We start from the raw sequence: 56,142 nt of genomic DNA on the forward strand, positions 1-56,142 counted from the left end.
TCCGGTGTTTTCGTAGCAAAGTCCCCAAGCGAAACCATTCCGACTACCTGGTTGTTTTCAACGACTGGCAGTCGACGGATTTGATTTTGTGCCATTAATGCTGCTGCTTCATCTGCTGACATGTTAGGATTCGCTGATACACAGTTGTTCGACATACACTGCCCAACCTGTGAAGTTGCTGCCCCGCCACTAGCAGTCGAACGCGTCGTAATATCTCTATCGGTAATGATTCCACACAGTTGCCCATCCTTCATTACAGGAAGGGCACCGATATTATGCTGACTCATCAATGCGGCTGCTTCCTGAACAGATTGTTCTGGTGTAACAGATACGACATTTCTGGACATGACGCCTTGCAGATTATTATGCACAAACATTCCTCCCAGTTGATAAATGGTAAAGACTCAAAAGACGAGGTCTTACACAAACTAGTCTGAGCTTCGTTTGCTCAAATTATTTTTCCTTTTTTTGACCCGTATGAAAAACGATCCTTTCCCCATCGCTTTTTGCGATAATTGTCCCAAGTTGGTCTGTCCTGAAAATGGGGATCTTCATCGTACTAAGCGTCTTTAATACAGATTTATCTGGATAATGATAAGGATTGTTTTTGCCAACTGAGATAACGGCTGCTTGAGGAGCTACAGCTTTTATAAATGGTTTGGTTGAAGCAGAATCAGCTCCATGATGACCGATCTTAATCACATCTGAAGGGAGTTTCTTCTTTGCATCTGCTAATATCTCCTTTTCAGCTTGTTCACCAGCGTCTCCCATCAGCAAAAATGAATTATTGTGATGCCTTAATTGAACGACTGCGCTGTAGTCATTAAAATCCTCATATTCCGCATGTCGGATCGGCGAAAAAAAATGAAGCGTGATTCCCTTCCCAAACCTTGCTTTCTTTCCGCTCTCAGCAACACTAACCGGTATCTCTCTCTTATTGATCACCTTCATTAAAGAGCGGTAATGACGAGTGGGGTAAGATACATCAGGCATGATCACTTTTCCTATTTTGAAGTCGTTAACGATTTGATCCATTCCCCCAATATGATCGTGGTGCGGATGGGTCGCGATCAGGTAATCTAATCGTTTGATACCAAGATTTTTTAAATAACTCGAAACTTTGTCACCATCCTTATTATCTCCAGCATCGATGAGCATTGCTTTTCCTGCTTGCAGTACAAGGATACTGTCAGCTTGTCCGACATCAATGAAATGAAGCTCTGCGCTAGCTTCATCAGCAACCGCAATGAAAGGTTGAAATAGGATAAGGATGAAGGAAATAAATGCTAAGGAAGCACTCTTCATAAGCAATCCCCCATTTTTAGTTGTTGATTTTAGTATGAAGCTTCCTTTTCTTTTCATGCTTCCAAAACAAAAAAATGGTTCCCCTGGTGGGAAACCATTACGAATGAACTTCTTCCTTTTTGAAAAAACTCTTCATTGCGTGGTAAACATCCTTCTTCTCTTTCAAAATATAGTGTCTAAACATTGGATCATGGATATTCTTATAGGCACTCATCAATGTTGAGTGGCGATTGTAGGCATTAACTTCCCCGTACCCAAACATATTCGATACTTTCATGATCTGATTTACAAGCTTCACACAGCGTGAATTGTCGGAAGTAAGGTTATCACCGTCTGAGAAATGAAATGGATAGATATTATAGCGAGCTGGTGAATACTTTTCTTCAATCAGTTCTAAAGCTTTACGATAGGCAGATGAACAAATAGTTCCACCGCTTTCACCTTTTGAAAAAAAATCGTCCTCAGAGACGACTTTTGCTTCGGTATGGTGAGCAATGAACTCGATCTCCACAGTTTCGTATTTCGAACGTAAGAAGCGTGTCATCCAAAAGAAGAAGCTTCTCGCCATATATTTCTCCCATTTACCCATTGATCCACTCGTATCCATCATAGCAAGTACAACAGCTTTTGATTCTCGTTTTATTTCTTCGTTCCACGTTTTAAAGCGAAGATCATCTTGATAAATCGGTGCTATTCCTGGCCTTCCTTCGATTGCATTTCGTTTGTAAGCAGAAAGAATTGTTCGTTTCTTATCGATGTTACCCATCAAGCCAGTTTTACGAATATCGTTAAACTCAACTTTCTTCTTCACAACTTCAGCTGTCTCTTTTTCACGTAAATTAGGTAGTTCTAGTTCTTTAAACAGAATTTCCTGCAGCTCCATCAATGAGACTTCAGCTTCATAAAAATCATCGCCAGGTTTATCCCCAGCTCCTTCGCCTTTACCTCCACCAGGCTTCTTCTCACCTGATCCGTCACGGGCGATAACATCTCCAACCTGACTATCCCCGTCACCCTGGCCAACATGCTTCGATTTGTCATAGTTATACCGAATTTTATATTCATCAAGAGAGCGAATTGGTATTTTAATTACGTCACGACCATTAGATAGTATAATGTTCTCCTCACTAATTAGATCTGGTAAATTATTTTTGATAGCATCTTGAACCTTCTCGGAATGTCGCACTTGATCCTGATAGCCTTTTCGGTGGAGGGACCAATTCTCCTGAGAGACAACAAAGTTTTTGGTGTTCCTGTCTTTCATGCCATATTCCCCTCCTTAAAAAAATAATATTTCTATCGGATATTTATTCAATGATCGATGATCGCTCATGGTGATTGTTCAAAAGCGGAATACTAATTTTGACTCCCTGAATCTAAAAGGTAGTATACTTTATCCTATGCAAATACAAGCGATAATTGACAATTAATTCTGACAAATCAAGCTCGGAACGTACGAATTGTAAAACTATTGATAGATTGTATAAGAAATGCATTAAGAATATTCTCTTTTCGTTAATTGCCCATGCTGCCTAGACACTTTTTTTAACAAAAATAAGGCTGCCGAGAACATCTCGACAGCCTCCAAGCATGGGCTTTACTCTTTCTTATCTTTTTCGTTTTGTACAGGGTCAGGGCGTCGCCCGTTTTTCTTTAATTCCTGGTTGGTTTCAAGCTCTTCCATCTCTTTACCAAGCTCTTTCATCTCTTTCTCATCCATTGCCATTGAACTGTTTGCAGGTTTATCTTTTCGTTCTGACACAATGAACTACCTCCTTAAGAAGAGAATACCCCTGCTTCACCTTTTTGGAACCTGAAAATTCATTTCTTGAAAGTGAAATCAAATTCTTCGATCGGCCAGTAACGCAGGTTCACCTCACCGACGACTTGGTCGATCGGGACAAGACCGATATGTCTGCTATCATAGCTATGGCGTCTATTATCACCCATTAAGAACAAGTACCCCTCGGGCACTACAGCTTTCTCCGTTTTATCTTCGAGTTTAAAGTTCTCAGTCAAATTCCCATTAAAGACCTCACTTTTAAAATGAGTTAGATACGGTTCTTTCATCTTCTTGCCATTTATATAAAGTTGGTCATCTTTATACTCAAGCGTATCACCAGGAAGTCCTATCACTCTTTTGATATAGTCTTCATTCTCGTTCGCATGAAACACGACGAGATCAAAACGATCTGGCTCAGAGACTTCATACCCTATTTTATTGATGATCAGCCGATTTCCATCCTGAATGGTAGGCATCATGGATTCTCCGTGAACAACATAGTTCGTTATGATAAATTCACGAATTACAATCGCCAAGACAACGGCTATTGAAAATGCTTTTAGCCATTCCCAAAGCGGACTGCGTTCCTTTTTCATGTCAAACCTCTCTTCAATACGTCTTTACGTATAATCTATCACTCATACTAAAAAGGCACAAGCACCCGGTTAATCTCACTATAGGATATACAAACTTTTTACAAATTAGACGCTGTTCAAGAAAAAAAGCACACCTGTTAGGCATGCTTTTTCACCAGTTATCGATTCAATAAGCTTCCTACATAACGAAGAAGTTCATTGGCAGAGATTGAATTGTATCCATGCTCATCGATCAATCGAGCGATAACATCATTAATTTTCTTCAACTGATTCTCGTTCGGCGTTTTAGAAGAAGTCGTGATCTTCACAACATCCTTAAGGTCAGCGAACAATTTCTTTTGAATCGCTTCTCTTAAACGCTCATGCGAATTGTAATCGAATTTCTTTCCTTTTCTTGCGTATGCCGAAATTCTGATCAAGATTTCTTCACGGAAAGCTTTCTTTGCGTTCTCTGAAATACCGATCTGTTCTTCAATGGAACGCATCAACTTATCATCTGGACTCATTTCCTCACCAGTAAGAGGGTCGCGAAGCTTATTCTTGTTACAGTACGCCTCTACGTTATCAAGGTAGTTATCCATGAGCGTCTTAGCACTTTCTTCATAAGAATACACGAATGCTTTTTGAACTTCTTTCTTAGCAATCTCATCGTACTCTTTTCGAGCAACCGAGATAAAGTTCATATAGCGCTCTTTATCTTCCTTTGAAATGGAAGCGTGCTGATCCAAGCCGTCTTTCAACGAACGAAGCACATCCAGTGCATTAATTGAAGGTACTTCTTTTCTGATGATCGTAGAAGATATTCGATTGATGACGTAACGTGGATCAATACCACTCATTCCTTCATCAGAATGCTCTTTCTGCATCTCATCAACATCTACCTGATTGAATCCTTCAACAATTTCCCCGTCATACAAACGCATCTTCTTGACAAGGTCTACTCCCTGACGCTTTGAATCCTTCAATCTTGTGAGGATAGAGAAAATTGCAGCTACTCGAAGTGCATGTGGCGCGATGTGGACATCGGCAACATCACTTTCTCGAATCATTTTCTCGTAAATGCGCTCTTCCTGGCTTACTTTTAAGTTATACGGTACAGGCATCACGATGATACGGGAATGGAGAGCTTCGTTCTTTTTGTTCGAGATGAACGAGCGATACTCGGCTTCGTTCGTATGAGCTACTACTAATTCATCTGCTGATATCAATGCAAAGCGACCAGCTTTGAAGTTTCCTTCCTGTGTTAACGATAGCAAATGCCATAAAAACTTTTCATCACACTTCAGCATCTCCTGGAATTCCATCATGCCTCGGTTCGCCTTGTTTAATTCACCGTCGAATCGATATGCTCTTGGATCAGATTCAGACCCAAACTCTGCGATCGTGGAGAAATCGATACTACCAGTGAGGTCTGCTATATCCTGTGACTTCGGATCAGAAGGACTGAATGTTCCAATTCCTGTCCGTTTGTCTTCATTGAAGAAAATTCGTTCAATCATAACTTCTTCGATTCTGCCACCGTATTCTTGTTCGAGACGCATAAGGTTTAATGGCGATAGGCTACCTTCTACTCTAATACCGTATTCTTTGTAGAACTCCTCGCGCATGTGGTGAGGAATTAAGTGAAGCGGATCTTCATGCATCGGGCAGCCCTTGATTGCATAAACCGCTCCTGCATCTTCATGTGAATATTTCTCCAAGCCTCTTTTTAGAATGGTAACGAGCGTGGATTTACCTCCACTTACAGGACCCATAAGCAATAAGATACGCTTTCTGACGTCTAATCGCTTTGCAGCTGGGTGAAAGTATTCTTCGACTAACCTTTCGATTGCTTCCTCAAGACCATAAAGTTCTTCAGCGAAGAAGTTGTAGCTTTTCTTGCCATCTACCTCGTTAATACCAGCATCTTTTATCATATTATAAACGCGTGAATGAGCTGACTGCGCTACTTCAGGTCGTTCTTTGATAATTTCTAAGTACTCGCCAAAGGTTCCTTCCCACTTCAGCCGCCTCTCTTCATCTCGATGCTGCTGGATTTTACGTAAGATATCCATTACGAGCCCCCTCCAAATTTGATTCATCGGATTTAATACATGGTATGCGGGGATGTCCTATAACATTCTGTTTTCTTTCTTACGTAAAAAAAGGCTGTTCTTCTGTATAGCCATAACGTCTACTACAAACAAAAAAACCGGCATAGCCGGTTTTACGTGTGGTAAACAACATTAAATTCACTTAGCTCGTTTCCAGATGCAGGAGACTTTTCTTTTGATTCACGCTTTTCTTTGTGTGCATTTTTGAATGAGTCAGAATGAATCCATTTTTGATAGGCATCTTCATCTTCCCATTTCGTAAACACGATCAGCTTTCCATTTTCAGATGGCTGTTCAAGAAAAAGAAACTCAAGACAACCTTCAACGTTCTTCATGCTTTCTGCACTTTTTCCAAAGCGTTCTTTCATTACAGCTTTGTGTTCATCAGGTACTTTCAATTCGTTCATAACAACATACATAAACAAAAGCCTCCTTTTAATAATCTCCTTCTATCGTATAGGAATGTGGCAAATTTTCCAACTCATTCATCCCGAAGAGTATCGAATTACCTTCAAAACATTCACAACACCTTCAACATCGTTTATAATCATAGATAGACTTGGACATAATTTTACCTGAGGAGGATGAAACCATGAGTTTCCTGGGTATTTTAGTAGTAATACTTGCTTTTCTAGCAGCCATCTTTACGGCTGGGTACAATGATCGACCTCAAAAAACCAAAAAAGGTAGTCGATAAAAAAGAACGACCGTTACGGTCGTTCTTTTTTATTTCATGTTAGGATATCCTTGTTGTCTAAGTGCCTCATACACCATGATTGCCGCTGTATTCGATAAGTTAAGCGCACGCACGTGTTCTGTCATAGGTAAGCGTAGACAGCGCTCCTTATTATTCTCGATCAGCTCATCTGGCAAACCGTTTGTTTCTCTTCCAAAAACAAAGAACGTATCTTTACTAACATCCGAATAGTCGAAGTCAGTATGAGTATTCGTACCATACTTCGTAATATAATAAAATTCTCCGCCTTCATTCTGATTAAAGAATATTTCTAGAGAATCGTAATAATGAACGTCAGCATATTTCCAGTAATCTAGACCTGCACGTTTTAGCATCTTATCATCTGTAGAAAAACCTAATGGACGAATAAGATGAAGACTTGTATTCGTAGCAGCACATGTACGAGCAATATTCCCAGTGTTTGCAGGAATTTCTGGCTGAAATAACACGATATTTAAAGACATAATGATTCACCTCCGCTTCAAAACATATCTATTATAGCATGTTTTCCACGGAGAGAAAGAATATGCTATTCATCTTCAATATGAAAAAATTTATACTGGATATTCGGTGTCCATGCCGTTGAGTCTTCATAATCCCAATAACGCATTCTACAGTTCGTATTATGCCCATTTACAAGCGGCTGCCCTTTTCCATCTTGATCGACCACAATCGTCGTATGTTGCCAGTTCCCATCTCCAGTAAAATCATAGCTGATCACATCGCCCGGTACTAAATCATCAGGCTGATAGACTTCTCTTGCTTTAAGCCCACTCTTTGAACCACTAAGATACCACCGTAATGCATGAGCGACTGACCACGAATAGCTCCAGCTGTTTTTCCGCACCCACCATCCTCTCGTTCGATCAGGATAACCCCTCATAGGTGCTTTACCTGCATGGATACATTGAGAGACATAGTTCGTACAGTCTCCATCAAATATTGGATAAGCAGGATTATAATCATCCCACCAGTTTTCAGCATATTTCACAGCAGATAAGCGATCATAATACGATCCCTTCAACCTTTCATCTCCCCTGCCTGCCCGAACAGGATTATCACAGTGTACACCTTCTTGCTCAACGGAACGATCATGGACTAGCTCTCCATCGATTAACTCTGCAAGCCTTTTTTCAAAACGCTCTTCTTGATACATCTTCTTACCATGCTTGATCACAAATTGCTGGTGAAGATAGTAATCAAAGATTCGAGTTTTGGATAACTTCTTTTTGCCCAGGAGTACACCTTTATTCAGTACTCTCACAACTGTAGCTTCTCGAGCGTTGCATTTCTTAATAAACCTGTTAACAGCTTCTTCTTCCGTAGCTGGACGTTTTCCATTGCTTCTAAAGGATAGCGATCCGTTCATTAAGTATGACGCTTGTTCTTCCCAAAAGGGTTTAAGCTGCTCTTCCCAACCCATTTTGCGTTCCCCCCTCTTCGCACTTTATGTTGGTGAATGGTTACACATACCACTTAGTGCAGGGTGAAACGTTGAATAGAACAAAAAAGCTCGGAAGTTCGTCTATGAACTCCGAGCTCGATAATACTTATGAAGTTACTGCTGTTTGAATTGCGGTCTGCTGTTCGAGTGACAGCAAGTATTCCTTCTTATCCATTCCTCCACCGTATCCAACAAGAGCACCATTGCTTCCAATCACACGATGACAAGGAATAATGATCGGAAGTGGATTCCGGTTGTTGGCAGAACCGATCGCACGTACTGCTCGAGGAGCAGAAATATCAACAGCAACGTCTTTATATGAGCGGGTCTCACCGTATGGAATCGTACTAAGACTATTCCATACTTTCTTTTGAAAAGGTGTTCCAATCAAATTTAGTTTTAAATCAAACATCCTTCTTTTACCGCTAAAAAACTCTTCTAATTGAACAATAATCGGGTCGATGATTTCGTAATTCATAACGAAATCTGGTTTTACATGATTCTTCTTGAACCATGCTTCAGCCGCGGGTAGCATATCCTCAGCAAATCCGAAATCAAGTCTGTAAACTCCTTCAGAACCCGCAAATAATGTCAGCGTTCCAATCGGTGATTGAAACTCCCCATAACTGATCACTTGTTTCTCCATGCTATCCCTTCTTTTATTCAACATTTTTCATTATCTTACAAGACATTATATTATTTGACCAATACCATTAAGACTTATTTTGAAGCATAGACAGCCCTTTTTCAATCTCATCTGCCGCTTCCTGGTCTTTTTCTTTCATTTGCTCATTTATTAGGGCATCATACGCCTTGTTTCCACCGATCTTTCCGAGGGCCCAAGCGGATGTCCCTCTAATGACAGGTCGTGGGTCATTTCTCATCAAATCGATCAGTGTATCCACCGCTGCTTCGTCTTTGTAATGCGCTAGAGCAAGAATGGCGTTTCGTTGAATTGGCTTCTTCCCTCGCCATGAACCAGCCGCTTTTCCAAACTTCTCTTTAAATTCTCTATTACTCATCGTAAGCAGTGGAATCAACTTTGGTTTCACCACTTCTGGATCTGGTTCAAGTTCAGGGTGATGGTGAAAGTCGATCCCCTTGTTTTTGGGACACACCAGCTGACATGTATCACATCCATAAAGTCTGTTGCCTAACTTTGAGCGATACTCATCAGGAAGGAAACCTTTAGTTTGAGTTAAGAAAGCAATGCATTTACTTGCGTTTAGCTGACCACCTTCAACTAGTGCTCCAGTTGGACAAGCATCTACACAAATATTACAATCTCCACAACCTTCTTCCACTGGCTCATCCGGCTCTATAAAGACATCTGTGATCATCTCACCAAGATAGACCCAAGAACCGAACTCTTCCGTAATCAGCATCGTATTCTTACCAGTAAATCCAAGTCCAGCTCGTTCGGCTACTGCTCGATCAGATAATTCTCCTGTATCAACCATTGAGCTTGTTTGAGCAGTTGGAACTTTCGATTTTATAAATGATTCAAGAAGGGAGAGCTTTTCTCTTAACACGTGATGATAATCGACGCCCCACGACGCTCTACAAAATAGACCTCTCCGTTCGCCTCTTTTACTTCTTGGACTATCCTTCATTTTTGATGGGTATGCAATGGCGATCGAAACGATCGTAGTCGCGCCACGTAACAAGAGCTCAGGCTCCGTTCGTTTCTCAATATCAGGTTCTTCAAACCCTGATTGATAACCTAACTGCTGCTGTTGCTTCAACCGCTCTTTGAGCGATTTGAAAGGATCAGCTGCAGCAAAACCTATCTTATCGATTCCGATTGATTTACTGTATGCAACGATCTCTTCCTTTAACTGGGCGTTTGTCACTTTACTCCCTCCCTTCTTCATGAAAATTAACGTTATTAGACGATCTTCAATGTTCTAAGTCGATTCAATACTGCTGCCAACTCTGTTCTTCTAATACGAGCGAGATCACCTGGATGTTGATTGGCAAACATAGAGAAGGATCCGATTCCCTCATCATTCATTTGTTTTTCAACTGCATCCAAAAGCTCCGACACGGATACGTCTCCAAGTTTGTTCTTCCTTTCAAGAAAATGAAGAATTTCCGCAGCTAATCGCGTCTGACTCGGATCGATCAGCTGCTCAACTTGAAGGAGTGAAATATCAGTATTGCCATATAAAATGTGGTGAAGTCCTTTCGCAGAAACCTTCGCCTTTTTCCCTTTTTGACTATTTAAACTAGACTTGTGAGGAAGGCGACGGTCTACCTCTCCGAAAAGCTCGCCACCTTCTTTATTTCGAGCTGTAGTAGACTCGGCTGAAATCCTTTTAGCCTCATTCGTTACATCATATGGAAGGTAATTCTCCATCAAAATAACCGTATCGGCTACATCGAAATAATCGCCTGACCCTCCCATGACGAGTACTGTTGAAACACTATGTTGGTTATATAGTTGTTGTACACGGTCAATAAAAGGTGTGATTGGCTCTTTGTCTTTTGAGACGAGTTGCTGCATCCGAACATCTCGAATCATAAAATTCGTTGCACTTGTATCTTCGTCGATCAACAGTGCATGACAGCCTGCTTCAACTGCTTCTATTATATTAGCTGCCTGAGATGTACTTCCACTAGCATTTTCTGTAGTGAAGGAGCGAGTATCTTTCCCAAAAGGTAAATTCTCAATAAACGGTGAGATATTTACCCCTGTCACCTTTCTTCCATCTTCAGAGCGAATTTTCATAGCTAGTTCATCAGTGATCACATACTCTCTGCCATCACCTGCAATATGATCATAAACGCCGTGCTCGAGTGCATGCAAGAGGGTACTTTTGCCATGATACCCGCCCCCTACTATGAGGGATATCCCTTTCTCGATCGCCATCCCTTTTATCGGTTCTTCTTTATGGGGGATCGAGATCGAGACTTCTTTGCTAGACGGAGACTTGAATGGAACAGCTTTATTCTGTAACGGCCGATCGCTAATACCACTCTCTCGGGGCAAAATGGCACCGTCCGCGATAAACGCCACGTACCCTTTATCTTTCAAGAACATTCTGATCGTTTCTTGTTGATCCGCTAGATGAATGGCTTCAACTACCTCTCCCTCATTTAGAGAGAAGATAGATGCTTTTAGAATCTCTCTTAAATAGGTCGTTAACATTTGCTGGGCTTGTCTACCAAGCACACGTCTACCTTGTGCTGGTAAGCCCACTGATAAACAGATCGTGATGTCGGTTTTTGTTACTGACACAGCTGTACGTTCTAATACTTTTTGTTTAGGAGCATCAATGATAAAGGTGCCACTCTTACCGGAACCCTTGATATTTCCTTTGTGTTTATAAATGGACTTCGCTACCTTCCTTGCGATAAAATCCTCTAACCTGATCCGCCTTTGGTCACCATCAAACCACTCAGTCTTCACCTTAGCTTTGTCACGAGGAATGATAGCTCGTATTCTAGATGGGCTTGCGAATGGATCTCCTTGTACATAATCGATCGAAAGAGTGTAATTCTCGAAATCATAGCTCCCTCTTATATCTTTATAAGCTTTATAACTTTTTCCATCTATATGTTGTAAATGATCGGTCAAATTCTTCATATGAGGTGAGCCTCCTTTTGAGCTTCTAGTAGTCGCTTATGATAAAATGAACGGAAATAAACAATAAGGAGAACGGTAACATGACTAACATTTCTCTCTCAACATCTATTACCGAAATACTTCCTGACTTTAAAATTGGATGGATTACATATCATGATATCGTGGTTGAAAACTCACCGCAAATGGTGCGCGGAAGATATCAGTTCTACCTTGAAACTATGATGATGGATCTAGAAGATGCAGAGATCACTTCTTTTCAACCAGTTAAAGAATGGCGAACAGTATTTAAAAAGCTCGGAACCGATCCTTCACGCTATCGCCCTTCGTCAGAAGCATTATTAAGAAGGCTTAAGAAAGGTTCTGATCTTCCTAGGATTCATTCTGCTGCAGATATAAACAACCTTCTCTCATTGCAGTATAAGATTCCGATCGGTATCTATGATCTAGATAAGGTAGAAGGTTCGATCTCCATCGAACTGGGCGATGAGACTACAACGTATCAAGGATTGAATGGTCGAGAAGTGAACTTCACTAACAAGCTAGTCTCTCTAGACGAAAAAGGTCCATTCGGAAGTCCGATTGTGGACTCAGAGCGTACTGCGGTTACTGAGGAAACGACAAATGCTATACAGCTATATTATATTCAACCTTCCCTCTCAAATGAGGAGGCAAATAAACTTTTACAAGCTTCTGGGGAAATGTTTAATCAGATTCATGGCGGAGACTTTAATTACGGATTAGCAAACTGAACGATTGTACAGCAAACATAAAAAAACGCAACGCTTCGTTAATCATAACGAAACACTGCGTTGGGTAAATGGTGAAAATTCGAGGTTTTTCTACAAACCTCGCTGATGTAGTTAGAATAACACAAAGTATAATAGCAAAACAATAGGTAATTTTAATTTTCTTTAGATTTGCTTTACAATATTTCAATATAGATTCTACAAGTGTATGATAGTGACTGAAACCAATGTGAAAGGAATGAGCATATGGAACCTTTTTCAATACCATTCTTTGAAGAAAACTTTAGACAGTACATAAAGAAAAACGATGATGTGTTCTCAAAGCAAGAAGCGATGAACAGCTACTACCGGTCAGTTGTGTCGTCTATGATTTACGACAATCTTAACAAAAATTCTGAGATCGTTCGTAGAATTCGAAACCTGGATACTGCATACAAGACGATTAAAGAAAAAAAGACGGAAGAATAACAAAAGGCTCTCTTACAACATGTAAGAGAGCCTTTTAATTCGTTTACTTGATGTCACATGAATCAGTACCACAAGCGTCACCTTCACTAGTGATTACCTGAAGCTGCTTATCCTCTTCCCAGGCTTTGTTTAACGCCTGTTGGAACATCTCTGGAGGCTGGGCCCCTGAAACAGCATACTTTTCATTAAAGACGTAGAATGGAACGCCTTGAATGCCTAATTGGCTGCCAAGAGACTCATCAAAGCGTACTTCTTTTGAAAACTCTTCACTACGAAGCATATCATTCACTTCTGCCCTATCAAGTCCTACCTCTTCAGCTAGATTACAAAGCGTGTCATGATCAGAGATGTCTTCCGTTTCAGTAAAGTAGGCATAGAAAAGTCTTTCTGCCATCTTTTCCATTAGATCGTGTTTTGCAGCAAACTGAAGCAGTCGGTGAGAATCAAAAGAATTAGTAGGCTTCATATTCTTAAAATCAAACGTTAAGCCTTCGTTTTCTGCTTGTTGCCTCATGTTCTCACACATACCTTCAGCCTGTTCAAGGCTGACATTATACTTACTCGCTAAAAGCTCAGCTTTGCTTTTTCCAGTTGCTTTCTCTGCGTTTGGATCAAGTTCAAAGCTTCTATAAACGACCGTAACCTCGTCGCGATGTGGAAAGGATTGAAGCGCGGTTTCTAAGCGCCTTTTCCCTATATAACAAAAAGGACATACAAAATCAGACCAAATTTCTACTTTCATGATTTATCACTCTTTCTTAGCTAACGAATTACCATCAGTGTACCATTTTTCGCAGATAGAGGGATAATGATTCGCTCATTAGGCCTTTCGTTCAGGCTTGGTTGGACTACCACCTAATAGGCATCAAAACGAAGGCCTCATGGAATGCGTCAAGCTCCCTAAACGCCTTATCCAAAGAAGATAGTTCCTCGAACAACAAGTCATACGGCTTTCCATTACAATGAATAATGAAAACATCCTTTCTTCCTTCCAATGGAGTAGACATTAGCTATCGCAGACTCTAGTTTTCACTTAATGAAGAGACAACATGTAGAAGAGACTGTCCCCGATCTTTAGTTTGAGACAATAAAAAAAGACTTCTACACTGTAGAAATCCTGACGTTTAAGTATCAACTATGTAACTGGTACCGGTGGTCGGGTTCGAACCGACACTCCTCACGGAACACGATTTTGAGTCGTGCGCGTCTGCCAATTCCGCCACACCGGCATAAAGACAATTTTTTAATTTCGGAAAGTAAATGGTGCCGGAGGCCGGGCTCGAACCGGCACGGAGGTACACCCTCCGCAGGATTTTAAGTCCTGTGCGTCTGCCAATTCCGCCACTCCGGCAGGACTTTTTTAAAAAATATGAAGATTGGAGGCGGCACCCGGATTCGAACCGGGGCGTAAGGGTTTTGCAGACCCGTGCCTTACCACTTGGCTATGCCGCCGTTATAAAAATGGAGCGGAAGACGGGATTCGAACCCGCGACCCCCACCTTGGCAAGGTGGTGTTCTACCACTGAACTACTTCCGCAACTAATATGGCTGGGCTAGCTGGATTCGAACCAGCGCATGACGGAATCAAAATCCGTTGCCTTACCGCTTGGCTATAGCCCAACATAATGGGGCGACTGATGGGAATCGAACCCACGAATGCCGGAACCACAATCCGGTGCGTTAACCACTTCGCCACAATCGCCATTATTTTAAATCTTAATTGGCAGGGGTAGTAGGAATCGAACCCACACCGGAGGTTTTGGAGACCTCTGTTCTACCTTTAAACTATACCCCTATCAAGATGGTGGAGGGGGACGGATTCGAACCGCCGAACCCTGAGGGAGCGGATTTACAGTCCGCCGCGTTTAGCCACTTCGCTACCCCTCCGAATAGACAATTATCATTGTAATATATACTATATATAAAAACAATGGGAATTGATACCTTTTCAGGAAAAATGGTGCCGGCCAGAGGACTTGAACCCCCAACCTACTGATTACAAGTCAGTTGCTCTACCAATTGAGCTAGACCGGCAACATGGTGGCTCCGGACGGAATCGAACCGCCGACACGTGGATTTTCAGTCCACTGCTCTACCGACTGAGCTACAGAGCCATGTTTTAAACATTCCGCTTTTACGTTATTAAGATCTAGCATATAGTAAGTGTTTAGGTTGCCCTAAAGGGCTACAATTAAAATTCAGCTAAGATGCTTATTCGACGTAGTGGAATTTTTTTGGTTGCGGGGGCAGGATTTGAACCTGCGACCTTCGGGTTATGAGCCCGACGAGCTACCGAACTGCTCCACCCCGCGACGATATTAAAATTGAGTAAAAATGGCGGTCCCGACGGGAATCGAACCCGCGATCTCCTGCGTGACAGGCAGGCATGTTAACCGCTACACCACGGGACCTTTGAAATGGTGGAGGATGACGGGCTCGAACCGCCGACCCTCTGCTTGTAAGGCAGATGCTCTCCCAGCTGAGCTAATCCTCCACAGAGTAAAATGTTGCTATATGAATGCTTCTTTAGAAATGGTGACCCGTACGGGATTCGAACCCGTGTTACCGCCGTGAAAGGGCGGTGTCTTAACCGCTTGACCAACGGGCCAATCTAGTATGTAGCTGGCGGAGAGCGAGGGATTCGAACCCTCGAGACGGCGTTGACCGTCTACACGATTTCCAATCGTGCTCCTTCGGCCACTCGGACAGCTCTCCATGGCTCCACAGGTAGGATTCGAACCTACGACCGATCGGTTAACAGCCGATAGCTCTACCACTGAGCTACTGTGGAATAATGTTTAGCCTGGCGACGTCCTACTCTTGCAGGGGGAGAGCCCCCAACTACCATCGGCGCTGAAGAGCTTAACTTCCGTGTTCGGCATGGGAACGGGTGTGACCTCTTCGCCTTCATCACCAGACTTCTAACAGCTCGCACATTCGTGTGATTGCTAGCGACAAGATATATATTACAATATATTTCGTCATTTTTCAAGGGAAATTTTATTCCCTGAAAACTAGATAGCACGCAACATCGTATTCCAATTTTTTAGGTTAAGCCCTCGATCGATTAGTATTCGTCAGCTCCACGTGTCGCCACGCTTCCACCCCGAACCTATCAACCTCATCATCTCTGAGGGATCTTACCAGCTTGACGCTGTGGGAAATCTCATCTCGAGGGGGGCTTCATGCTTAGATGCTTTCAGCACTTATCCCTTCCACACGTAGCTACCCAGCTATGCTCCTGGCGGAACAACTGGTACACCAGCGGTGTGTCCATCCCGGTCCTCTCGTACTAAGGACAGCTCCTCTCAAATTTCCTGCGCCCGCGACGGATAGGGACCGAACTGTCTCACGACGTTCTGAACCCAGCTCGCGTACCGCTTTAATGGGCGAACAGCCCAACCCTTGGGACCTACTTCAGCCCCAGGATGCGATGAGCCGACATCGAGGTGCCAAACCTCCCCGTCGATGTGGACTCTTGGGGGAGATAAGCCTGTTATCCCCAGGGTAGCTTTTATCCGTTGAGCGATGGCCCTTCCATGCGGAACCACCGGATCACTAAGCCCGACTTTCGTCCCTGCTCGACTTGTAGGTCTCGCAGTCAAGCTCCCTTGTGCCTTTACACTCTGCGAATGATTTCCAACCATTCTGAGGGAACCTTTGGGCGCCTCCGTTACTCTTTAGGAGGCGACCGCCCCAGTCAAACTGCCCACCTGACACTGTCTCCGCACCGGATCACGGTGCTGGGTTAGAATGTCAGTACAGCCAGGGTAGTATCCCACCGACGCCTCCACCGAACCTAGCGGTCCGGCTTCTATGGCTCCTACCTATCCTGTACAAGCTGTACCAAAATCCAATATCAGGCTACAGTAAAGCTCCATGGGGTCTTTCCGTCCTGTCGCGGGTAACCTGCATCTTCACAGGTACTATAATTTCACCGGGTCTCTCGTTGAGACAGTATCCAAGTCGTTGCACCTTTCGTGCGGGTCGGAACTTACCCGACAAGGAATTTCGCTACCTTAGGACCGTTATAGTTACGGCCGCCGTTTACTGGGGCTTCGATTCAGAGCTTCTCCCGTAAGGGATAACCCCTCCTCTTAACCTTCCAGCACCGGGCAGGTGTCAGCCCCTATACATCGCCTTGCGGCTTGGCAGAGACCTGTGTTTTTGCTAAACAGTCGCTTGGATCTTTTCACTGCGGCTCCCCTGGGCTATTCACCCGAGGAAGCACCCCTTCTCCCGAAGTTACGGGGTCATTTTGCCGAGTTCCTTAACGAGAGTTCTCCCGATCGTCTTAGGATTCTCTCCTCGCCTACCTGTGTCGGTTTGCGGTACGGGCACCTCTTTCCTCACTAGAGGCTTTTCTTGGCAGTGTAGAATCAGGGACTTCGGTACTTAAATTCCCTCGCCATCACGACTCAGCCTTCACGGTGAACGGATTTGCCTATTCACCAGCCTAATCGCTTGGACGCGCATATCCAGCAGCGCGCTCTCCCTATCTTTCTGCGTCCCCCCGTCGTTCAAACGGAAAGGAGGTGGTACAGGAATATCAACCTGTTATCCATCGCCTACGCCTTTCGGCCTCGGCTTAGGTCCCGACTAACCCTGAGCGGACGAGCCTTCCTCAGGAAACCTTGGGCTTTCGACGGACAAGATTCTCACTTGTCTTTCGCTACTCATACCGGCATTCTCACTTCTAAGCGCTCCACCAGTCCTTTCGGTCTGACTTCGCAGCCCTTAGAACGCTCTCCTACCATTGTCGTAAGACAATCCACAGCTTCGGTGATACGTTTAGCCCCGGTACATTTTCGGCGCAGCGTCACTCGACCAGTGAGCTATTACGCACTCTTTAAATGATGGCTGCTTCTAAGCCAACATCCTGGTTGTCTAAGCAACGCCACATCCTTTTCCACTTAACGTATACTTTGGGACCTTAGCTGGTGGTCTGGGCTGTTTCCCTCTCGACTACGGATCTTATCACTCGCAGTCTGACTCCCGCGGATAAATCGTTGGCATTCGGAGTTTGACTGGATTCGGTAATCCGGTAGGGACCCCTAGTCCAATCAGTGCTCTACCTCCAAGATTCTTGCCGCGAGGCTAGCCCTAAAGCTATTTCGGAGAGAACCAGCTATCTCCGGGTTCGATTGGCATTTCACCGCTACCCACACCTCATCCCCGCATTTTTCAACATGCGTGGGTTCGGGCCTCCATTCAGTGTTACCTGAACTTCACCCTGGACATGGGTAGATCACCCGGTTTCGGGTCTACGACCACGTACTCCTTCGCCCTATTCAGACTCGCTTTCGCTGCGGCTCCGCCTTCTCGGCTTAACCTTGCACGGGATCGTAACTCGCCGGTTCATTCTACAAAAGGCACGCTGTCACCCATTAACGGGCTCCAACTAGTTGTAGGCACACGGTTTCAGGTTCTCTTTCACTCCCCTTCCGGGGTGCTTTTCACCTTTCCCTCACGGTACTGGTTCACTATCGGTCACTAGAGAGTATTTAGCCTTGGGAGATGGTCCTCCCGGATTCCGACGGGGTTTCACGTGTCCCGCCGTACTCAGGATCCGTCTCGGAGGGCAGCGGATTTTGACTACAGGATTGTTACCTTCTCTGATGGACCTTTCCAGGTCGCTTCGTCTATCCGTGCCTTTGTAACTCCAATGAGACGTCCTACAACCCCAGAGGGCAAGCCCTCTGGTTTGGGCTGTTTCCGTTTCGCTCGCCGCTACTCAGGAAATCGCGATTGCTTTCTCTTCCTCCGGGTACTGAGATGTTTCAGTTCCCCGGGTATGCCTTTTACTTCCTATGTATTCAGAAGTAAATACCATCCCATTACGGATGGTGGGTTCCCCCATTCGGAAATCTCCGGATCAAAGCGTACTTACTGCTCCCCGAAGCATATCGGTGTTCGTCCCGTCCTTCATCGGCTTCTAGTGCCAAGGCATCCACCGTGCGCCCTTAGTAGCTTAACCTTAGATGTTGTTAGAAACGAAGTTCTAACGTCATCGATGCACATCGTTAGATGTGACTAACTAAGTTATAACGCAAAAAATAATAATTATTGGATGTCGTTGTTTGTGCTATCTAGTTTTCAAGGAACATGGCTACTACTTGAATCCGCTTCTTTGCTGCCATGCGCCGAGGAATCTAACATCGTTAGCGATACTCGCAGACGCAGGCGCACTTCGACTTCATCGAATAGCCTACTTTGAAAGAATACAATCATTCTTTCAAAACTAAACGAAACGCTCATGCAAGTTTGGCAACCAATGTTGCCTCGTAATTCTCCATAGAAAGGAGGTGATCCAGCCGCACCTTCCGATACGGCTACCTTGTTACGACTTCACCCCAATCATTTGTCCCACCTTCGGCGGCTGGCTCCAAAAGGTTACCTCACCGACTTCGGGTGTTACAAACTCTCGTGGTGTGACGGGCGGTGTGTACAAGGCCCGGGAACGTATTCACCGCGGCATGCTGATCCGCGATTACTAGCAATTCCGGCTTCATGCAGGCGAGTTGCAGCCTGCAATCCGAACTGAGAACGGCTTTATGGGATTCGCTTCACCTCGCGGTGTCGCTGCCCTTTGTACCGTCCATTGTAGCACGTGTGTAGCCCAGGTCATAAGGGGCATGATGATTTGACGTCGTCCCCACCTTCCTCCGGTTTGTCACCGGCAGTCACCTTAGAGTGCCCAACTGAATGCTGGCAACTAAGATCAAGGGTTGCGCTCGTTGCGGGACTTAACCCAACATCTCACGACACGAGCTGACGACAACCATGCACCACCTGTCACTCTGTCCCCCGAAGGGGAACGTCCTATCTCTAGGAGTGGCAGAGGATGTCAAGACCTGGTAAGGTTCTTCGCGTTGCTTCGAATTAAACCACATGCTCCACTGCTTGTGCGGGCCCCCGTCAATTCCTTTGAGTTTCAACCTTGCGGTCGTACTCCCCAGGCGGAGTGCTTAATGTGTTAACTTCAGCACTGAGGGTGGAACCCCCCAACACCTAGCACTCATCGTTTACAGCGTGGACTACCAGGGTATCTAATCCTGTTTGCTCCCCACGCTTTCGCGCCTCAGCGTCAGTTACAGACCAGAGAGCCGCCTTCGCCACTGGTGTTCCTCCACATATCTACGCATTTCACCGCTACACGTGGAATTCCACTCTCCTCTTCTGCACTCAAGTCCCCCAGTTTCCAATGGCCCTCCACGGTTGAGCCGTGGGCTTTCACATCAGACTTAAGAGACCGCCTGCGCGCGCTTTACGCCCAATAATTCCGGACAACGCTTGCCACCTACGTATTACCGCGGCTGCTGGCACGTAGTTAGCCGTGGCTTTCTGGTTAGGTACCGTCAAGGTACCGCCCTATTCGAACGGCACTTGTTCTTCCCTAACAACAGAGCTTTACGACCCGAAGGCCTTCGTCACTCACGCGGCGTTGCTCCGTCAGACTTTCGTCCATTGCGGAAGATTCCCTACTGCTGCCTCCCGTAGGAGTCTGGGCCGTGTCTCAGTCCCAGTGTGGCCGATCACCCTCTCAGGTCGGCTACGCATCGTGGCCTTGGTAAGCCGTTACCTTACCAACTAGCTAATGCGCCGCGGGCCCATCCTACAGTGTTAGCCAGAGGCCAACTTTCAACGTTGCATCATGCGATGCTATGTATTACCCGGTATTAGCTCCGGTTTCCCGGAGTTATCCCAGTCTGTAGGGCAGGTTGCCCACGTGTTACTCACCCGTCCGCCGCTGAGAAATGGGAGCAAGCTCCCATTTCTCCGCTCGACTTGCATGTATTAGGCACGCCGCCAGCGTTCGTCCTGAGCCAGGATCAAACTCTCCGATAGAAAAGTTCAATCTAGCTTTAAAACAATGTTTGTTTCCGTAGAAACAATATCTTGCATGGCGTTTCGTTCAGTTTTCAAAGATCGATTCGTTTCTTTCAATGTCGTTTTCAGCGACTTTATTAATGTAACACATTAACTCGTTCGAAGTCAACAACATTTTTGAAAGTTTTTGTTTGCCGCGTTGCTTTCTTGCGGCGACAAGTAATAATATATCACGGGGTAAAAATATGGTCAACCCTTTTTATAATATTTTCCCCCGTTTATTTTAAATTGCTATTTTGCTCGATACTGACGACTATAAATTCCATTACCTTTTGTTTCAGATAGTAGAACTTCAATTAGTTCTTTCTCTACCATATACTCTAGAAGAGCGCCTAGATCGATTCCATACTCTTTTAACTGATCGTTCTCCAAGAGCTCCTGATAAGTCCAAACTCCATCGCGCTCATTCATAACCTTCCTTATATGAAGAGTAGCGTTGAAAGATTTAGATGAAAGTGAAAAGTCATTAGCAAGAAGGAGCAATTCAAGGCGTTTATCAAGAGGATCCTCACCAGTGAGAAGCTCAGTATACAACTTAAAGATTTCAGGTTCAATATGTTTCACTTGATTCCAAACGGTGATTTCTGGATGAAAACCATGCTCGATGACAGATAAACGTGCTAGATGATGCAAAGCATGCAAAATAAAATTGTAAGCATCCATATATTGTTTTGAAGCAAACAGTTCCTTACCATCCATATACCTTCTGATGAGTTTAGCGAATTCAACTCCGATCTTGCGAGTACGTTCCTCTAATGGAAATTCACGAATACGCTCTTTCAATCCTGCTATGTATTCATTTCGATCAAAAATGATCTTTCCGTTAACAAGCCAAGCCACTAGACGACGATGGCTCCCTGTAAGCAACCAATCATGAACTTGTTGTTCAGAAACAACATGCATCGCTGCTTTCTTGTCCTCAAATTCATAATGCTTAACAAGCCATGGCTTTTGATTATTATTAACGATGATCAATAAAACGACATCAAAGTTATCAGTCAATGGATGATGTGGTTTTGTTTTTTCAATTACAATAACTCCAAGGGTTTCGGGGTGACTTGCTCTTTCCTGGTAAATCGGCCTTAAAAGGTTTTCCATCTGACTTTCCTCCAGCAGTACTTTTTTATTCTTGGACCCGTACCTGTCTAAACAATTCAACATTCAATATTATAAATCCTGTTATAAATTAAGCAATCCTAATTTTGAACTTTTTATGGAAGATGGTAAGGAAAGTGCTTACAGATAATCCATATGCTATACTTGGTTGCAGGAGGGACAAGTGATGCAATTAAAGTATACAAACAAAATAAATAGAATTCGTACGTTCGCACTGAGCTTAGTCTTTATCGGAATTGGTATAATGTATATAGGTATTTTCTTTAAAACATCCGTCTTCTTAATGACGTTGTTTATGATTATTGGTTTCTTAGCAACGATTGCTAGTGCTGTTGTGTATTTCTGGATTGGGATGCTATCGACCAAAGCTGTCCAGGTCACCTGTCCTAATTGCGAGAGAACCACGAAAGTTCTTGGGCGAGTGGATGCTTGTATGTACTGCAAACAGCCATTGACGATGGATCCAAGCTTAGAGGGTGTCGAGTTCGACGAGAAATATAATAGTAAAAAGACTAAAAATAAATAAGGAGCCGCTGTGCTCCTTTTTTTGTTAACACAAAAAAAGCTCGCCATTTGAGGCGAGTTTTTTTAGTGTTTATTCTTTTGACACTCCGGACATGAACCGTATATTTCCATCCTGTGGTCGCCAACTTTAAAGCCTGTGACTTGCTCAGCTAGCGTTTCAACTTCATCTAATCCGGGATAATGGAAGTCTACAATTTTCCCACATTCATCACAGATAATATGGTAATGATCAGTCGTAACACAGTCGAATCTGCTTGAAGAATCTCCATATGTTAATTCTTTAACGAGTCCAATTTCCTTAAACACTCTTAAATTATTGTAGACAGTGGCTACACTCATATTAGGGAATTTTCCTTCAAGCGACTTATATATTTCATCTGCTGTAGGATGGGCCATTGATTGGATCAAATGTTCCAATATGGCATGACGTTGAGGGGTAATACGCACACCCGAGCTTTTCATTGCTTCTATCGCTCCATGCAGTTTTTCTTCAGCCATTCGTCATGCACCTCTCTTCCAACAAGCATTCTTACATTATAATGTTTATAATTAGTGTACATGGTAGAGCCATCAATTGTCAATGATCTACTACTCGTGCAAGGAATCACTTCTTTTCATCATGCAAAATAGATTCCTTTTCTCCCATATGATAATTAATATAACGTGCAGCTACGAATAGAAAATCAGACAAGCGATTTAAAAATGAAAGAACGAGCGGATTGACCCCATCTACTAAAGTTGCATTTCGTTCTGCTCTTCGTACGATCGTCCTTGAAACATGTAAACCTGCACCGGCTTGATGTCCACCTGGCAGAATAAAGTTTTTTAAAGGATCAAGTTGTTTCTCCCAAACATCAATCTGAGCTTCCATCTCTTCAATATGAGAAGCTTCTATCTTCCACCCAACATTTTTACCATCAGGAGTAGCGAGTTCTGCACCAACATGAAAAAGCCACGTTTGGATTTTGTGAAAAATATCATCCCAGTTCTCTTTTCCATCGAATCGGGCGTTTGCGACATAGCTGAGCGCAAGTCCAATCTGAGAATTCGCTTCATCACAAGTCCCGTAAGCTTCTACTCTAATATCATTTTTGGGGACACGCTTCCCATAGATTAATGACGTCTCACCTTTATCACCCGTCTTAGTATAGATCTTCATCATTAATACCCCCTATCTAGATTAATATTATTTTGAAAATCGTTCGTACCGTTCATGTATTCGTTCAAGTTTCTTTTGAAAATCTCGATTGCACGAGGCTGATAATTCGGTGATACTCCTGAGTGATGTGGTGTTACAGTAACGTTAGGCATTTCCCAAAAAGGGTGTTCTTTATCAAGAGGCTCGGTTTCAAAAACATCCAATACAGCATGGTGGATCTCTTCATTGTGTAGTGCACTCACCAAAGCATTTTCATCTACAGTATCGCCTCTTCCAATATTTATAAAAACGGATGTGTCTTTCATCGCACGGAAGTGTTGGCCTTTAAAGAACTGATACGTATCAGGAGTGCTTGGAAGTACGTTGACGACAGTGTCACACTTCGGAAGCATATCCATCACTTTGTCATTAGAATACATGTGATCGAAATATGCAGATGGCTCTCCTTTACGATTCACTCCAATCGTAGTCATATTGAATGCTTTTGCTATTCGACCTATTTCTCCACCAATAGCTCCAGTACCGATTACACCGAGAGTTGATCCAGATATCTCATTTAATGGCATCCTCTTGTTCCACGTATTAGAAGCTTCATTCGCAAGAAGTTCTTTCGTATTACGAGCCGTCATCAGCATCGCCCAAACCGTATATTCTGCCATTTGGATACGATGAATTCCTCTTGCATTCGTAACGAATATCCCTCTCTCTTTTATCGTATTAAAAGGTAACAACTCTACCCCTGCTGATAAGACCATGATCCACTTCAGCTTTTTCGCTTTATAGATATGCTCCTCTTGAACGTCCTCGCCATATGTAACCAGTACGTCTGCATCATGTAGGTGTTCCTCTGCTTCACTCATAGAAGGATAAAACTGAAATGTAACTTCTGGGTATTCGCTTATCAAATCGCTTTTAATTTGTGATTTAAGTTTTGCTGTAGATACAATGTTCATAGTTTCACCTCAGGGAATTATTATGATTCAAGTATAGCTGATTTATGTTGACCCTTTAAACGAAAACCCTTGAGTTAAGAGAATTTTCGGAATAAACACAATAAAAAAGAGCGCTATTTGCGCTCAAAACTGAAGATATGATCTTCTGATAGACTATGCATATCGACTAGATCTGGATAGTCTTTTGCCATTAAAGCATCACCTTTTAGCCTAGGTTTTCTTTAATATAGTTTAGTGCTGTTTCCACATGTTCTTTCACTCTGACTTTGCGCCATTCTTTTACAAGATTGCCTTCCTTATCGATAACGAACGTGGAGCGCACGATTCCCATGTACTCTTTACCAAAGTTCTTCTTCAGCTGCCATACGTCATACGCTTCAGCTACTTGATGATCTTCGTCAGCTAGAAGAAGGAAAGGAAGTTCATATTTATCGATGAACTTTTTATGTTTCTCAACAGGGTCTGGGCTAACGCCTAGAATAACTGTATCGAGCTCTTCGAAACCTTCGATATGATCTCTGAAATCACACGCTTCAGTCGTACAGCCAGGTGTCATATCCTTAGGATAAAAATAAAGAACGACGTTTTTACCTTTGTAGTCTGATAGGGACACTGTTTCTCCAGTACTTGCTTCTAATTTAAAATCAGGTGCTTTTTGACCAACTTCAACACTCATCGTTACGCCTCCTTATAATTACTTCTAAAGTAAGCGTACCGAAATACGAAGAAACTTACAACTCATGACCCCTCTTTGTAATGGACGATCGTCGTCACAAAGAATGCTGCTGGCATTAAGTATCCTATCAAAGCTTCGAGGATAGCGATCCAGCGCCCTACCCCGATTGGGGTGATGTCACCATATCCAACTGATAAAAGTGTCACTGCACTAAAATAAAGAACGGATTGCACCCTAGTCAACGCGTCCATAGGAATTAAGGAAATATCAATACTACCTTCTCTTAACACAGGAATTTCAAGAATGATTAGCCCTAGATAGATGCAAGCAAAAGCTGTAATCATCGTAAAATATACGATAAATAATAGTACTAGCTTGTAAACGGAGAGAAGACTTCCTGGTATACGCGTCCTCTTCATTAGTGAGACTAGACTTTTCCCAATTCCTAAAGTAGCGATTATCATGGCTAGAATTATCAATCCAATGATCATTGAACCACCTCATAATCACTTTATGAGGATTATTACGAAATAGGACAAACTAATGCGAAGATAGCACGGTATAGACGACCATCCGCTCTTCGTGCGTACCGGCACTTCGATTGAAAGTCCCTGTACAGGTAATAAGGTTTAATCGTGGTTTATTACTCATACCAAAAATCTTCTCGAGCGGGGCATCATTTCTTGGATAAGAAGATGTGCTCTCGACTGTAAACTCATAGGATTTTCCGATATCGCTCGTTACGGTTAGGACATCGCCTGGTTTAAGATCGCCTAGATGAAAGAATACTGCAGGCCCAGTTTTATTATCTACGTGTCCAGCAATCACAGCGTTTCCAGCTTCCCCAGGCTCAGCGCCTAATTCATACCACCCTACGTTCTGATCATCTTTTGGCACATCCATTTGACCATTAGGTAACTGACCAACATGTTCAACCTTTGCATCTACATCTATTTCTGGGATCGACAATCGTTCTGGTACAATCCCTTCATATATTGGTGTCTTTGCTTCTGATTTACTTTCATAAGTAACAGCCACTTCTGCACTCTCAGTAACTGGCATCGCCTCTGGCTCAGTATGATCAGAAGAGGAGCAGCCCATGGCTGCCCCTAAAAGAATGATACTGAACACCTTCTTTAGTGACATCGCTGCTCCTCCTCTTTAATGAATTATGCTGTTACCTTTTTACGAATAAAGATGATTGTTCCAGCTGCTAGAATTCCAGCACCTAACAGTGTCCAAGCAATCATATTGTTTCCTTGATCAGCCGTACCACCCATTCCTGTCTGAGGCATATCAGAAGGCATGTTAGAAGAATCTACAAGCGGCCAAGCTTCTAAAGGTTGTTCTCCTTCAACAAGTCCGATCGCATAAACAGAATAGACATATCCTTCTTTAAGTTCTACTCCAGGGATTTCAAGTACAACGTCTTCAGAACCAGCTGGACGAACTTCTAAATCAACCGTCATCGGATCAACTTCAGCATAGTCAGATGTGGATTTGAAAGCAACATCTGAGAAAAGAACATCTCCATCTTTTACTGCTACATCAACGTTAGGAGCATCCGGGGAAGCATGTACAACTCTTACTTTCGCCTTTCCTTCAGAAGCTTTCGCGTCATCACCTAGCGCCCAAAGAGAAATTCCATCAAGTTTACCAACTGCAGCTGCAGAATATTTCATTCCTTCTTCAAGTGTTACATTCTGACTGATAACTGGGTCACCTTCACCGTTCTCACCTGCAGGGAAAACTTCGATCTTGTGGTCTCCAGCAGGTAGAGCCATATAATCTGTCGCTTGCTTATACTCGGCACCTTCCACAACCGCTTCTCCATCAACATAAACATCTACTGCCGGTGCATCAGGTGATGCATGAATAACGCGAACCATCGCTTCGTGATGATCTGCAAAAGCCTGAGTACCGATAAGTCCAAACATCATAACTAGTGCAACTGCGGACGCCATAAATTTCTTTAACATGCTTCCACTCCTCTTGTTTTGTTTTTGTTATACTTTTGTATAACCTCTGTTCAACTATTAATACGACAAAAAGAGTGTGAATGGATCACATTTTTTAAAATTAATTTGTTTTTATTTCGAATCAAGGGGAATAAACCTACTAAATAACTATAGAGGGAGTTGCGTAACGTGAAGAAAGAAAACTTCGCGATCGGTTACTGGGGCCCGAATAATGAGGAGTTGTTCCAGAGTTTTTGTTACGAAAATCAACAGACGCTGATTAGCATCGCACGTCGTATTGTCAATGATCAACAAATTGCTGAAGAGGTCGTTCAAGATGTGTACATGGAGGTTTGGAATAAGCGCAATCAATTCGATCCTAGTAAAGGAAAACTTTCTTCATGGGTGAATCAGATTACGAAGAATCGTGCCATCGATCGAATCAAAAAGGAACAGCGCAGCTTTCAAGAAACGGTGATTGAGGATTTTCGTGCTGTGAACGAAACAGCTTATACACATGATCATATAGAAGATAACCATGTGATCGATCAGGCATTAACGACATTGACGCAAGAACAGCAAGAAATTATGAGACTTATTTATTTTGAAGGGTATTCACAATCAGAAGTGGCGACTAGAAAGAAAATTCCACTCGGTACAGTTAAAAGCCGCGTTCGGTTAGGAATTAAAAAACTCAAAGAAGATTTTGCACTGTCACAACTTGGCTTGGTTTCTAAATAAAAAACCAGAGGGAGTCCCTCTGGTCGATCAATTACCTGCACCCCGGTATTTAGTTACACCGATGTTCCACATGAATATGGCGAAACCGAAGAAAGCAAAGCCGATTACTGGTGTAAGGAATGCATAGCCGTACCATTCTTCACGGCCTAGAAAATAAGCGGAAGGATAGACACCAACGAATGCAAACGGAAGAATCCAAGTAAGGATAAAGCGAATAACTTTATTGTAGATATCGACTGGATATCTTCCATAGTTTCCGATATTGTACATCATCGGCATGATGCTAGTTCTGCTATCAGACCAGAAGCTAATACTAGCAAGAAGAACGAAGATTCCTGCATAAACAAACGCCCCTCCGATCACCATCATAAGAAAAACAAACGGATCATACCAAGATAGAGTTAAATCCAACCTGCTTCCTGCGTAAACCATAACCGCTATCCCTGTGATCATTCCAAACAATGATTCTAATTCCATTCGTTCAAGGATGATTTGGAACAAACTGTGAACCGGACGAGTAAGGATTCGATCCATTTCTCCTTTAACGATATACCTTTCATTAAAGTCCCAAATGTTAAAGAAAGCACCGAAGATGGCGAATGGAACGAGGAAAAAGCCATAGATAAAGATAATCTCATCCCTCGACCAACCGCTCAACATATTTGTGTGCCCGAATACCACTAGAATGAAAATTAAGTTTACAGCTTGAAACAATAGATCAGACATAATTTCCATCGCCATATCAACGCGATACGTTAACCTCGTTTTCATATATTGTGAAACATATAGAAAGAAAATAGTTGCGTGCTTCATATATTACCCTCCCTGCACGATCAGTTGTTTTTTTGCGATGATCCAGAGAGCTTGAATCGGAATAATTAAAATCGCTGCCCATACCACTTGAAAAAGAAGTGCTTCATAAACGGCAGCACCTTGGAAACCTTCCGTAAAGATCATACTTGGAATATAGCTGATCGCTTGAAATGGTAAAAAGTCCATTACCTGTTGCGCCCACCCGGGATAAAAACTGATCGGCAGCAGTAGTCCAGAGAATAGATCGATCACAACGCGTTTCGCTCGGATAAGACCGTCGTTGTTAAAGAAAAAGAATGTAAGGACGCCGGTTAACAAATTGATCTGAGTATTGACGATAAAACTAAGAATAATTGCTAGCGTAAAGAAAAGCCACGTTGAGGCTGCTGCTGAAAACTCGATAGGAAAGATTAAGCTAACGATGAACATGCCCGGTATCGAAAAGAAACTCAAACGGAAGATGCCCTCTCCTAATCCTTGCATCGTCTTCATCATTAAATAATGATACGGTCGAATAAACTCTACAGCTACTTTTCCTTCTTTAATTTCTTGAGCGATTTCACGGTCGATATTATTAAAGTAAAATGCCCGAGCCATCCAGGCCACTGCGATATAAGTCGTCATCTGTATAACGGAGAGGCCTTCGATCTCTCCTTTGTTCCCATAGATCGCACTCCACAAAAAATAGTAGGCCCCAATGTTAATACTATAGATCAAGATACCACTATAATAATTGGTACGATAAGCAAGCATCATGAGGAAACGAATTCGAATCATCTCGATATACTTACCCATTGAGCATTCCCTCTTCATAGATATTACGTATAATTTCTTCTGTTGAAATTTCATGAATCTTTATATCCGTAATACGATGAGCCGCAACGACCCTACCGATCACTTCAGAAATAACGTGCTCTTCATTCACAACGTTTGCAACAAAGACATTTGGGCGATCACCTATCGTCCATTCTGCTTCAAGCTCATTCAATAACGGAAGAAGCTTTTCTTTGTTAACATCCTCACCAAACTGAAACTCGATCTGTTTTCCTTCTCCCCAGTTTGAACGAAGTTTCGCAAGTTTACCGTCATAGATGATTTGTCCCTCATCGAGCATGACCACTCGATCGCATAGTGCTTCTATATCAGTTAAATCATGCGTTGTAAGCAAAATAGTCGTTTTGTACTTTTCATTAATTTCTTTTAAGAAATTACGAATCTTAAGTTTTACTAATACATCAAGTCCAATTGTAGGCTCATCTAGAAACAATAGTTTAGGATTGTGAAGTAGCGCTGCTGCAAGTTCACACCTCATGCGCTGACCAAGCGAGAGCTTTCTAACCGGTTTATCTAATAAAGGGCCAATGTCGAGTGATTCGATCACATGGTTCATGTGTTCGTAATACACATCATCTGGAACGTTATATACTTTTTTAAGTAAGCGAAAGGACTCCTGAACAGCAATATCCCACCACAGTTGAGATCGCTGACCAAACACAACACCGATCGAACGAACGAATTTCTCTCTTTCTTTGTGGGGATCCATTCCATTGACGCGAACTGTACCTGACGTCGGAGTCAAAATGCCAGTCAACATTTTGATACTCGTTGATTTTCCTGCTCCGTTCTCTCCAATATATCCAACCATTTCACCTTCATTAACGGTGAACGAAATATCTTTAACAGCTGAAATCACTTTGTAGTTCCTTGTAAACAAATCTCGAAAAGCTCCTTTAAGTCCAGAGCGGCTCGAGTGTGATTTAAAGTCTTTGCGCAGTGACTGCACATCGATGACTTTTTCCATTTGCCTTCCTCCTTTTTACACATACCAATTTAGTTTACAAGAGGCTTTATAAATGTACAATCAATGAGCTTGTTTCTTCCTATATATATCATGCTACAATGAAACAGGAATTAGTTTTAGAAGGAGGCAATTATGAACATTTCAAAATCAGAACAACATCATAAAGAATCACTAGACATTATGCTAGGCGGAGTCAATAGTCCTTCCCGCTCTTATAAAGGTGTTGGAGGCGGCACCCCGATATTTATGGAGAAAGCTCGCGGTCCTTATTTCTGGGACGTAGACGGAAATAAGTACATAGATTATCTAGCTGCTTACGGTCCTATCATCACAGGACATGCACATCCACATATCACTCAAGCGATTACGCACGCGGCAGAAAACGGCGTTTTGTACGGTACGCCTACCGTACTTGAGAACCGTTTTGGAAAGATGCTTCAAGGTGCAATTCCATCTTTAGAACGTGTGCGCTTCGTGAACTCGGGTACAGAGGCAGTCATGACAACGATTCGTGTTGCTCGTGCGTATACAGGCCGAAATAAAATCGTTAAATTTGCTGGCTGTTACCACGGACATTCTGATCTTGTTCTCGTGGCAGCTGGTTCTGGTCCAGCAACACTTGGTAGCCCGGACTCTGCTGGTGTGCCGGCGAGTATTGCGAAAGAAGTCATTACAGTTCCTTTCAATGATATTGAGGCATATAAAGAAGCGATGAATAAGTGGGGCGATGAGGTCGCTGGCGTGCTTGTCGAACCAATCGTGGGTAACTTCGGCATCGTAGAACCGAAAGAAGGTTTCCTTGAACAAGTGAATGAGATTACTCATGATTACGGAGCACTCGTTATCTACGATGAAGTCATCACCGCATTCCGTTTTATGTACGGCGGAGCTCAAAACCTCGTCGGCGTTGAACCAGATATGACAGCATTAGGTAAAATCATCGGTGGTGGTTTGCCGATCGGTGCATACGGTGGTAAGAGAGAGATCATGGAAAGCGTCGCGCCACTTGGACCAGCGTATCAGGCAGGTACGATGGCAGGAAATCCAGCTTCTATTTCAGCCGGAATCGCTTGTTTAGAAGTTTTACAACAAGATGGTGTTTATGAGCACCTCGATGAGATCGGTGCTAGACTTGAAGAAGGTATTCACAAGCTCGCAAAAGAAAACAACATCCAGATTACAATCAACCGATTGAAAGGCGCCTTAACTGTCTACTTTACGGAAGAGGAAGTCGTAAACTATGAGCAAGCAGAAAATACGGATGGAGAGAAATTTTCAACGTTCTTCAAACTTATGCTAAAAGAAGGGATTAACTTAGCACCTTCCAAATATGAAGCGTGGTTCCTCACAACAGAACATACGACCAAAGATATCGATGACACTCTTGATGCTGTGGGACGAGTCTTCCAACAGATGAGCAACGTTTAGAATAGATTAGAAAGACAGAATAAACGCTATTCTGTCTTTCTTTTAGTAAAAATAGGGCTTGCTATCTTCGTCATTCCATTGTATAACTAGTACATTCTGTAATGTTTAAAAGTGGTAAGACAGGATAATCACTATACTAAAAGCTTTACATGAAAGGATCTATCAAAAATGAAGTTTGGTGCCCGGATTTTTAAAACAGGGCTAGCGATTACGATCGCTCTTTATATTGCTACTTGGCTAGAACTAGACCCACCCTCTTTTGCAGGAGTTGCAGCTCTTTTTGCGATCCAGCCGTCTATTTATCGATCTTATCAATCAGTAATTGAACAAATCCAATCAAATATCATTGGAGCTATTCTAGCAGTAGTGCTTGTACTTGTATTTGGAAATCAGCCTATCGTCATCGGACTGGGTGCGATCTTACTCATTGCGATCAACATTAAACTTAAGATCGAAAGCACGATTCCTCTTGCAATCGTGACGCTTATTTTGATTATGAACGCACCTCAAGAAGAATTTATTTCGTTCGCAACCAACCGTTTCCTTGTTATCATGGTCGGGGTGATCAGTTCATTTTTCGTAAACTTGATTTTTCTCCCTCCAAAATACGAAACGAAGTTGTTTCATAAAATCGTACGGAACACAGAATACATTTCGCAATGGATTCGCCTCGCAACTAGAAATGATGCGGAGCATAAGGTATTGAAGGAAAATTTAAACCAGCTTAAAGAAGATACTGTGAAAAGTGATCAGTACTTCCTCCTATATAAGGAAGAACGAACATACTTTAAGAAAAGAGATTATGTAAAAGCACGCAAGTTGGTTCTCTTTCGACAGATGATCGCCACTACTGAAAAATCTTTTGCGATCTTGAAAATGTTAGATCAGCTTGATGTGAAAATATTGATTATGCCTGACGAGGTAAGAAAACTCATTCAGACGCACTTAGACGAATTAACAAACTACCATGAACGTATACATCTGAAATACATTGGTAAAGTACGACACCAATCACCTGAAGAGATGTTAAATATAGTAGATAATGGAGAGTCTTCGTTGACGGAAAGGTACGTAGATTTATATGAAGGCGGAGAGTGTAATCGTGACCTATGGATGACGATCTTCCCATTGATCGGTATGATTATCGATTATCATGATCATCTTGAACATTTAGATCTACTCGTAGACAGCTTCCACTCCTACCACCAAGAAGATAACGAAGTCGACATACAAGAGTTACACGCAAAATAAAAAAATCAGCCAAACGGCTGATTTTTTTATTTCTTCATTTTCGGATCGAGTGCATCCCTTAACCCATCTCCTAATAAGTTGAATCCTAGAACGGTCAACATGATTGCGAGACCAGGGAAGAAAACGGTCCAAGGTGCTTGGATGATATATTGTCTAGAGTCTGCAAGCATTTTACCCCACTCTGGCTGAGGTGCTTGTGCCCCAAGACCCAAGAAACTCAGCGCCGCCGCTTCGAGGATCGCTGTTGCAATCGCGAGTGTTCCTTGAACGATGATAGGGGCTAACGAGTTCGGAAGTACATGAGAGAAGATGATCCGTGTATCCCTCATCCCTACAGCTCGTGCAGCCATCACATACTCTTCTTGCTTTACACTCAATACCCTTGACCGTACCAACCGCCCAAAGTTCGGGATGTTGATGATTGCGATCGCGATCAAAGCATTTCGAAGTGATGGTCCAAGTACTGCTACTACAGCGATTGCTAGTAGAATACTAGGGAATGCAAGCATAATATCGAAAATACGGGAAATGATCGTATCGACCCAGCGGCCATAATAGCCAGCGATCATTCCTAGTAAACTTCCAATTGCAGCTGAACCTAGTACAGCAAAGAACCCTACCCATAATGAGATCCTTGCTCCGTATATTATACGTGATAAGATATCTCTTCCGAAGTCATCGGTTCCGAACCAGTGACTCGCTGAAGGCGATTGTAGACGCTCGGATAATTTTTGTTCATTGATACCTTCCGGAGCAATCACTCCGGCAAAAATGGCAAGAAGAATGAAGAAGAGAACAATACCCATGCCGACCATTGCCAGCTTATTTCTCCTGAACCCTTTCCAGGCTTCGCGCCATGGTGAGATTACTTCTTCGTCTGGTTGTTTTGGTACATTTGTTTGCTTCTGCGGAGCAATTTCAGCCATCTTGAAGCCCCCTTAGTTGTATTTGATTCGAGGATCAATTGCAGCATAGAGCAGATCGACAATTAAGTTGATGAATACGAAAATAACAGCGACAACAAGGATACCTGATTGAATTACAGGATAATCTCTAAAGTTGATCGCATCGTAAATATACCTTCCGATTCCCGGCCAACCGAAGATCGTTTCTGTTAGGATAGCGCCCCCTAGTAGAAGCCCCATCTGTAGACCGATTACCGTTAAAACAGGAATAAATGCGTTTTTCAAAGAGTGTTTGTATACTACCCAGAACATTCTTGTTCCTTTAGCACGTGCAGTACGAACAAAATCAGAGCGCATGACTTCAAGCATACTCGACCTTGTCATTCGTGCGATGATTGCCATCGGAATCGTTCCGAGTGCGATCCCTGGTAAGATCAAATGTTTCACTACTTCTCCGAATTGATCCATACGACCTTGGATAAGGGTATCGACAAGGTAGAGATGGGTGATCGCATCGACCGGATTTCTTACATTTTCTCGACCAGTGGACGGAAGCCAGCCTAATTCAAGAGAAAATGCCCACTGTTCCATTAGTCCAAGCCAGAAAACTGGCATCGAAACACCCACTAGAGCAAGTACCATCGCCGTGTAGTCAAACCAGGAGTTTTGAAACCATGCACTGATGATTCCAGCATTTACTCCAATGAAAATTGCAATGACCATCGCTACAAGAGATAGCTCAAGCGTAGCTGCAAGGTACGGCCAAATTTCACCGCTAATTTCTGAACTTGTGCGTAATGATGTTCCAAGGTCTCCAGTAAACAAACCTTTAATGTAGTCAACATATTGTATGTACCATGGCTGATCGAGCCCTAATCGTTTGGTGAGACTTTCGATCGCTTCCTCTGTAGCCTGTTGACCAAGTATGACTTGCGCAGGGTCTCCAGGAATAGCTCTTATCATAAAAAACACGATCAACGTCATTCCAAATAGAACAGGTATAAGCATTAACAGCCGTCTAATTGTATATGCAAGCATATACTCACCTCTTCTTCCTTATGTACGATTCATGATTGCATCTCCGTCTTTAACCGAATAGTAAGGGGGAGTGCTACACTCCCCCCTGTTTTTCATTTATTGTTCAACAGTAACTTTCGTCAACGTATCAGATCCTGTCGGATGTGGAGAGAATCCTTTTACTCTCTCAGAACCACCAAGTGCTGGTTTAGAGTGCACAAGAGGGATCCACGGTGCATCTTCATGAATGATTTCTTGAGCTTTCTTATAAAGCTCTTCACGCTTCGCTTCGTCAGGAGTAGACTGCGCTTCGATCAAGAGGTCATGAAGCTCATCGTTAGAGTAGTACGTGTAGTTGTTGCTTCCAATATTGTCTTTGTCTAGTAGAACGTAAAGGAAGTTATCAGCATCACCATTATCACCAGTCCAACCAAGTAGGAAGCTGTCAGCTTCACCATTACGAGCTTTTTCTAGGTAAGTTGCCCACTCATAAGATTTGATTTCAGCATTAACGCCGATCTCAGCAAAACTGCTTTGAATAACTTCAGCTACTTTTTGACCATCTGGCATGTATGGACGAGGTACAGGCATTGCCCATAACTCCATATCGAATCCATCTTCGTAACCAGCTTCTTTTAGAAGCGCTTTCGCTTTATCAAGGTCATACTCATATGGTTCGATATCATCGTTATACCCACTGATTACAGGTGGCATTGGGTTTTTAGCAGGCTCTGCTTGTCCAGCATAGAATGCATCGATGATCGCTTGCTTATCCACTGCATGATTCAAAGCTTGACGTACTTTCTTGTTATTTAGAGGTTCACGGTTAGATGTTAATCCTAGGTACCCAACGTTCATAGAAGGACGGAAGAACGTTTGAAGGTTTTCATCATCTTCAACTTGTTGTACGTCAGAAGGATTTAATCCATCCATCAAATCGATTTCTCCAGCCATCAACGCATTCAATCTAGCAGAGTTATCTGGAATAGCTCTGAAAATAACGCGCTCAAGTTTTGGATAGCCATCCATCCAGTAATCTTCGTTTTTCGTTACAACGATCTTGTCATTACGGCTCCACTGATCAAATACGAAAGGACCAGTACCTACAGGGTTTTCACCAAACTTATCTCCATGCTTTTCAACAGCATCAGGACTTGCAATTGCGAATGGAGACATCGCTAGGTTCTTCAAGAATGGAGCTTGAGGTCTTTTCAATTTAATTTCAACTGTTTTCTCATCTGTTGCAGTTACGCTTTCGATTACGTGACCTTCATCACCTTTAAATCCACCAAACATCGATTTATAGTAATAAAAAGATTCTTCACTACCATTCATCCAGCGGTCGAAGTTAAACACAACAGCATCAGCGTTGAAGTCAGTACCATCGTGGAACTTTACGCCTTCACGAAGCATCAGTGTATATGTTTTACCATCTTCAGAAACTTCCCAGTCTTCAGCTAGACCTGGATTTACCTCTGTATCTTGTTCACCATAAGTAAGCAACGTATCAAAGATATTCTTTGTTACTTTGAAAGACTCACCATCTGTTACAGCTGCTGGGTCTAGTGCAACAGAGTCACCGCCACGTCCGAAGATTAGCGTTCCTCCATCAGCAGATTCGCCACCGTCGGAGTCTCCCCCACCGTTGCCGTTGGTTTCATTAGATCCGCCACAGCCGGCTAATCCAATGGAAAGCAACATCACAAAAACTAATGATAAAATGTACTTTTTCTTCATCGTTTTCCCCCTAGATTATGAATTTATTTATACCTGGTCTTCTTCATAAAGATGGCACGCAGTGTAATGCCCCTGTTCGATTTCCCTGAATTCCGGAACGACCGTGCTACACACATCCATTGCTTTTGGACATCGTGTATGGAATGGACATCCCGAAGGTGGTTTCGCTGGACTTGGCACATCGCCACTTAAAATAACGCGATCCTTTCCATATTCAGGGTCAGGTACTGGCACCGCTGAAAGAAGAGCCTGAGTATACGGATGTTTTGGTTCTAGATAAAGCTTTTCACTATCAGCCATTTCGACTACTCGACCTAAGTACATCACGCCAACCCTGTCACTGATGTGACGTACTACCCCAAGGTCATGTGCGATAAATAAATATGTTAGACCAAGCTCTTTTTGTAAATCTTCGAGGAGATTTAACACCTGAGCTTGAATGGATACATCGAGTGCAGATACTGGCTCATCCGCAATAATTAGCTTTGGATTAACCGCGAGTGCACGCGCAATTCCAATCCGCTGCCTCTGCCCCCCACTAAATTGGTGAGGATACCTTCTCGCATGATAGGGACTCAGCCCTACGATATCTAACAATTCCTTCACACGCTTTTTACGTTCAGCCTTATTCCCAAGTCCGTGAACGATAAGCGGTTCTTCAATGATTTTCTCAACGGTGTGTCGCGGGTTAAGTGAAGCAAACGGGTCTTGAAAGACCATCTGAATATCTTTACGAAGGTTTCTCATCTTGCTCTTGTTTAGAGAAAGAATGTTCTCGCCATTAAAGATGACTTCTCCTTCACTCGGTTCTAGAAGCCTCATAAGCATTCTTCCAGTTGTTGATTTCCCGCAACCACTTTCACCAACAAGGCCAAACGTTTCTCCCTTATGTAGCTTGAACGATACACCGTCTACGGCTTTTACAGTACCAACCTGCTGTTTGAGCACGCCGCCTTCTATCGGGAAATGCTTCTTAAGCTGTTTTACTTCGAGCAATGCTTCTTGCAAATTAGGTGCCCCCCTTAGCTTTCTACCCTCTCTAACAAGGTTGCTTTCTCTTTGTCTTCATGAAGCCAGCATCTTGCCATCTGACCATTACCAGCATCGATTAACTCAGGTGTAACCTCTGTACATTTGTCAAAAGCAAACTTACAACGAGGGGCAAAATGACACCCTGTTTTAATTGAGCCTGGCTTTGGTACGTTACCTGGAATCGAATATAGCCTCTCTTTTCGAGTTCGAACGTCAGGGACCGATTCGATCAGGCCGATTGTATACGGATGTTTTGGAGATTCAAAAATCTCTTTCGTTGTACCCTGTTCAACGATTTTGCCTGAGTACATTACTACGATTCGATCGCACATCTCTGCAACAACCCCAAGGTCGTGCGTAATCATGATGATGGAAGTATCCGTATCATCGTTAAGTTTTTTCATCAGTTCAAGTATTTGTGCTTGAATCGTTACATCGAGTGCTGTTGTCGGTTCATCAGCAATAAGAACATCAGGTTCACAAGCCATCGCCATCGCAATCATCACCCGCTGCCTCATACCGCCTGATAACTGATGAGGATACTCGTTCATCAGTTCTTCAGCTCTTGGCAGACCTACCAGCTTCAAAAACTTAATCGCGTGAGCCCAAGAATCCTTTTTGTTCCACTTCTTATGTATTCGAATTCCTTCTACGAGCTGATTCCCGATCTTGAAAACCGGATTAAGAGACGTCATCGGTTCTTGGAAAATCATGCCGATTTCATTCCCTCGAATCTTTCTCATTTCTTTTTCAGATTTTGATAGGAGATTCTCGCCCTTATACGAAATTTCACCACCTACGACTTTTCCAGGTGCTGAAATAAGCTGCATGATGGATAGGGACGTAACACTCTTTCCAGATCCAGACTCTCCTACTATTCCTAACACTTCACCTTTGTTGACATGAAAGTCAACTGAATCTACTGCAGGAATTTCACCATCATCGGTAAAAAAGTGAGTTTCTAACCCGCTGACTTTTAACACTGGTTGTTCCACTCTCTCACCCCTTTCAACCAATTCTGAATTTTTTAATTAAACTAAAATCTGTTTATAATTATTACATTAAATCGAAAACTTGGCAATGAGAGATAAAAAATTTTCTGTCATCTTTTGACGCTTTTACGCAAACATGTGCAAATAAACACAAAAAAGCACCCGATTTGGGTGCTATTGTTGTTAATATTACAAGTTTTGAACTTGAAACAGCTGGTGATAGGAACCTTTCAATTTCATCAACTCACTATGGTTTCCAATTTCTGAAATATTTCCATTTTCAATAACGACGATGCGATCAGCATGCGTGATCGTAGCTAAACGGTGCGCCACGATGAAGGTTGTCCGATCTTTCGCAAGATCTCCTAACGCTTCTTGTATAAGGTGTTCACTTTCTAAGTCGAGTGCAGAAGTTGCTTCATCTAAAATCAGAATAGCTGGGTTCTTCAAGAATACTCTTGCAATAGCAACCCGTTGCTTCTGTCCACCAGAAAGCTTAACCCCTCGTTCACCAACAGGTGTGTCATAGCCTTTAGGAAGATCTTTAATAAATTCATGAGCATTCGCTGCTTTAGCAGCAGCAATAACTTCTTCTTCCGTTGCATCTGGATTCCCCATCTTTATGTTCATACGGACTGATTCACTGAAGAGTATATTATCCTGTAGAACCATACCGATATTATTTCTAACACTTCTTGCATGATAGTCACGAATATCAGTGCCATCGATTTCGATTTTACCGCCCGTCACATCGTAGAAACGCGGAATCAAACTGACAAGAGAAGACTTCCCTCCACCGCTCATGCCGACAAGGGCGATGGTTTCACCAGCTCGGACATGAAGATCGATCCCTTTTAAAACCGGAAGATCTTCATCGTTATATTTGAAGTAGACATCACTAAAATTCACATCGCCTCGAACATTTTTCAACTCTCGAGCATCTTCACGGTCTACGATATCGTACTTTTCATCCACAAACTCAAAGACTCGGTCCATTGAAGCGATTGACTGAGTGAGTGTTGTAGAAGAGTTAACCAAACGCCTAAGAGGGTTATACAACCGATCCATATAGGTTACAAATGCTACCATCTCACCAATTTTTAGGTCCCCAGAAATAACGAGGTATGCTGAAAATGCAATAACAATGAGTGGCGCCACATCTGTGATCGTATTAACGGTTGCAAACGTTTTAGCGTTCCATTTCGTATGATCGATTGCACGAGAAAGGAAATTTGTATTTCTCTTATCAAACTGTTTTTGCTCATAATCTTCGAGAGCAAAACTTCTTATAACCGGCATTCCCTGTACGCGTTCATGAAGATGACCCTGAACTTCAGCAAGAGCCTGAGACCGGTTCTTCGTTAAATCGCGTAATCGTTTATAAAAGTATTTAACTGCAAAACCATACAATGGTAAAAGAATAATTGCTGCAACCGTTAACCATACGTTCATGAATGACAAGATTACAATAATGATCACGATTGTGATCATATCTAGCCATACATTCATAAGCCCGGTAATCACGAACGTTTTCGTTTGCTCAACGTCATGAATCACTCTCGAAATAATCTCTCCAGCTTTATTGTTCGAGTAGAACTTTAAACTGAGCTGCTGAATATGAGAGAAAAGCTTATCTCGAATATCATAGAGGATTTTACTTCCGATCCATTGTGCAAAATACTGCCTGAAGTATTCTACTGGTGGTCTTACAATTACAAATAGAAAGAACGCCCCTCCCATTAACCACAGCAACTGTTCATATTTCTCACCACTCGTCATACCATCTGCATTGATGATATCATCGATCACATACTTCAGAATCAACGGAAGCAAAAGTGGTATTCCAAACTTCAATATCCCTATACCGATCGTAATTCCAATCTGCTTTCGGTATGGTCTAACAAATCGCATATATCTCTTGATACTGCCCAGATGACATCACCCTTTGTTTCATTACCTCTTGCATCTTTGTGCTAACAGGTTCATTTCTATCATGCAAAAACCTGTTGAAAATGATTCAACAGGTTTTCTCACCTATATTGTAAAAATTGTTCATACCATTGATCGACAAAACCTGGTGCGAACGGTCCTTTTCGTTGATGTATCCAATTCATCAGTTCTTTAACGTTTTCCTTAACGATATGGTCGATTGCATCTGGATAATTCATTTCTTTCTTATGAGCTTCATACTCATCTTCATCTAAAAGTTTATAAGTCATATCGGGATATATCTTAATATCAAGATCGTAATCAATATACTTTAGTGCTTCCTCATCGTACGTAAACGGTGTACCGAGGTTGCAATAATAGTAAATTCCGTCAGTTCTCAACATGCCGATAACGTTGAACCAGTGATTAGCACTAAAATAACAAATGGCTGGCTCACGAGTTCTCCACTGTCTACCGTCTGATTCAGTGACGAGAATACGATCGTTTCCCCCGATGATTTCTTTCGATGACCCTTTAAGTACGATACTCTCTTCCCATGTTCTGTGTAGAGTACCACGGTGTTTATAGCTTTGAATTTGAATTCTCGTTCCGGTCGTTGGGAAACTCATCTCCTTCTCCTTTCTAAGAAATTCCGGAAAACGATGAATGCCTCACGTAAGGCAGACTCACAGCATCCTTCTTTCCTTCCGATCACTACAAAGTTTATCAATCGTCTCTTCCTATTAATTCCCCTCTATTATAACGCTTAACATCCGAAAGTTAAAACAAAAGCGCCATTCGAATGAATGGCACTCAATGTAGTCCATTAAACTGACGTCTTTTCAAACGTAGAGATCACTTCGGTAATCAAATTATTAAAGTCTTCTTCCATTCTCAACAGCTCTTGTTTCTGTTTTACTAACGCTCCCTGCTCTAACGTGGATGCAGATAACATCTCTTCCTTTGATTGTATTTCCTTCTTCGTATGAATCATCTTATCGGCAAGTTGAAGCTGTAATTGAATAAGTTCATCGAATCGATCCATTCAATTTCTCCTTCCCATTCATACTATCTACGAAAAAGAATTCAATAGGAAAAAGAAATTTCCTTTCTCAATATGTGTTGAGATATAGGAACTTTTGTCATATCTCTTCTATCGGAAGAACGCATGTCTCATCTTCATTCTTAGGCGAATTAACATGGGTGGAAACTTCATACGCATTCATTTTGTCACTAGGATACGATACCATTATATCTTTCAAGATGTTGAAATCTTCAATAGATGGATCCAGCCAGTCATGCTCTTGCTCTTTTGGCAATATAACTGGCATTCTGTTATGTATCTCTTTCATCATGTCGTTTGCCTCAGTGGTTAAGATCGTGCATGTGTAGATCGATTTTTCTCCTTCTTTCCACTGTTCCCATAATCCAGCCATTGCAAACGGTTCACCTTTGTTTACTTGTATTCTCATTGGAACTTTTCGATCTTTATCCTTTTTCCATTCGTAGAACCCATCTGACAATATGATACATCTGCGTTTTTTTAAAGCATGTTTAAAACTTGCCTTTTCAGCTGCTGTTTCACTACGTGCATTGATCAACTTATTCGCAATTGATGCATCTTTGGCCCAAAAGGGAATTAACCCCCACCTAAGCGTACCTAATCGGTTTTCATCATTCGCTCGAATGATGGTTGGCACTTGTTGCGAAGGTGCTATATTATAGCGAACAGAATAATCATCAATTGTAATTTGGTCGATTTGAAATCGTTCGATCAAAGCATCTAACTCTGCTGTAAGCGAAAAGCGTCCACACATAACCATTCCCTCCCTAATGACATTTTCTTCGTTGAATGCCCTTATTCCTTTGTTCAATAAAATTATATTAAAATAATGAAACGGGGCTGACATGGTCAGCCCCGTTAGGGAAGCAATTATTGTTGTTGCTGGTTTGGTTTTTGAGCAGGCTGAGCTTGACGAGCTTTTGCTTGCTGTTGAGCTTGCTGCTGAGCTTGTTGCTGAGCTTGCTGAGCTCCCATTTCTTGACCAAATTCAGCACCGTACTGCTGCTGATTAGCTTGACCAGCAGAACCTTTGCTCTGTTGGTTTTGTTGTTTCACGTGTTGAATGCTTGTACCAGCTTGTGTTTGTCCTGGTTTCTTTGCCATGGCTTATCACCTCCCACAAACAATAGAATATCCAGATAAAAAATAGATATGTATGTAATGAGATAAATTTTTTAGGATAGTTTTCCATTGTTTCCACCCCCTTTTTTGATAGCTTTTTCTCACCTGTTGCACACTAACTAACGAAAGGGGGTTCATCGATGGATCACAAGCGAGATATGACTGAACTATCCATGATGCCTAAAAGTGACTGGGAGAATGGTGAGCTTGCCTTTTTTCATCACAGCTTGCAACAGATTGCTCCTTATCTAAATAGTGAAGGCGTAGCCATCCATAGGGAGATTATCAAAGAAATCGAACATCGTGGAGGATTGTCTTTTGGGGAAAAGAGGTAAGTTTAACTAACAAGATGTTGGTTTTGGCGCTCCGAATATCGTAGGGGTTTGAATACCGTTTGCTTTCCTGCGGACGAACGCCCGGATTTCCTCCCGGACAAACAACATCCGGTCCGGGGTTTCGGTCGCCCGTTCTACCGCGGGAGTCAAGCGGTATTCACTTCTACTAGAAAGAGCAAACTTCAAGTGAATTTTCCGTTCAATTAGTTTTAACTCATTCAGCTACACTTCTAGCGCAGCGCTAATAAACTTCCTGTATTCCGATACAGGAAGTTTTTTCGTCTAAAAGTTTGACCGAGATTGACCACCATCAACGTTTAAGGTAGCTCCAGAGATCCAAGATGCTCTTTCTGATGCTAGGAACACTACAGCGTCAGCAACTTCTTCAGGTGTCCCAAATCTACCGCCTGGTATTTCACGATCAACAAAAGCATTGATTTTCTCAGGGTTCTCATCTAGCCTCTTCTGCCAGTTTCCGGTCGGATGAAGAATAGCCCCTGGCGCAACGCCATTCACACGGACTCCTGAACGAATCACTTCATCTGCCATCGCTTTGGTAAAGCTGATCAACGCAGACTTCGCGTTGTTGTAGGTCGGTTTTCCACCAGACTCTCTACCGAATATGGAAGAGATATTGACGATTGAACCGTAACCCTTCTCCTGCATTTCTTTAGCCGCAAGTTGACTCAAGTGAACAGCTGAATAAAAATTTAGTTCCATCGCTTTATGGAACTGATTAACATCCGTTTCCATAATCGTTGTTCCGCTACTGCCTCCTGCATTATTAACGAGGATATCGATCGATCCAAACTCTAATAAAAACGAATCGATAAGGTGCACGCGTTTATGATCATCAGTAATATCCGCTTCAAAAATCGCGATGTTGTTATTTAGTTCAGCTTTTGTTTCCTCAAGTTCCTCACGGTTCCTCGCACAAATGCCTACGTTTGCTCCCTCATGATAAAATGCAGAAGCGATTGCCTTTCCAATCCCTTTCGAACCTCCTGTTATTAAAACATTACGCCCTTTTAAGTTTAATTCCATTACGCTATTCTCCTTTCACGATTTGTTTAGCAATCTTTTGATGTGCAACTGGAAATGCAAATTGTTCAAGTTCACTCTCATTTACAAAACGAACGGTTTCAGTTTCGTTAATTCCATCAACTTCACCTTTATAAACTGTTAAATACCACTTGATATGACTGAACACGTGGGTGAATGTTGTCAATTCATCTTGAATAGTGGCTGTTCCACCGTATTCATCACGAATATGAGTGATCAATTGTTTTTCTTTTAACCCGCCCTCTGTAAGCTCAACATTTACAAATTCCCATAGTCCAGCTAACAATCCATCTTCTGGACGCTTCCTAATCAAGTACCTCCCACTTGAATCTTGAAAAACAGCTACCGCTATAGGTACTGGTCGAGGCGCTTTTTTCTTTGATTTGATCGGAAGCTCTTCTTGAGAACCTTCATGGAATGCTCTGCAGTGAGATTGGACTGGACAAAGTAAGCAAGAAGGCGATTTAGGCGTACATATGATTGCTCCTAATTCCATCAAGCCCTGATTAAATGAAGAAGGGTCTTCTTTTGAGATGATTTCTCTGATGACTTCTTCAAAGATTTTTCTTGTTGAAGGTTTTGCAATATCTTCCCAGATGCCTATTATTCTTGAAATCACCCTCATCACGTTTCCGTCTACAGCAGGTTCAGGAACACCATATGCTATGCTTAAGATCGCTCCTGCAGTATAAGGTCCAACACCCTTAAGCTTTGAAATTTCGCTTGGTGTATTTGGAACCACCCCACCATATGTTTCTGCGACTTCTTTTACCGCAGCTTGTAAATTCCTTGCTCGCGAGTAATAACCGAGGCCTTCCCATGCTTTTAATACCTCTTCTTGTGGAGCATTCGCAAGGTCTTCAACAGTAGGGAATTTCTCTAGAAAATGATGAAAATACGGGATGACCGTATCCACCCTCGTTTGTTGTAACATAATTTCGGAAACCCATACCCGATAAGGGTCTTTATTTTCTCTCCATGGCAGTATCCTTTGTTCATTTCTGAACCAATCGATTAAATCATTTTGAAATTGTTCTTCTTCAAATGAGTGTAGAAGTTCCTTTACATTCGTCATTGTTCAACTCTCCGATACTTTAATTGCTTTGTTCTTCCTCTTCGCTTAATTAATACATATAATATCGTACCTTATCATTTCCAAACAGCATTTAACTTTTCACACAAACGATTATTGGGTATAACTAAACTATAGACTATATAAAACCAAAGCTTTCTATTTAGAAAATAAGGCATAAACGCTTTTTACTAAGGAGGATCTTTACCATATGGATACTGGGACACATGTGGTCATGGGATTGGGGCTAGGAGCTCTCGCAACACTAGATCCAGCAGTAGCTCAAGATCCCATCACCGCTCAGAGCGTTCTAATCGGAGCGCTGATTGGATCTCAGGCCCCAGACTTTGATACCGTGCTCAAGTTAAAAAACAATGCTGTATACATCAGACACCATAGAGGAATAACGCATTCGATCCCAGCCGTCTTACTTTGGCCAATTTTGATAAGCAGTGGCATCATGCTGTTTTACCCAGAAACAAATTGGCTTCACCTTTGGCTTTGGACGTTTTTAGCAGTGTTTATTCATGTGTTTGTAGATATCTTTAATGCTTATGGTACACAAGCGTTAAGACCCTTCTCCAACCGATGGGTAGCTCTTGGTGTGATCAACATCTTTGACCCGTTCATCTTTTTAAGTCATATAGCTGGACTTGTACTATGGTATATAGGTGCAAATCCTGGTTATACCTTTTTAACCATCTACGGTATATTAGTGCTCTATTATTTATGGAGAATATACGAACAGCGTAAGCTGATCAACGCTGTTAAAGAACGTATACCAGATGCAGTCGAAGTCATCGTATCACCTACGATCAGGTGGAGTAGGTGGCACATTGCCATTAAATCTGAAACCCAGTTCTTTGTAGCGAGGGGTGAAGGCACTACGATTCATATTCAAGATGAATTCGACCGTGTTCCTGTGCCTGAAACACCAGTTCTAGAAACTGCAAAAGAAGACCCTAACTTGAGCGCATTTCTTTCGTTCTCTCCTGTATATAGATGGGAGATTGAAGAGACAGAAGAGGGATATGAAGTGAGGTTCATCGACCTTCGATACCGCAGCAAAGGTCATTATCCATTCGTTGCAGTTGTTCAAATGGAAGATCAGTTAGAAATCAAAAGCTCATATACAGGCTGGGTGTATAGTGAAGACACGCTTAGGAAGAAATTGGACCCTGCCATTGATTAATTCCATATGAAAACCGGCTGATATGTCAGCCGGTTTCTTTATCGTTTAATGCTTAATGCTTTGATCGTCATCAAAATACCCTTTATATTTCGGATTATTTTCCATGAAATCGTGTAAAACTGGCCCGTAATAGTCGATCCATTGTTGAACGATCTTTTCTGTAACGTCTACGCCTTTATACTCTCTTCCAGCCTTTGCTCTAGACGATTCGAAATCTTCCCAAAGTAGTTCAACCATCGTTCTTGCCTGACCATATGACAACTGGTCATTTTTTTCAAGTAAGTTATGAGCAAGCCTTTCAAATAAATCTTCCATAAGGCATCCTCCTTTCATGTTGTCTTCCAACGGTTTCCGTTCATTCTGTATCTTTTCTTCACATAACGCCTGTTAGCTAATCACATACTAACATTGTGCCTGTTTAGACAAAAACTGTCGAAAAGGGAGGCGATGAAATGCGTAAGAAGGTCTCTAAATATCCAGATCTTAAATTCTCAGGCGAACCTCGCGCGAAGGAAGAATTTTCTTCAAAACGCGCGGACGGAACGACAAACACGCAACCTCAGGAACGCATGAAAGCTTCTAACCAAACTAACAATCGACATGGTTAATTCTCACATACGATAGGAGGCGCAAACAATGGGTAAAGACAATCGTGATAGGCTTCACCCGAAGTATAAAGATCCATTTCAATCACCCAGTGCTAATCCGAAGCATGCTCACCACCAGGTGAATGGAGAAACTCAGCAGGCATATAATGATATCGTTTTGCAGATTCAAACCCGCAAACGTTCTTAAAAAAGCTTAAGCAAGAGCAGCGTTATTGCTGCTCTTTCTCAATTAACATTGAAATCGGAAATGCTTCTATAGTTTCGCTTCTTTTACGAAAACCCCATGCGAACGTTCCGTTCATGTAATCGATAACGAACGAGGATCCTGGGTCACCTTCTAGTTCATATGTTTTTCCGGGAGTAAAATCGTCCGGGTTTAATAAATAAGACTTCGCAAGAGCGATTCTTCGTTCATGTACGGCAAACTCATTAACCATTCCCATTTGCTCAGCTCTTCTAGCTTTCTCACTAAGCTGTGCGATTGCAGTTCGTAATTCTTCTTTATTCATTTCACTGAACCGTTTATCCATGACAACCTCCATAAAACTGTACCTAATGTCTTCAGTATAGTTCATTTCACAAGGTATGACAAAAATATGCTACGCTTTCAAAATAGGAGGTATGTAATATGAAAAGTATCGTAATTACTGGTGGAGGATCAGGTCTCGGAGCAGAGCTTGCCAAAAGGTGGGCAAGTTTAGATAAGCACGTGATTTTGGTTGGTCGCACGAAAGAAAAACTTGAGACTGTTTGCACAGATATCCAAGAACAAGGCGGATCCTGTTCATTATATACGTGTGACATTTCAAACTACACAGACGCTAAAGAACTGTATACGAAAATCACTAATGATGGTCATACCATCGAGATGCTTGTAAACAATGCTGGGGCAGGAGCATTTGGCTCCCTAGAGGACATAGAAGAAGAAGCGATACATAGCGTCATCGACACGAATGTAAAAGGGTCCATTTTTCTAACTAAAATCTTTCTTCCTGTTTTAAAACAAGCAGAAGGACGAATCATGAACATTATTTCAACAGCAGGTTTAAAAGGGAAAAAACATGAAACGGTTTATGTGGCATCCAAATATGCGGTAAGAGGATTTACTGAGAGTCTCTGGAAGGAACTAGAGGGAACCGGGGTAAGTGCAACTGCAGTGTACATGGGAGGTATGGACACTCCGTTCTGGCACTCCACAGATCACATTAAAGATACTTCCAGATTGAAATCCCCAGCAGAAAAAGCAAAGCAAATTATCGATCAAGATGAAGGACAACAAGAAATTTTCATTGATCGATAAATTCATCTAAATAGTGATTGATCAATGAAAACGGAAAGCCTTTACGGTATAAAAATTGTTTCATTTTATATTTGTACTCTTTACTATCCAATTTTGAGAAACGGCGTTCGGCTTTTTGTGCTTGAAGCAGGAGTGCTTCCCACTCCTCTTCATGATTTTTATGATCGATCTCATTCATGACTTCTTGAATGATTTCTCTTTCAAAGCCTTTACTCGTAAGCGCCTGTCCAAGCTTTTGTTTCAGTTCAGTCGATGAGACGTTTTTAAGCTTCTTCACTTTTTTTAGAGCAAACTCTTCGGCACGTTCAAATTGACGTTCATATGGATATTCTTCAAGAGCCTTTTCGATCGTATCTTGTGAAACGCCTTTTTGAATCAACTCTTGATGGATGATGTAGGGTCCTTTCCCCCCTGCGTTCACCTTCGTTCTAACAAAAGCGCGTGCAAATTCCAGATCATTCACATATCCATAGCGCTTTAATTTACTAATGATAGAAGAGAAAGCTGCCTCCTCGATCTCTTTCGTTGCGAGGTGATCTATAATTTCTTTCTCAGATCGCATTCGATAAGACAAATAATGAAGCGCCAAGTTGAAACCTTTTTTTATGTGGTCTTCAAACTGTATCTCATCTAGAGTTTCCTGATTTAGTTCGATTCCTTTTCTAAGACCGAACCGAATCAGCACATCCTGATCCACACCGAACCCAAATTCTTCTCCATTCCCTTCATCTATAAAAATCGAAAACCGTTCACTGTTGTTCTTTTGTGTTGTGATACGTGTAATTTTAACCAATACGCTCACCTCTCTCATCACATTGTATCATTTTCAAAAAAATAGTATGAACCTAGAGCATTGGATTAAAGGATTCTCTTTACGGGTAAAGAAATAATTACTATAAGAAATGGATTAACTAGGAGGAACCACGTTATGAACATAGCGATTGCTGGTGGTACTGGTTTCGTTGGGAATGCTCTCACTGAATCATTCGTTAATGATGGACACCACGTCTACATCTTAACTCGAAACCCAAACAACAAACCTGCCCAAACAGGTGTAACGTATGTTAAATGGCTCAAAGATGATGCAGAACCAGAGAAAGATCTACAAAATCTGAATGCCATTATCAACCTTGCAGGAGAATCGATCAATAGCGGCCGATGGACGGAAGACAAGAAAGAAAGAATATTGAACAGCCGTATCTCCGCAACTCGAGAGATCGTTTCGATTATAGAAAAACTTGACCATAAACCACGTGTACTCGTTAATGCATCTGCCACAGGATTCTATGGCTCTTCTCTCGACAAGTCCTTTACGGAGAACGACACGAACCCGGGGTCTGATTTTCTTGCTGATGTGACATATAAATGGGAAAAAGAAGCGATGCGTGCCCAAAATTACGGTGTACGCACAGTGCTGACTAGATTTGGGCTCATCTTAGGTGAAGAAGGCGCACTCCCTCTTATGGTACTGCCTTATAAATTCTATATGGGCGGTAAGCTCGGAGATGGAAGACAGTGGTATTCTTGGGTTCATATCAAAGACGTGGTCGGTATGATACGATTTGCTGTCGATCATGATTCTGTTCAAGGACCACTGAACGTGACAGCACCAGAACCAAAACGAATGAACGAATTTGGTAGAACATTAGCAGAAGTACTGAATAAACCTCACTGGATTCCTGTTCCTGAAGCACCTGTGCAGCTCGCTCTTGGCGAAAAGAGCGGCGTTGTTCTGAAGGGACAATGTGTATTGCCTCAAAAAGCGAAGGAACTCGGCTATCCTTTCCGATATTTAAAACTTAAAGATGCTCTTGAGAATCTGCTGGCTTAATTCCAGCAGATTTTTTTCAAACTCGTATTAATTCATGTTTTTCATACCTATAATATAGTAGCTACTCTTTCTTTGTACCTAACTTGAAATAAGGTGATAAATCATGACAATTTTAATTAAGAACGCCCGTGTATACCCGATAAGCAGCGCGATTTTAGATCAAGCAGATGTTCTAGTACGAGACGGCTTAATCGAGAGAGTCGCCACTTCAATTGAAGAAAAACCTGACATGACGGTCGTAGATGGAAGTGGAGCGCATCTTCTTCCCGGATTGATCGATGCGCATACGCATGTAGGTCTATATGATGAGGGAACAGGTTGGGCAGGTAACGATGCCAACGAAACAGTAGAAGCACTCACCCCTCATGTTCGTGCCCTAGATGGGGTCAATCCTCTTGATCTTGCATTCAAGGACGCCATTTCATTTGGAGTAACCTCTGTGCAAGTGATGCCAGGTAGTTCGAATATTATCGGAGGCACTACCACAGTCTTAAAGACATATGGAAAGAACGTTGAGAAAATGATCGTTCGAAAAACGGCAGGACTTAAGGTTGCATTAGGTGAAAACCCCAAAAGGGTCCATAGTCAATCAAACAACGAGTCCATTACAAGAATGGGAATTACTGGACTGTTACGCGAAGCATTTTACAACGCCAGCAAATCTCAGCCGTCAGAGCACCCTAGAGTAGCTCCGATCATCGCAGCCTTAAAAAGAGAGATACCTGTACGAATCCATGCTCATCGAGCAGATGATATTTTAACAGCACTACGTTTTGCAAGAGAATTTAATTTAGATGTACGAATCGAACATTGTACTGAAGGACATCTAATCGCAGATGAACTAAGCGGACAGAACCTTCGGGTCACCGTTGGACCCTCAATGACGAGACGTTCTAAGATTGAACTCAAAAACAAGACCTGGGCTACTTATGGCATTCTAAATAACCACGGTATTGAAGTTTCAATCACTACCGATCATCCGTATGTTCCGATTCAATACCTGAATATATGTGCGGCTCTTGCAGTAAGAGAAGGTTTAAGTGAAGAAAAAGCACTAGAGGGAATTACGCTAAACCCTGCAAAGAGCCTAGGCGTAGAGGATCGTATCGGTAGTATCGAAGAAGGGAAAGATGCTGATTTAGTCTTATGGTCCCACCACCCATTCCACTTTGAAGCACGTCCACATTGGACCATGATAAATGGAAAAATTATTCATAGAAATTAGTGATATTTACAGTATCATTTTCTGAACAAATCGAGTATGATACTTTTGAAGCCAAAATAAACTAAATACAACTTCATAATTTGAAATGGGAAGGCAATTGGTGCGCCACCAGCAAAGTGACTGGTCCTAGTGGGTTCGATTCCCACCCCGAATAATAATTCAACATACTATTATTCGAGGGTGGGGTGAAATCTGCCCTCGACAGGAGGGAAACTCATGATTAAAAATCGTGACCTGTCGGAATGTCATGTTCTCTTTGACTTGATGGTTGACCCAGCTGTCTTCCCATTCGTACGTCATAAAGCAAATTCATATGAAGAATACTTGTTTTTAACAAAACAAACGATAGAAGCTGAAGAACAAGGCGAGCTCATCTCAAGAACAATCCTTGATGAATGGGGAGCACCGATCGGTACTATTAATTTGTTCGATATTCAAAATCAAGCAGGCTTTCTAGGCACATGGATTGGAACGCCTTATCATGGAAAAGGTTATAATCAAATCGCAAAAGACGCGTTTTTTAAAGAACTTTTTTACGAAAAGCAAATCCAAACCATTTTCCTTCGAATTAATCGGGACAATGTTCGCTCGCAGAAAGCTGCTGAAAAAATCCCTTACGTTGAACTGGCGAACGAGAAATGGCCAGGTGTCTATCAGCAAATCAACAGTGGTGAAAAATCGTATCACCTTTATGAAATCGAAAGAGATAATTATTTATTGCATACAATGCGTGATCGTACAGAGACAATTGAAGTTCAGCTAGAAGCTTAGTTCCTTTTTAGGAACTTTTTTTGTTTTAGATCGTTTTTTACATGGCAATGCTAATACCATCCTAAAGAAAAGGGTGATGTGAGCTTGGATAAGAAAAAAGGAAGAGAAAACAAAGAATCAAAAATGTCTCTTACAAAAACACAAGATGTATTGTTTGGAAAAGAATTTAAAAGAGCAGACCGAGCTGGTCAAAAACCGTAATCGATGAATAAGATTGACTGTTTTAAACCATTATAATGAGTGGAGAAACCCTTCTCCAAACTTACTAACAGGAGCTGATTTCAAATGGCAAAACGTCCAAACAAAGAAAACAAGCAACAGCGTCAAGCTCAGAACAACCCTGCACAAGCTCAAAACCAAGATGCAGAATTCGCTAACGAATTCGCTGCGGATCAAAAAGCAGCTGAAAGAGCTAGACAAGCTAACCAACGCGAAAAAAGAGACCAGCAGTAATTGATAAAAGGGACCTCAACAGGTCCCTTTTCTCTTTGTGGAAACAACTTATCAACAGGTTGTTAACAATGTGTATAAGTTCCACCATCATCTAGTGTGCTCAATAAAATTTATAAACAATTTACATTGTGGATGAACACCGGTTCACTTGTGGACAATGTGTATAAATATGTGTATAACGCATGAAATAACCTTTTATCGTGTGCATAACTCTGTGGAAAGTGTTGATTACTCATAAAAGGTATCATAAGCAAAATGAAAACGATTCCGCTAAAGAAAGGGAATCGTTCCACTAAACTTATTTCTTACTTTTTTCGAAAACTGCGACAACTTCTACATGTGCGGTTTGTGGAAACATATCGACAGGTTGCAACTTGCCTACTTCATATCCCCTCTTTTGAAGGAAATCGGCATTTTTAGCTAATGTGGATGGATTACAAGACACATAAACGATTCGTTCAGGTTTTGCTTTTACCATTGTGGATAACAGTTTATCGTCACAGCCAGTACGAGGCGGATCGACAACGATCACATCTGGCTTGAATCCACCTTTGATCCATCTAGGCACAAGATCTTCAGCTTTACCCACATCGTACTTCATTTTATTGGCAAAACCATGCTTCTTCGCATTCTCCCTTGCATCATCAATCGATTCTTTGATGACGTCCATCCCTCTTACTTCCTTTGCTTCATCCACAAGCCACAAACCAATCGTGCCTACACCACAATATGCATCAATGACATTTTCACGCCCTGATAGCTTTGCTGCTTTTTTTACTTCATCGTACAATTTCACGGTTTGAATGGGATTTAATTGAAAGAATGCTCGTGCAGATAGTTCAAAGTTTAAATCACCTAGTGATTCCTGTATCACTTCTTCACCATCAAGAAGATTTGTATCATCTCCAAAAATAAGGGACGTCTTCTTGCCATTCACATTTTGCATGATCGAAACAATATCCGGCAGTCTCTTTTTGATTTCCTTAACGAGTAAGGACTGTCTTGGGATCTTTTCTTCAGACGTAACGAGAACAAGCTGTACTTGTCCTGTTTGGAATCCTACCCTTGTTACAATCGTCCGTACAAGACCTTTTTTGCCATTATAAATGGAGATATTTAGATCTTCTAAAACCTTCACAACCTGTTTTGTCACATGATTCGTTTCAGGGTGTTGCACGAGGCAGTTCGTTAATTCGACTAGCTCATGAGACCCAGCGCCATATAGGCCAGCGATGACTTTCCCTTTTTGTTTTCTAACTTGAAGCTGACTTTTATTTCTGTAGTTCCATGGATCTTCCATCCCAATGACTGGTTTAACAGTTAGTTTTGAGTTGTTTTTCGAATAGCGCTCAAACGCTTGAACAACAACGTCTCTCTTCTCTTTCAATTGGCCGCTATAACTTAAATGCTGAAGCTGGCATCCACCACATTCTTCATAAACGGGACAAGGGGCCGCGACACGCTCAGGAGACTTTTTCCTTAATCGTTTGATTCTTGCCTCAGCACGATTAGGAAAAACGCGTGTGATTTCAGCAGTGATCTCTTCATTCGGAAGAGCACCGGGAACAAATACCACCGTTCGCTTAAAAAAGCCAATTCCTTCTCCATTAATTCCTAATCGTTTTATTGTAAGAGGAACAGTTTGCCCTTTTGTAAGAGCTGTCCCTTCTGTTTTATTCTTCAATCGAACCTCTCCTTATATCTATCCGCTCAAACTCTCCCATAAGTACATCGAAACATAGCTCGAGTATGGGGACCATCTCTTATTATACTCATAAAGCTCTTCTTTTGAAGGCTTTGTATCTAGATCAAATAGCTTCTTCATGGCATTCTGGATACCGACATCACCAGCTGGCAGAACATCTTTTCTCCCTAGTCCAAATAAAAGGACGCATTCGATCGTCCATGGACCAACACCTCTAAGAGGCAATAATGTCTCATACACTTCTTGGTTCGTAAGTTCATTCAACCGATGGAGATCTAGGGTTCCATCCTGAATGTTCTTTGCGATACCGATCAGATATTCTGCTTTTCTATTACTGAACTGGAGCTCTCGCAATTCTTCTACTCGAAGTTTACTAACGACATCAGGAGTAGGATAAAACCAAGCCCCATCTTTTTGTTCTCCATATTTTGTTACAAACCGATAGGTGAGCGTGTATGCAAATTTCATATTTAACTGTTGATGAACAATATTTTTCATGAGGGCACTGTAAGCATCTGGCTCACAAATGATCGGCATCCCTACATATTTTTCTACAAGACCCTGTAGTTCCGTGCCTTCAAAGTGCCTCTTGATTCTTTCTGTGTCCATGTTCAGATCAAACATCTCGGTTACTTTTCTTATTGATACTGGTTTAAGATCCTCTATTTCCCCACTAATGTGAAAGGAAGGATCGAGTTCATCTCCAACAGCTTTTATCGTGAGTACCTCTTTTGTTCGATCGATTGTAATTGGCACCTTAATCTCATTCGAATTAATCGCTTGAAGCGGATCCATGCGTAGCCGACCGAACAACCGATCAATAGCATATGGAGCTTCTGGACGTACGACTTCTGACCACATGAAATTCCTCCAGTCTTTTATTAGCTTCATTATCGCAGACAAAAGGAATCAATACCACCTACCAAGATAAAACAAAAAAAGCTACCCTACTGGCAGCTTTAAGGTGCTAATAAGCTAGGTAGTGTCCGTTTAAACACTAATTCATCCAAGCTCTTAAAGGTATAGCCTTCTTTCTTAAGATCTTTAATCACACTCTCTAACGCTTCTGCATTGTCTTTTGAAACAGAATGGAGGAGAAGAATGGCTCCAGGGTGTACTTGCTTCATGATGGAATCATACGCATATTGACTACCCTTTTGCCTGTTTGTTTCCCAGTCTTTATAGGCAAGTGACCAAAAAACATTGATATAACCTTCATCACGAGAAATAGCGAGTGACCTTTCGCTAAAAACACCACGTGGTGGTCTTAAGTAAAGCATCGTTTTATCTCCCGTGATGCGCGTGTATTCTTCCTTCACTCGCTTCAGTTCTTTCTTTACTCGTTCATCAGAGATCTTCGTCATGTCTGGATGATTCCATGAGTGATTCCCGACAATGTGCCCTTCTTTCACCATTCGTTTAATAAGATCGGGTTGATCTTCTAAATAGTATCCTGTTACGAAAAAAGCAGCAGGGACTTTTTCTCTCTTCAATACATCCAGCACTTGAATGGTATAGCCATTCTCATAGCCATTATCAAATGTAACGTAAAGCTCTTTCTTGTCTGTATCCCCGATAAAGTACCCTCCATACTTTTTCAGCATCTTTTCGAACTCAGGTTCAGTTGTTGCTGGAGCATGGTCTTTACTTTTCTTAAAGTACCAGTCATGTGATTGATTATCGATTGCTGATGCTTCTGAAGAAATGAAGACAAACACAA

58 protein-coding genes, 16 tRNA genes and 3 rRNA genes (2 of these 77 running past the window's edge) are annotated in these 56,142 nt (G+C 42.2%); 16 read left to right on the plus strand and 61 right to left on the minus strand.

All coding sequences use genetic code 11. The annotated features are described in order from the left end of the window. The 12 genes from ACXAEY_RS19260 to ACXAEY_RS19315 form a co-directional block, all read right to left on the minus strand. A protein-coding gene (locus ACXAEY_RS19260; protein ID WP_270182395.1) for a CBS domain-containing protein crosses the window boundary here: on the minus strand, positions 1-377 show its 5' portion. It extends 61 nt beyond the left edge of the window; 377 of the gene's 438 nt are visible here — the first part of the coding sequence; the start codon lies at positions 375-377; the stop codon falls past the left edge of the window. Positions 378-453: 76 nt separating this feature from the next. Beyond that, entirely contained in the window at positions 454-1,305 is an 852-nt protein-coding gene (locus ACXAEY_RS19265; RefSeq protein WP_474814284.1) for a ComEC/Rec2 family competence protein, read from the minus strand. 97 nt (positions 1,306-1,402) lie between these two features. Further along, positions 1,403-2,569: a sporulation protein YhbH gene (gene yhbH / locus ACXAEY_RS19270; RefSeq protein ID WP_270182393.1), complete on the minus strand. Its 1,167-nt coding sequence runs from the start codon at positions 2,567-2,569 to the stop codon at positions 1,403-1,405. A gap of 333 nt (positions 2,570-2,902) precedes the next feature. Beyond that, positions 2,903-3,067, minus strand: a complete 165-nt coding sequence (locus ACXAEY_RS19275; protein ID WP_474814286.1) for a hypothetical protein — start codon at positions 3,065-3,067, stop codon at positions 2,903-2,905. 59 nt (positions 3,068-3,126) lie between these two features. Continuing rightward, positions 3,127-3,684 carry a signal peptidase I gene (gene lepB / locus ACXAEY_RS19280; RefSeq protein WP_270182391.1) on the minus strand — a complete coding sequence of 186 codons (558 nt, stop codon included), beginning with the start codon at positions 3,682-3,684 and terminating at the stop codon, positions 3,127-3,129. Between the two features lie 158 nt (positions 3,685-3,842). Continuing rightward, entirely contained in the window at positions 3,843-5,738 is a 1,896-nt protein-coding gene (locus ACXAEY_RS19285) for a PrkA family serine protein kinase (RefSeq protein WP_474814289.1), read from the minus strand. Between the two features lie 152 nt (positions 5,739-5,890). Next, positions 5,891-6,196, minus strand: coding sequence for an antibiotic biosynthesis monooxygenase family protein (locus ACXAEY_RS19290; protein WP_270182389.1), 306 nt, complete (start codon positions 6,194-6,196; stop codon positions 5,891-5,893). Positions 6,197-6,503: 307 nt separating this feature from the next. After that, positions 6,504-6,977, minus strand: a complete 474-nt coding sequence (gene trmL, locus ACXAEY_RS19295; RefSeq protein ID WP_270182388.1) for a tRNA (uridine(34)/cytosine(34)/5-carboxymethylaminomethyluridine(34)-2'-O)-methyltransferase TrmL — start codon at positions 6,975-6,977, stop codon at positions 6,504-6,506. 65 nt (positions 6,978-7,042) lie between these two features. After that, positions 7,043-7,936, minus strand: coding sequence for an amidase domain-containing protein (locus ACXAEY_RS19300; RefSeq protein ID WP_270182387.1), 894 nt, complete (start codon positions 7,934-7,936; stop codon positions 7,043-7,045). A 127-nt stretch (positions 7,937-8,063) separates the two neighbouring features. Beyond that, positions 8,064-8,603, minus strand: a complete 540-nt coding sequence (locus ACXAEY_RS19305; RefSeq protein ID WP_270182386.1) for a methylated-DNA--[protein]-cysteine S-methyltransferase — start codon at positions 8,601-8,603, stop codon at positions 8,064-8,066. Between the two features lie 67 nt (positions 8,604-8,670). Further along, positions 8,671-9,810: a tRNA epoxyqueuosine(34) reductase QueG gene (gene queG, locus ACXAEY_RS19310; RefSeq protein ID WP_270182385.1), complete on the minus strand. Its 1,140-nt coding sequence runs from the start codon at positions 9,808-9,810 to the stop codon at positions 8,671-8,673. A 35-nt stretch (positions 9,811-9,845) separates the two neighbouring features. After that, the gene (locus ACXAEY_RS19315; RefSeq protein WP_474814293.1) at positions 9,846-11,546 is read right to left on the minus strand and encodes an ABC-ATPase domain-containing protein; all 1,701 of its coding nucleotides are present in this window, start codon (positions 11,544-11,546) and stop codon (positions 9,846-9,848) included. An 80-nt stretch (positions 11,547-11,626) separates the two neighbouring features. On the opposite strand from ACXAEY_RS19315, the gene ACXAEY_RS19320 reads away from it, so the two are divergent. After that, positions 11,627-12,295: a B3/B4 domain-containing protein gene (locus ACXAEY_RS19320; RefSeq protein WP_474814295.1), complete on the plus strand. Its 669-nt coding sequence runs from the start codon at positions 11,627-11,629 to the stop codon at positions 12,293-12,295. A 243-nt stretch (positions 12,296-12,538) separates the two neighbouring features. Next, the gene (yvfG, locus tag ACXAEY_RS19325; RefSeq protein ID WP_474814297.1) at positions 12,539-12,760 is read left to right on the plus strand and encodes a protein YvfG; all 222 of its coding nucleotides are present in this window, start codon (positions 12,539-12,541) and stop codon (positions 12,758-12,760) included. 43 nt (positions 12,761-12,803) lie between these two features. Here yvfG and ACXAEY_RS19330 read toward each other — a convergent pair whose 3' ends face one another. From ACXAEY_RS19330 to ACXAEY_RS19430, 21 genes are all read right to left on the minus strand, one after another. After that, entirely contained in the window at positions 12,804-13,502 is a 699-nt protein-coding gene (locus tag ACXAEY_RS19330; RefSeq protein WP_474814299.1) for a DsbA family oxidoreductase, read from the minus strand. 402 nt (positions 13,503-13,904) lie between these two features. Further along, positions 13,905-13,989, minus strand: a tRNA-Leu gene (locus ACXAEY_RS19335). A 32-nt stretch (positions 13,990-14,021) separates the two neighbouring features. After that, a tRNA-Leu gene (locus tag ACXAEY_RS19340) sits at positions 14,022-14,111 on the minus strand. A gap of 26 nt (positions 14,112-14,137) precedes the next feature. Beyond that, positions 14,138-14,212: transfer RNA gene (locus tag ACXAEY_RS19345), tRNA-Cys, on the minus strand. 10 nt (positions 14,213-14,222) lie between these two features. Then, positions 14,223-14,297, minus strand: a tRNA-Gly gene (locus ACXAEY_RS19350). A gap of 8 nt (positions 14,298-14,305) precedes the next feature. Next, positions 14,306-14,380 (minus strand) — tRNA-Gln (locus ACXAEY_RS19355). Between the two features lie 6 nt (positions 14,381-14,386). Then, a tRNA-His gene (locus ACXAEY_RS19360) sits at positions 14,387-14,462 on the minus strand. Positions 14,463-14,481: 19 nt separating this feature from the next. Then, a tRNA-Trp gene (locus ACXAEY_RS19365) sits at positions 14,482-14,555 on the minus strand. A 7-nt stretch (positions 14,556-14,562) separates the two neighbouring features. Further along, positions 14,563-14,647: transfer RNA gene (locus ACXAEY_RS19370), tRNA-Tyr, on the minus strand. A gap of 71 nt (positions 14,648-14,718) precedes the next feature. Further along, positions 14,719-14,794 (minus strand) — tRNA-Thr (locus ACXAEY_RS19375). A gap of 4 nt (positions 14,795-14,798) precedes the next feature. Then, positions 14,799-14,874, minus strand: a tRNA-Phe gene (locus ACXAEY_RS19380). 121 nt (positions 14,875-14,995) lie between these two features. Beyond that, positions 14,996-15,072 (minus strand) — tRNA-Met (locus ACXAEY_RS19385). 23 nt (positions 15,073-15,095) lie between these two features. Further along, a tRNA-Asp gene (locus ACXAEY_RS19390) sits at positions 15,096-15,171 on the minus strand. A 7-nt stretch (positions 15,172-15,178) separates the two neighbouring features. Next, positions 15,179-15,254: transfer RNA gene (locus ACXAEY_RS19395), tRNA-Val, on the minus strand. Between the two features lie 39 nt (positions 15,255-15,293). Continuing rightward, positions 15,294-15,368 (minus strand) — tRNA-Glu (locus ACXAEY_RS19400). Between the two features lie 15 nt (positions 15,369-15,383). Beyond that, positions 15,384-15,475: transfer RNA gene (locus ACXAEY_RS19405), tRNA-Ser, on the minus strand. Between the two features lies 1 nt (position 15,476). After that, positions 15,477-15,551, minus strand: a tRNA-Asn gene (locus tag ACXAEY_RS19410). Between the two features lie 10 nt (positions 15,552-15,561). Further along, positions 15,562-15,678 (minus strand): 5S ribosomal RNA (gene rrf, locus ACXAEY_RS19415). 129 nt (positions 15,679-15,807) lie between these two features. Beyond that, positions 15,808-18,737, minus strand: a 23S ribosomal RNA gene (locus ACXAEY_RS19420). Between the two features lie 321 nt (positions 18,738-19,058). Next, positions 19,059-20,608, minus strand: a 16S ribosomal RNA gene (locus ACXAEY_RS19425). Together the 16S, 23S and 5S rRNA genes with 16 tRNA genes alongside form the textbook arrangement of a ribosomal RNA operon. 273 nt (positions 20,609-20,881) lie before the next feature. After that, on the minus strand, positions 20,882-21,748 hold the full coding sequence (locus ACXAEY_RS19430; RefSeq protein ID WP_270182609.1) for a nucleotidyltransferase-like protein: 867 nt from the start codon (positions 21,746-21,748) through the stop codon (positions 20,882-20,884). Positions 21,749-21,932: 184 nt separating this feature from the next. Here ACXAEY_RS19430 and ACXAEY_RS19435 point away from each other — a divergent pair, with 184 nt between their 5' ends. Continuing rightward, complete coding sequence (locus ACXAEY_RS19435) at positions 21,933-22,292, plus strand: YgzB family protein (RefSeq protein WP_270182610.1); 360 nt, start codon at positions 21,933-21,935, stop codon at positions 22,290-22,292. A gap of 62 nt (positions 22,293-22,354) precedes the next feature. Here ACXAEY_RS19435 and perR read toward each other — a convergent pair whose 3' ends face one another. The 7 genes from perR to ACXAEY_RS19470 all read right to left on the minus strand — a co-directional run bounded on the left by perR (position 22,355) and on the right by ACXAEY_RS19470 (position 27,058). Beyond that, positions 22,355-22,789 carry a peroxide-responsive transcriptional repressor PerR gene (gene perR / locus ACXAEY_RS19440; protein ID WP_270182611.1) on the minus strand — a complete coding sequence of 145 codons (435 nt, stop codon included), beginning with the start codon at positions 22,787-22,789 and terminating at the stop codon, positions 22,355-22,357. A gap of 106 nt (positions 22,790-22,895) precedes the next feature. After that, the gene (locus ACXAEY_RS19445; RefSeq protein ID WP_474814301.1) at positions 22,896-23,450 is read right to left on the minus strand and encodes a cob(I)yrinic acid a,c-diamide adenosyltransferase; all 555 of its coding nucleotides are present in this window, start codon (positions 23,448-23,450) and stop codon (positions 22,896-22,898) included. 2 nt (positions 23,451-23,452) lie between these two features. Beyond that, positions 23,453-24,403 carry a D-2-hydroxyacid dehydrogenase gene (locus ACXAEY_RS19450; protein WP_270182612.1) on the minus strand — a complete coding sequence of 317 codons (951 nt, stop codon included), beginning with the start codon at positions 24,401-24,403 and terminating at the stop codon, positions 23,453-23,455. A gap of 205 nt (positions 24,404-24,608) precedes the next feature. Beyond that, positions 24,609-25,079, minus strand: coding sequence for a thioredoxin-dependent thiol peroxidase (gene bcp / locus ACXAEY_RS19455; RefSeq protein WP_474814303.1), 471 nt, complete (start codon positions 25,077-25,079; stop codon positions 24,609-24,611). 62 nt (positions 25,080-25,141) lie between these two features. Further along, positions 25,142-25,570 carry an ion channel gene (locus ACXAEY_RS19460; RefSeq protein WP_270182614.1) on the minus strand — a complete coding sequence of 143 codons (429 nt, stop codon included), beginning with the start codon at positions 25,568-25,570 and terminating at the stop codon, positions 25,142-25,144. Between the two features lie 49 nt (positions 25,571-25,619). Then, entirely contained in the window at positions 25,620-26,225 is a 606-nt protein-coding gene (locus ACXAEY_RS19465) for a class F sortase (protein WP_474814305.1), read from the minus strand. Positions 26,226-26,248: 23 nt separating this feature from the next. Continuing rightward, a complete protein-coding gene (locus ACXAEY_RS19470) occupies positions 26,249-27,058 on the minus strand; it encodes a DUF4397 domain-containing protein (RefSeq protein ID WP_474814307.1) in 810 nt (269 codons plus the stop codon). 168 nt (positions 27,059-27,226) lie between these two features. Between ACXAEY_RS19470 and ACXAEY_RS19475 the strand changes: the two genes are divergently transcribed. Then, positions 27,227-27,778 carry an RNA polymerase sigma factor gene (locus ACXAEY_RS19475; RefSeq protein WP_474814309.1) on the plus strand — a complete coding sequence of 184 codons (552 nt, stop codon included), beginning with the start codon at positions 27,227-27,229 and terminating at the stop codon, positions 27,776-27,778. Between the two features lie 27 nt (positions 27,779-27,805). On the opposite strand, the gene ACXAEY_RS19480 is transcribed toward ACXAEY_RS19475, so the two are convergent. From ACXAEY_RS19480 to ACXAEY_RS19490, 3 genes are read right to left on the minus strand one after another with little or no spacing between them, the layout of a single operon-like run. Further along, on the minus strand, positions 27,806-28,591 hold the full coding sequence (locus ACXAEY_RS19480; RefSeq protein WP_270182618.1) for an ABC transporter permease: 786 nt from the start codon (positions 28,589-28,591) through the stop codon (positions 27,806-27,808). A 3-nt stretch (positions 28,592-28,594) separates the two neighbouring features. Next, positions 28,595-29,386, minus strand: a complete 792-nt coding sequence (locus tag ACXAEY_RS19485; RefSeq protein WP_270182619.1) for an ABC transporter permease — start codon at positions 29,384-29,386, stop codon at positions 28,595-28,597. Beyond that, positions 29,379-30,392 carry an ABC transporter ATP-binding protein gene (locus ACXAEY_RS19490; RefSeq protein WP_474814312.1) on the minus strand — a complete coding sequence of 338 codons (1,014 nt, stop codon included), beginning with the start codon at positions 30,390-30,392 and terminating at the stop codon, positions 29,379-29,381. Before ACXAEY_RS19490 ends, ACXAEY_RS19485 begins: the two co-directional genes overlap by 8 nt. A gap of 132 nt (positions 30,393-30,524) precedes the next feature. Between ACXAEY_RS19490 and ACXAEY_RS19495 the strand changes: the two genes are divergently transcribed. Both ACXAEY_RS19495 and ACXAEY_RS19500 read left to right on the plus strand, forming a co-directional pair. Further along, positions 30,525-31,820 carry a glutamate-1-semialdehyde 2,1-aminomutase gene (locus ACXAEY_RS19495; RefSeq protein ID WP_474814314.1) on the plus strand — a complete coding sequence of 432 codons (1,296 nt, stop codon included), beginning with the start codon at positions 30,525-30,527 and terminating at the stop codon, positions 31,818-31,820. Between the two features lie 168 nt (positions 31,821-31,988). Beyond that, entirely contained in the window at positions 31,989-33,071 is a 1,083-nt protein-coding gene (locus ACXAEY_RS19500; protein ID WP_270182622.1) for an FUSC family protein, read from the plus strand. A gap of 26 nt (positions 33,072-33,097) precedes the next feature. Here ACXAEY_RS19500 and nikC read toward each other — a convergent pair whose 3' ends face one another. The 10 genes from nikC to ACXAEY_RS19550 form a co-directional block, all read right to left on the minus strand. Then, complete coding sequence (gene nikC, locus ACXAEY_RS19505) at positions 33,098-33,997, minus strand: nickel transporter permease (RefSeq protein WP_270182623.1); 900 nt, start codon at positions 33,995-33,997, stop codon at positions 33,098-33,100. 12 nt (positions 33,998-34,009) lie between these two features. Then, on the minus strand, positions 34,010-35,014 hold the full coding sequence (locus ACXAEY_RS19510) for an ABC transporter permease (protein WP_270182624.1): 1,005 nt from the start codon (positions 35,012-35,014) through the stop codon (positions 34,010-34,012). Between the two features lie 96 nt (positions 35,015-35,110). Further along, positions 35,111-36,730 (minus strand): ABC transporter substrate-binding protein, encoded by a 1,620-nt coding sequence (locus tag ACXAEY_RS19515; RefSeq protein ID WP_474814317.1) that lies wholly within the window; start codon positions 36,728-36,730, stop codon positions 35,111-35,113. Positions 36,731-36,757: 27 nt separating this feature from the next. Continuing rightward, a complete protein-coding gene (locus ACXAEY_RS19520; RefSeq protein WP_270182626.1) occupies positions 36,758-37,738 on the minus strand; it encodes an ABC transporter ATP-binding protein in 981 nt (326 codons plus the stop codon). 14 nt (positions 37,739-37,752) lie between these two features. Beyond that, complete coding sequence (locus ACXAEY_RS19525) at positions 37,753-38,757, minus strand: ABC transporter ATP-binding protein (RefSeq protein WP_270182627.1); 1,005 nt, start codon at positions 38,755-38,757, stop codon at positions 37,753-37,755. Between the two features lie 186 nt (positions 38,758-38,943). After that, positions 38,944-40,686 carry an ABC transporter ATP-binding protein gene (locus ACXAEY_RS19530; protein ID WP_474814895.1) on the minus strand — a complete coding sequence of 581 codons (1,743 nt, stop codon included), beginning with the start codon at positions 40,684-40,686 and terminating at the stop codon, positions 38,944-38,946. A gap of 98 nt (positions 40,687-40,784) precedes the next feature. Then, entirely contained in the window at positions 40,785-41,312 is a 528-nt protein-coding gene (gene ntdP, locus ACXAEY_RS19535) for a nucleoside tri-diphosphate phosphatase (RefSeq protein WP_224885093.1), read from the minus strand. A gap of 197 nt (positions 41,313-41,509) precedes the next feature. Then, positions 41,510-41,728, minus strand: a complete 219-nt coding sequence (locus ACXAEY_RS19540; RefSeq protein WP_270182629.1) for a hypothetical protein — start codon at positions 41,726-41,728, stop codon at positions 41,510-41,512. A 97-nt stretch (positions 41,729-41,825) separates the two neighbouring features. Continuing rightward, entirely contained in the window at positions 41,826-42,500 is a 675-nt protein-coding gene (locus ACXAEY_RS19545) for an SOS response-associated peptidase (protein WP_474814321.1), read from the minus strand. Between the two features lie 116 nt (positions 42,501-42,616). Further along, on the minus strand, positions 42,617-42,850 hold the full coding sequence (locus ACXAEY_RS19550) for a gamma-type small acid-soluble spore protein (protein ID WP_270182631.1): 234 nt from the start codon (positions 42,848-42,850) through the stop codon (positions 42,617-42,619). A gap of 158 nt (positions 42,851-43,008) precedes the next feature. Here ACXAEY_RS19550 and ACXAEY_RS19555 point away from each other — a divergent pair, with 158 nt between their 5' ends. Continuing rightward, a complete protein-coding gene (locus ACXAEY_RS19555; RefSeq protein WP_474814323.1) occupies positions 43,009-43,203 on the plus strand; it encodes a hypothetical protein in 195 nt (64 codons plus the stop codon). Positions 43,204-43,485: 282 nt separating this feature from the next. Here ACXAEY_RS19555 and ACXAEY_RS19560 read toward each other — a convergent pair whose 3' ends face one another. Beyond that, a complete protein-coding gene (locus ACXAEY_RS19560) occupies positions 43,486-44,247 on the minus strand; it encodes an SDR family NAD(P)-dependent oxidoreductase (protein WP_270182633.1) in 762 nt (253 codons plus the stop codon). Between the two features lie 4 nt (positions 44,248-44,251). Continuing rightward, positions 44,252-45,340: an A/G-specific adenine glycosylase gene (gene mutY / locus ACXAEY_RS19565; RefSeq protein ID WP_474814325.1), complete on the minus strand. Its 1,089-nt coding sequence runs from the start codon at positions 45,338-45,340 to the stop codon at positions 44,252-44,254. Between the two features lie 208 nt (positions 45,341-45,548). Here mutY and ACXAEY_RS19570 point away from each other — a divergent pair, with 208 nt between their 5' ends. Continuing rightward, the gene (locus ACXAEY_RS19570) at positions 45,549-46,529 is read left to right on the plus strand and encodes a metal-dependent hydrolase (RefSeq protein WP_270182635.1); all 981 of its coding nucleotides are present in this window, start codon (positions 45,549-45,551) and stop codon (positions 46,527-46,529) included. Positions 46,530-46,574: 45 nt separating this feature from the next. On the opposite strand, the gene ACXAEY_RS19575 is transcribed toward ACXAEY_RS19570, so the two are convergent. Then, on the minus strand, positions 46,575-46,844 hold the full coding sequence (locus tag ACXAEY_RS19575) for a YfhJ family protein (protein ID WP_474814327.1): 270 nt from the start codon (positions 46,842-46,844) through the stop codon (positions 46,575-46,577). A gap of 137 nt (positions 46,845-46,981) precedes the next feature. Here ACXAEY_RS19575 and sspK point away from each other — a divergent pair, with 137 nt between their 5' ends. Both sspK and ACXAEY_RS19585 read left to right on the plus strand, forming a co-directional pair. Further along, positions 46,982-47,137: a small, acid-soluble spore protein K gene (gene sspK / locus ACXAEY_RS19580; protein WP_270182637.1), complete on the plus strand. Its 156-nt coding sequence runs from the start codon at positions 46,982-46,984 to the stop codon at positions 47,135-47,137. 28 nt (positions 47,138-47,165) lie between these two features. Beyond that, complete coding sequence (locus tag ACXAEY_RS19585) at positions 47,166-47,324, plus strand: YpzG family protein (protein ID WP_224885074.1); 159 nt, start codon at positions 47,166-47,168, stop codon at positions 47,322-47,324. Positions 47,325-47,346: 22 nt separating this feature from the next. Here ACXAEY_RS19585 and ACXAEY_RS19590 read toward each other — a convergent pair whose 3' ends face one another. Continuing rightward, positions 47,347-47,667, minus strand: a complete 321-nt coding sequence (locus ACXAEY_RS19590) for a YfhH family protein (protein ID WP_474814330.1) — start codon at positions 47,665-47,667, stop codon at positions 47,347-47,349. Between the two features lie 98 nt (positions 47,668-47,765). Here ACXAEY_RS19590 and ACXAEY_RS19595 point away from each other — a divergent pair, with 98 nt between their 5' ends. Further along, positions 47,766-48,437 (plus strand): SDR family NAD(P)-dependent oxidoreductase, encoded by a 672-nt coding sequence (locus ACXAEY_RS19595; RefSeq protein ID WP_474814332.1) that lies wholly within the window; start codon positions 47,766-47,768, stop codon positions 48,435-48,437. Here the strand turns inward: ACXAEY_RS19595 and recX are convergent. Further along, positions 48,424-49,230: a recombination regulator RecX gene (recX, locus tag ACXAEY_RS19600; protein WP_474814334.1), complete on the minus strand. Its 807-nt coding sequence runs from the start codon at positions 49,228-49,230 to the stop codon at positions 48,424-48,426. The genes ACXAEY_RS19595 and recX overlap by 14 nt on opposite strands. 135 nt (positions 49,231-49,365) lie before the next feature. Here recX and ACXAEY_RS19605 point away from each other — a divergent pair, with 135 nt between their 5' ends. The 5 genes from ACXAEY_RS19605 (at position 49,366) to ACXAEY_RS19625 (ending at position 52,717) form a co-directional block, all read left to right on the plus strand. Continuing rightward, a complete protein-coding gene (locus ACXAEY_RS19605) occupies positions 49,366-50,268 on the plus strand; it encodes a TIGR01777 family oxidoreductase (RefSeq protein ID WP_270182641.1) in 903 nt (300 codons plus the stop codon). Positions 50,269-50,368: 100 nt separating this feature from the next. Then, positions 50,369-51,493, plus strand: coding sequence for an amidohydrolase (locus ACXAEY_RS19610; RefSeq protein WP_474814897.1), 1,125 nt, complete (start codon positions 50,369-50,371; stop codon positions 51,491-51,493). Between the two features lie 216 nt (positions 51,494-51,709). After that, positions 51,710-52,264 carry a GNAT family N-acetyltransferase gene (locus ACXAEY_RS19615; RefSeq protein WP_270182642.1) on the plus strand — a complete coding sequence of 185 codons (555 nt, stop codon included), beginning with the start codon at positions 51,710-51,712 and terminating at the stop codon, positions 52,262-52,264. An 84-nt stretch (positions 52,265-52,348) separates the two neighbouring features. Further along, a complete protein-coding gene (locus ACXAEY_RS19620) occupies positions 52,349-52,465 on the plus strand; it encodes a YfhE family protein (RefSeq protein ID WP_474814336.1) in 117 nt (38 codons plus the stop codon). 84 nt (positions 52,466-52,549) lie between these two features. Further along, positions 52,550-52,717: a hypothetical protein gene (locus tag ACXAEY_RS19625; RefSeq protein WP_270182644.1), complete on the plus strand. Its 168-nt coding sequence runs from the start codon at positions 52,550-52,552 to the stop codon at positions 52,715-52,717. Positions 52,718-53,015: 298 nt separating this feature from the next. Here ACXAEY_RS19625 and rlmD read toward each other — a convergent pair whose 3' ends face one another. The 3 genes from rlmD to pdaA all read right to left on the minus strand — a co-directional run. Then, complete coding sequence (gene rlmD / locus ACXAEY_RS19630) at positions 53,016-54,401, minus strand: 23S rRNA (uracil(1939)-C(5))-methyltransferase RlmD (RefSeq protein ID WP_474814338.1); 1,386 nt, start codon at positions 54,399-54,401, stop codon at positions 53,016-53,018. An 18-nt stretch (positions 54,402-54,419) separates the two neighbouring features. Beyond that, a complete protein-coding gene (locus tag ACXAEY_RS19635; RefSeq protein ID WP_270182646.1) occupies positions 54,420-55,283 on the minus strand; it encodes a DNA-3-methyladenine glycosylase family protein in 864 nt (287 codons plus the stop codon). A gap of 98 nt (positions 55,284-55,381) precedes the next feature. Then, positions 55,382-56,142, minus strand: partial view of a delta-lactam-biosynthetic de-N-acetylase gene (pdaA, locus tag ACXAEY_RS19640; RefSeq protein ID WP_474814340.1) — the 3' portion only. 28 nt of this gene lie beyond the right edge of the window; 761 of the gene's 789 nt are visible here — the last part of the coding sequence; its start codon lies beyond the right edge, outside the window; the stop codon is at positions 55,382-55,384.

The sequence above is a fragment of the Anaerobacillus sp. ABA4_114 genome (genome assembly GCF_056159065.1).

What these genes read in the sequence shown, in the direction of transcription:
- ACXAEY_RS19575 (WP_474814327.1), bottom strand. Translation starts at nt 46,844, where the DNA reads ATGGAAGATTTATTTGAAAGGCTTGCTCATAACTTACTTGAAAAAAAT.
- ACXAEY_RS19330 (WP_474814299.1), bottom strand. Translation starts at nt 13,502, where the DNA reads ATGAAAGTAGAAATTTGGTCTGATTTTGTATGTCCTTTTTGTTATATA.
- ACXAEY_RS19495 (WP_474814314.1), top strand. Translation starts at nt 30,525, where the DNA reads ATGAACATTTCAAAATCAGAACAACATCATAAAGAATCACTAGACATT.
- ACXAEY_RS19515 (WP_474814317.1), bottom strand. Translation starts at nt 36,730, where the DNA reads ATGAAGAAAAAGTACATTTTATCATTAGTTTTTGTGATGTTGCTTTCC.
- ACXAEY_RS19445 (WP_474814301.1), bottom strand. Translation starts at nt 23,450, where the DNA reads ATGAAGATCTATACTAAGACGGGTGATAAAGGTGAGACGTCATTAATC.
- bcp (WP_474814303.1), bottom strand. Translation starts at nt 25,079, where the DNA reads ATGAGTGTTGAAGTTGGTCAAAAAGCACCTGATTTTAAATTAGAAGCA.
- ACXAEY_RS19550 (WP_270182631.1), bottom strand. Translation starts at nt 42,850, where the DNA reads ATGGCAAAGAAACCAGGACAAACACAAGCTGGTACAAGCATTCAACAC.
- ACXAEY_RS19290 (WP_270182389.1), bottom strand. Translation starts at nt 6,196, where the DNA reads ATGTATGTTGTTATGAACGAATTGAAAGTACCTGATGAACACAAAGCT.
- ACXAEY_RS19545 (WP_474814321.1), bottom strand. Translation starts at nt 42,500, where the DNA reads ATGTGTGGACGCTTTTCGCTTACAGCAGAGTTAGATGCTTTGATCGAA.
- ACXAEY_RS19480 (WP_270182618.1), bottom strand. Translation starts at nt 28,591, where the DNA reads ATGAAGCACGCAACTATTTTCTTTCTATATGTTTCACAATATATGAAA.
- yhbH (WP_270182393.1), bottom strand. Translation starts at nt 2,569, where the DNA reads ATGAAAGACAGGAACACCAAAAACTTTGTTGTCTCTCAGGAGAATTGG.
- ACXAEY_RS19605 (WP_270182641.1), top strand. Translation starts at nt 49,366, where the DNA reads ATGAACATAGCGATTGCTGGTGGTACTGGTTTCGTTGGGAATGCTCTC.
- ACXAEY_RS19300 (WP_270182387.1), bottom strand. Translation starts at nt 7,936, where the DNA reads ATGGGTTGGGAAGAGCAGCTTAAACCCTTTTGGGAAGAACAAGCGTCA.
- ACXAEY_RS19625 (WP_270182644.1), top strand. Translation starts at nt 52,550, where the DNA reads ATGGCAAAACGTCCAAACAAAGAAAACAAGCAACAGCGTCAAGCTCAG.
- ACXAEY_RS19435 (WP_270182610.1), top strand. Translation starts at nt 21,933, where the DNA reads ATGCAATTAAAGTATACAAACAAAATAAATAGAATTCGTACGTTCGCA.
- ACXAEY_RS19555 (WP_474814323.1), top strand. Translation starts at nt 43,009, where the DNA reads ATGGATCACAAGCGAGATATGACTGAACTATCCATGATGCCTAAAAGT.
- ACXAEY_RS19285 (WP_474814289.1), bottom strand. Translation starts at nt 5,738, where the DNA reads ATGGATATCTTACGTAAAATCCAGCAGCATCGAGATGAAGAGAGGCGG.
- ACXAEY_RS19450 (WP_270182612.1), bottom strand. Translation starts at nt 24,403, where the DNA reads ATGAACATTGTATCTACAGCAAAACTTAAATCACAAATTAAAAGCGAT.
- ACXAEY_RS19470 (WP_474814307.1), bottom strand. Translation starts at nt 27,058, where the DNA reads ATGTTAAAGAAATTTATGGCGTCCGCAGTTGCACTAGTTATGATGTTT.
- ACXAEY_RS19460 (WP_270182614.1), bottom strand. Translation starts at nt 25,570, where the DNA reads ATGATCATTGGATTGATAATTCTAGCCATGATAATCGCTACTTTAGGA.
- ACXAEY_RS19590 (WP_474814330.1), bottom strand. Translation starts at nt 47,667, where the DNA reads ATGGATAAACGGTTCAGTGAAATGAATAAAGAAGAATTACGAACTGCA.
- ntdP (WP_224885093.1), bottom strand. Translation starts at nt 41,312, where the DNA reads ATGAGTTTCCCAACGACCGGAACGAGAATTCAAATTCAAAGCTATAAA.
- ACXAEY_RS19635 (WP_270182646.1), bottom strand. Translation starts at nt 55,283, where the DNA reads ATGTGGTCAGAAGTCGTACGTCCAGAAGCTCCATATGCTATTGATCGG.
- lepB (WP_270182391.1), bottom strand. Translation starts at nt 3,684, where the DNA reads ATGAAAAAGGAACGCAGTCCGCTTTGGGAATGGCTAAAAGCATTTTCA.
- ACXAEY_RS19485 (WP_270182619.1), bottom strand. Translation starts at nt 29,386, where the DNA reads ATGGGTAAGTATATCGAGATGATTCGAATTCGTTTCCTCATGATGCTT.
- ACXAEY_RS19615 (WP_270182642.1), top strand. Translation starts at nt 51,710, where the DNA reads ATGATTAAAAATCGTGACCTGTCGGAATGTCATGTTCTCTTTGACTTG.
- ACXAEY_RS19540 (WP_270182629.1), bottom strand. Translation starts at nt 41,728, where the DNA reads ATGGATCGATTCGATGAACTTATTCAATTACAGCTTCAACTTGCCGAT.
- perR (WP_270182611.1), bottom strand. Translation starts at nt 22,789, where the DNA reads ATGGCTGAAGAAAAACTGCATGGAGCGATAGAAGCAATGAAAAGCTCG.
- ACXAEY_RS19315 (WP_474814293.1), bottom strand. Translation starts at nt 11,546, where the DNA reads ATGAAGAATTTGACCGATCATTTACAACATATAGATGGAAAAAGTTAT.
- ACXAEY_RS19430 (WP_270182609.1), bottom strand. Translation starts at nt 21,748, where the DNA reads ATGGAAAACCTTTTAAGGCCGATTTACCAGGAAAGAGCAAGTCACCCC.
- nikC (WP_270182623.1), bottom strand. Translation starts at nt 33,997, where the DNA reads ATGGCTGAAATTGCTCCGCAGAAGCAAACAAATGTACCAAAACAACCA.
- yvfG (WP_474814297.1), top strand. Translation starts at nt 12,539, where the DNA reads ATGGAACCTTTTTCAATACCATTCTTTGAAGAAAACTTTAGACAGTAC.
- ACXAEY_RS19500 (WP_270182622.1), top strand. Translation starts at nt 31,989, where the DNA reads ATGAAGTTTGGTGCCCGGATTTTTAAAACAGGGCTAGCGATTACGATC.
- ACXAEY_RS19560 (WP_270182633.1), bottom strand. Translation starts at nt 44,247, where the DNA reads ATGGAATTAAACTTAAAAGGGCGTAATGTTTTAATAACAGGAGGTTCG.
- ACXAEY_RS19465 (WP_474814305.1), bottom strand. Translation starts at nt 26,225, where the DNA reads ATGTCACTAAAGAAGGTGTTCAGTATCATTCTTTTAGGGGCAGCCATG.
- trmL (WP_270182388.1), bottom strand. Translation starts at nt 6,977, where the DNA reads ATGTCTTTAAATATCGTGTTATTTCAGCCAGAAATTCCTGCAAACACT.
- ACXAEY_RS19490 (WP_474814312.1), bottom strand. Translation starts at nt 30,392, where the DNA reads ATGGAAAAAGTCATCGATGTGCAGTCACTGCGCAAAGACTTTAAATCA.
- ACXAEY_RS19585 (WP_224885074.1), top strand. Translation starts at nt 47,166, where the DNA reads ATGGGTAAAGACAATCGTGATAGGCTTCACCCGAAGTATAAAGATCCA.
- ACXAEY_RS19570 (WP_270182635.1), top strand. Translation starts at nt 45,549, where the DNA reads ATGGATACTGGGACACATGTGGTCATGGGATTGGGGCTAGGAGCTCTC.
- ACXAEY_RS19510 (WP_270182624.1), bottom strand. Translation starts at nt 35,014, where the DNA reads ATGCTTGCATATACAATTAGACGGCTGTTAATGCTTATACCTGTTCTA.
- ACXAEY_RS19595 (WP_474814332.1), top strand. Translation starts at nt 47,766, where the DNA reads ATGAAAAGTATCGTAATTACTGGTGGAGGATCAGGTCTCGGAGCAGAG.
- sspK (WP_270182637.1), top strand. Translation starts at nt 46,982, where the DNA reads ATGCGTAAGAAGGTCTCTAAATATCCAGATCTTAAATTCTCAGGCGAA.
- ACXAEY_RS19265 (WP_474814284.1), bottom strand. Translation starts at nt 1,305, where the DNA reads ATGAAGAGTGCTTCCTTAGCATTTATTTCCTTCATCCTTATCCTATTT.
- ACXAEY_RS19305 (WP_270182386.1), bottom strand. Translation starts at nt 8,603, where the DNA reads ATGGAGAAACAAGTGATCAGTTATGGGGAGTTTCAATCACCGATTGGA.
- mutY (WP_474814325.1), bottom strand. Translation starts at nt 45,340, where the DNA reads ATGACGAATGTAAAGGAACTTCTACACTCATTTGAAGAAGAACAATTT.
- ACXAEY_RS19320 (WP_474814295.1), top strand. Translation starts at nt 11,627, where the DNA reads ATGACTAACATTTCTCTCTCAACATCTATTACCGAAATACTTCCTGAC.